Origin of the sequence: Actinomadura opuntiae (assembly GCF_030283205.1) — a bacterium.
Classification (GTDB): Bacteria; Actinomycetota; Actinomycetes; order Streptosporangiales; family Streptosporangiaceae; genus Spirillospora.
Map to the genome: position 1 here is coordinate 57,672 of NZ_JASNWF010000031.1, position 41,720 is coordinate 99,391.

A 41,720-nucleotide genomic window follows, 5' to 3' on the forward strand; every position below is an offset into this window, starting at 1 on the left:
CGACCACGACCGCGGCGGCCAGCGCGAGCGGCCACGGCACCCCGTGCTGCGTCGCCGTCCAGCCGAGCACGACCGCCGACAGCGCGGCGACCGCGCCGACCGACAGGTCGATCCCGGCGGTGACGATGACGAACGTGGAGCCGAACGCCAGGATCGCGACGACCGCCGCCTGCACCCCGACGTTCAGCAGATTGGTGACCGTCAGGAAGTCGCCGGACGCGATGGCCAGCGCGACGACCAGGATGATCAGCCCGGCCAGCGCGCCGTTCTCGCCCAGCAGCCGGCCCGCGGCCTGCGCCGCGCCGCCGGACCGCGGCCCCTGCGGCCGCTTGCGCAACGTCTCAGTGGACATCGTCGTTCTCCTCCGCGTTCCCATCGGCACTGCCCGGACCGGCGACGGCCAGCGCCATCACCGCGTCCTGCGTCGCCTCGGCCGCCGGCAGCTCGCCGGCCAGCCGCCCCCGCGCCATCACCAGCACCCGGTCGCTCATCCCCAGCACCTCGGGCAGGTCGCTGGAGATCATGAGCACCGCGTGCCCGGAGGCGGTGAGGGTGTTGATCAGCTCGTAGATCTCGACCTTCGCGCCGACGTCGATGCCGCGCGTCGGCTCGTCCAGCACGAGCACCTTCGCGTCGGCGAGCAGCCACTTGCCGATCACGACCTTCTGCTGGTTGCCGCCCGACAGCGTGCGGACCTCCTGCCGCAGCCCGCTCATCCGCACGTTCAGCTTCCCGGCGATCTCGCCGGCGTCCTTGCGCTGCCCGGCCCGGTCGACGAGCCCGCCGCGGCTGAACCGGCCCAGCGTGACCAGCCCGAGGTTCTCCTGGACGTCGGCGCCGAGCACCAGGCCCTGGCCCTTGCGGTCCTCGGGGACGAGCCCGAGCCCGGCCTCCATCGCCGCGTGGACGTCGCCGGGCGGCAGCGACCGGCCGTCCACGATCACCTCGCCGCGGTCGGGGCGGTCCGCGCCGAATATCGTGCGGGCGACCTCGGTGCGCCCGGCGCCGACCAGCCCGGCCAGCCCGACCACCTCGCCCGCGCGCACCTCGAACGACACGTCCTCGAACACGCCGTCGCGGGTGAGGCCCTTGACCTGGAGCAGCGGCGGGCCGGCCTCGGTGCGCTCGCGCGGGTACTGCTGGTCGATCGAGCGGCCGACCATCAGCCGGACCAGCTCGTCGCGGGGCGTGTCCGCCGGGACCTCGGCGACGGACCGGCCGTCGCGCAGCACCGTCACCCGGTCCCCGATCCGCGGGATCTCCTCCAGGTGGTGGGTGATGAAGATGACCGCGACGCCCTGCTCGCGGAGCCGCGCGACGATCCCGAACAGCCGGTCGACCTCGCCGGTGGTGAGCACCGCGGTCGGCTCGTCCATGATCAGCACGCGGGCGTCCAGGCTCAGCGCCTTGGCGATCTCCACCATCTGGCTGCGCGCGATGCCGAGGCCCGCCATCCGGTCGTCCGGGTCGGCCTCGACGCCGACCCGCGCGAGCAGGTCCCGCGCGGCGGCGTTCATCGCCCTGCGGTCGAGGAGCCCGAACCGGCGCGGCTGGCGGCCGAGGAACAGGTTCTCCGCGACCGTCAGCTCCGGGACCAGGTTGAACTCCTGGTAGATGGTCGCGATGCCGAGCCGCGCGGCGTCCTGGGCCGTGCGGATCTGCACCGGCCTGCGATCCACTTCTATCGTCCCCGCGTCGGGACGGTGCGCGCCGGACAGCGTCTTGATCAGCGTGCTCTTGCCGGCGCCGTTCTCGCCGAGCAGCACGTGCACCTCGCCGGGCCGCAGGCCGAAGTCGACGCCGTCGAGCGCGAGCACGCCCGGGAACGCCTTGCGCAGCCCGCGCACCCGGAGGATCTCCCCCCGGTCCGGCAGCTCGTCGGCAGGCAGGCTCATGGGCGGCCACTCCCTTCCCTCTCGTTGCCTTCCGCACCGGGTTCGCCGCAGGAGCGCCGGACGACCAGCCGCGCGTCCAGCACGACGGGCTCCACCGGACGGCCCCCGATCCGCTCCAGCAGCGCGCGCACCGCGCGCCGCCCGAGCTCCTGGACGGGCTGGCCGATCGCGGTGACCGGCGGGTCCACATGGGTGAACCACGGGACGTCGTCGTAGGAGGCGATCCCCACGTCCCCGGGGACCGCCAGGCCGCGGGCGCGGATCTCGTCCAGCGCGCCGAGCGTCATGAGGTTGTCGCCCGCGACGATCACCTCGGGCGGTTCGGGCAGGTCCAGCAGCCGCGCGGCGGCGGCCCGCCCGCTGGCCGCCTGGAAGTCGCCGGCCTCCAGGTACTCAGGGCGGACCGGCAGCCCGGCGGCGCGCAGCGCGGCCCGGAACGCCGCGGTCCGCTCGCGGCCGGTCGACAGCAGCGCGGGCCCGGACACGAACGCGACCCGCCGGTGCCCGAGCGCCGCCAGGTGCGATACCAGCTCGCCGATCGCGGCGGTGCCGTCGGCGCGCACCGTCGGCACGTCCAGGCCGGGCAGGGTGCGGTCGAGGAACACCAGCGGGGCGCCGCCGGCGACGACGTCGCGGACCAGCGGCGTGATCTGCGCGGTCGGGCACAGCAGCAGCCCGTCGACCCGCTGCTCCAGCAGGGTCCGGACGTAGTGGTCCTGGCGTTCGGGCCGCTCGTCGGCGTTGCCGATGACGACCGAGTAGCCGGACGCGCGCGCCTGGTCCTCGATCGCGCGGGCCAGCTCGGTGAAGAACGGGTTGAGGATGTCGCCGATGACCAGCCCGATCGTGCGGGTGGTGTCGGTGCGCAGCGAGCGCGCGACGGCGTTCGGCCGGTAGCCCAGCTCGTCCACCGCCGCCAGGACGCGGATCCGCGTCGCCTCGGTGACCGGCGCGCTGTCGTTGAGGACGCGCGAGACGGTCGCGACGGAGACGCCGGCGAGCCGCGCGACGTCCTTGACCCCGGCCAAGGCCCACCTCCTCGCGGACGATGGTGTAATCGTTTACACGGTGTTCTTGTAAACGTTTACACGACGCGCCGCATTCCCGCAAGCGCCGAACGCCCGAAATGTTCCGCCGACCCCCGCCGCCCCCGTCCGGACGCGCACCTCAGTCGGCGTGCAATTCGGCCAGGTCGAGCACGCCCGCCAAGTCCTCGACGGTGGCGTAGTAGCCGACGATCGCGCCGTCCCTGGTCACCAGGAACGCGTCCCGGCCGCGCACGCCGGCGAGGTCGGCCCACACGCGGTGCGCGCCCGTCAGCCGCACCGCCGTCACCCGCAGCCCGCCCGGCCCCGTCCAGCTTGCTTGATCATCCCCCATGCACCGAACGCTACGCTGCGTGACTTTTCGTGATCGACGCAGGTCGGAGCCAGCTGTCCGGCGGGGCCGCTACCGTGGTGCGCCGTGAGCGAGGTGCATGAGTCCCGGCTGGCGCGCCGGGTGTCGGACGCCGCCGGCGACCTGGTGAAGCGGTCCCGGACCGTGGCCCCCGTGGACGTGTTCGTCCGGCTCGGCTGGCTCCGCACGGCGACCGTGGACGAATGGCGGCAGGGTCGGCACGACCACCTGCACGCCGCGATGACCGTCCGTCCCGACAAGGTCGCCGCAGCGCTGCGCGCCCTGCGCGCCTGGGCGGAGGCGAACGGCTTGGAGCCCGCCGAGACGCCCTACCCGGCCGCCACCCGCGACCACCGCGAGCTGCGCTTCACCGCCGGCGGGGGCGTCGCCGCCGAACGCGCCCACCGCACGCACTGGCTGTCCCCCGACCTGACGCCCGCGCAGCGCGAGCGCCTCGCCGCCCGGCAGGCCAAGGCGCCCGACATCACCGTCCTGATGCCGCCCGGCGACTGGACGTGCGACGGCTGCCACTCCCCCGGCGGCCTGCAGGTCGTCGAGGACGGCGCGCCGCTGTGCCTGGACTGCGCCGACCTCGGGCACCTGGTGTTCCTGCCGTCCGGGAACGCCGCGCTGAGCCGCCGCGCGAAGAAGGAGAGCGGGCTGTCGGCCGTGGTCGTCCAGCACAACCGGCGCCGCAAGCGCTACGAGCGGCGCGGCGTGCTGGTCGAGGAGGCGGCGCTGGAGCGGGCCGAGGAGCAGTGCCTCGCCGACGAGGACCTGCGGGCCCGGCGCCGCGAGCGCGACCGGGAGCGGCGGGCCGTCGAGGACGAGGGCTTCCAGGCCCGGATGGCCGACGCGATCACCCGGCTGTTCCCCGGCTGCCCCGACGGCCGCGCCGAGGAGATCGCCCGGCACGCCGGGCTGCGCGGCAGCGGACGGGTCGGCCGCACGGCGGCGGGCCGCGACCTGGACGACAGCGCCGTCCCCCTCGCCGTCATCGCCTCGATCCGGCACCTCGACACCGGCTACGACGCGCTGCTGATGTCCGGGGTGCCGCGTCGCGTGGCCCGCGACCGCATCCGCGCCGACGTCGACGCGGTGCTGGCCGCCTGGCGCCGCCGTCCCTGACCGCCTCCGGCGTTCCGGTTGCCCGGCCCCTGCGGGCCGTGGATCATGGCCGCGTGACCGACGCCACCGACGATCTCGACACCGGCACCCCCAACGTCGCCCGGATGTACGACTACTGGCTCGGCGGCAAGGACAACTTCGCCGCCGACCGGGAGGCCGCCGCGCGGATCGTGGACATCTCCGAGGGACGGGTGGTGCGCGGCGTCCGGCTGAACCGGGCGTTCCTGCGCACCGCGGTGCGCGACGCCGCGCGGGCGGGGATCGCGCAGTTCCTCGACCTCGGGTCCGGGCTGCCGACGCGGGAGAACGTGCACGAGGCCGTCCGCGACGTCCGGCCGGAGGCGCGGACCGTCTACGTCGACAACGACCCGGTCGTGTGCGCGCACGGGCGCGCGCTGCTGGCGGACGCGGCTCGCGCCGGGTTCGTCCAGGGCGACCTGCGGCGCCCGGAGGAGATCCTGGCGCACCCGACCGTACGCGAGATGATCGATTTCTCCGCGCCGGTGGCGGTGCTGCTGGTGTCGGTGCTGCACTTCGTGGACGACGCCGAGGACCCCGCCGCGCTCGTCGGCCGCTACCGGGACGCGCTCGCGCCCGGCAGCCGGCTGATCCTTTCCCACCTGGCCTCGGACACCTTCCCGGAGGCGATGGCGAAGGCCGAGCGGGTCTACGAGGACGCCAGCGCCCGCCTCGGCGCCCGGCCGAGCGCGCAGATCCGCGGCTTCTTCGACGGGTTCGAGCTGCTGCCGCCCGGCCTGACCGGCCCGCGCGAGTGGCTGGACGGCGGCGCGCGGACCGACGGCGAGCGGTTCGCCGGGCTGGTGGGCGTCGGCGAGAAGCGCTGACACCCCCGCCGGCCCGGCGCGTGCCGCTTCAGGGCCAGGCTGGTCGGCTCAGGCCATGTTGAAGGTGGCGGGGTCCGGGCCGACCCGGGTGCCCTTGTCCAGCTCGGCGATCGCCTTCATGTCGTCCGGGCTCAGGTCGAAGCCGAACACGTCGATGTTCTCGGCGATCCGCGTCGGCGTCACCGACTTCGGGATGACGACGTTGCCGATCTGCAGGTGCCAGCGCAGCACGACCTGCGCCGGGGTGCGGCCGTGCGCCTGCGCGATGCGGGCGAGCGCCGGGTCGTCCAGCAGCCCCTGGCCCTGGCCGAGCGGCGCCCACGCCTCGGTGTGGATGCCGTTCTCCTGGTGGAAGGCGCGCAGCCCGTCCTGCTGGAAGTAGGGGTGCAGCTCGATCTGGTTGACCGCGGGCACCGTGTCGGACTCGTCCATGACGCGGCGCAGGTCGTCGATCCGGAAGTTGGAGACGCCGATCGAGCGGATCCGGCCGTCGGCCTTCAGCTTCTCGAACGCCCGCCAGGTGTCCAGGAAGGCGCCGCGCTCGGGCAGCGGCCAGTGGATCAGGTACAGGTCGAGGTAGTCGAGGCCGAGGCGGCGCATGCTGGCGTCGAACGCCCGGAGCGTCTCGTCATAGCCCTGGTCGCTGTTCCACAGCTTGGTGGTGATGAACAGCTCCTCGCGCGGCAGCCCGGAGGCGCGCAGCGCGCGGCCCGTGCCCTCCTCGTTGCCGTAGGCGCTGGCGGTGTCCACGCTGCGGTACCCGTCGCGCAGCGCCACCTCGACGGCGTGCTCGGCCTCCTCGTCGGTCACCTGGAACACCCCGAAGCCGAGCTGCGGCATCATGGCGCCGTCGTTGAGCTTGACGTCCGGTACGGTCATGGTCCTCCCCCTTCGATGTCGCGTGCCCGGAATCCGCCGGTGCCGGAATCCGCCGTGCCAGGAGAGCCGTGCCCGCCAGATCCGGGACCGAACCTGTGACCCGGCTCCCACCGGCGCGCCGCGGGCCCGTCACGGGGCGGGCGGGCGGACCCGTTCGGCGAGCCGGCGCAGCGCGTCCTCGGTGATCGCGAAGTGGTGGCCCGCGATGCGCGCCGCCGCGTCGCCGTCGCCGCGCGCGATCGCGTCGGCGAGCGCGTGGTGGTGCGGCCTGGCCTCCTCGTAGATGGCCCAGGTGTACGGCTCGGCGGACACGCCGAGGCTCACCTCCGACAGCAGCCGCTCGTGCAGCCCGGCCAGCCGCGCGTTGTGCGCGGCGCGGGCGACCGCCGCGTGCAGCCGGACGTCGTGCTCGCGGGCCTCGCCGGGCGTCGCGGCGGCGTCGAACGCGGCCAGCGCCTCGGCGATGGCCGCGCGGTCGGCGGCGTCGGCGCGCTCGGCGGCGGTGCGGGCGATCAGGCTCTCGACGAGCCGCCGGTAGTCGAACAGCTCCTCGAACTCCGTCCAGCGCTCCAGCAGCGCGCTGCGCACCGCGCCCTCGCTGGCCTCCGCCCACTCGGCGCGGACGAAGGCGCCGCCGCCCCGGCCGCGCCGGACCTCGACCAGGCCGGAGTCGGCGAGCCGGCGCAGCGCGGCCCGCACGCTCTCCCGGCTGACCCGCAGCAGCGCGGCCAGGTCGCGCTCGCTGGGCAGCCGGTCGCCGAGGCTGAACTCGCCGAGCGCGATCGCCGTCGCCAGCCGGTGCGCGACCTGCTCGCCGGTGGTCGCCGGGCGCAGCGGCCCGAGCGCCTCGTGCTCCATGCTCCGCCGTCCCCCCGCTCCGCCGCGTGTCAGGTCTCGCTGTGCCGGCACGTCCGAAACCATAACTTCCCACAAAGGTCTAGAAATTAGACCTTTAACCGCATAGTCTCGCATCCGGCCGCGGCCCGCGCCGCGCCCGTCCCCCGCCGGCGCCCCGCCCGGCCGGGATCCTCCCAGCTCACCGGAGGTATGCGTGATCGCACCGGCGACCGCCGAGGGCCACGCCCCCTTCCGCGGCCACCGCACCTGGTACCGCGTCACCGGCCCGTCCGGCGCGTCCGGCCCGGGGAAGGCGCCGCTCGTCGTGCTGCACGGCGGCCCCGGCTGCACCCACGACTACGTGCTCGCGTTCGCCGACCTCGCCGCCGCGACCGGCCGGCAGGTGATCCACTACGACCAGCTCGGCAACGGCCGCTCCACCCACCTGCCGGACGCGGGCGCGAACTTCTGGACCGTCGAGCTGTTCCTGGACGAGCTGGACAACCTGCTCGCCCACCTGGGCATCGCCGGCGGCTACCACCTGCTCGGCCAGTCGTGGGGCGGGATGCTCGGCGCCGAGCACGCGGTGCGGCGGCCCGCCGGCCTGCGCTCCCTGGTGATCGCGAACTCGCCCGCCTCGATGCCGCTGTGGCTGGAGGCCGCCGCCGGGCTGCGGGCCGCCCTGCCCGTCGAGGTGGAGGCGACGCTCCGCGAGCACGAGGCCGCAGGCACCACCGACTCCGACGAGTACGCCAAGGCCATGCGGGTCTTCTACGACCGGCACGTCTGCCGGATCCCCTGGCCGGACGAGGTCGCCCGCACGTTCGCCGCGATCGACGAGGACCCGACCGTCTACCACACGATGAACGGGCCCAGCGAGTTCCACGTCGTCGGCACCCTGCGGGACTGGACGATCGTCGACCGGCTCGACCGGATCGCCAGCCCCACCCTCGTCGTCTCCGGACGGCACGACGAGGCGACGCCCGACGCCGTCCGCCCCTACGCCGACCGCATCCCCGGCGCGCGCTGGCAGATCTTCGAGGACTCCAGCCACATGCCGCACGTCGAGGAGCGCGAGGCCTGCATGTCCGCCGTCGGCGCGTTCCTCGACGCGCACGACCCCACCCCCTGACCCCGGAAAGGCGCGCGATGTCGACCGCCAGCCCCAACCCCGCGCCCTCCGGCGCCTCCCCCGGACCCGCCGCGTCCTCCGCCGCCGAGTCGGCGGAGGGGACGCTGAAGGCCTTCGGCTACGACCAGGAGCTCAAGCGCTCGCTGAGCATGGCCGACCTGGTGATCTACGGCCTGGTGTTCATGGTGCCGATCGCGCCGTTCACCATCTTCGGCGTCGTGTTCAACGGCTCCAAGGGCATGGTCGCGCTGACCTACGTCATCGGCCTGGTCGCGATGCTGTTCACCGCGCTCAGCTACCGGGAGATGTCGCGGGCGTTCCCGATCGCCGGGTCCGTGTACGCCTACGCCGGACGCGGCATCAACGACAAGGTCGGCTTCCTCGCCGGCTGGGCGATCCTGCTGGACTACCTGCTGGTCCCGACGCTGCTGTACGTGATGAGCGCGGCGGCGCTGAACTCGCTGCTGCCGGCCGTCCCGCAGTGGGCGTGGGTCATCGTGTTCGTGCTGGTCAACACGGTGATCAACTTTCTGGGCATCGAGTCGACCGCGCGGCTGAACCGGTTGTTCCTGTTCGCCGAGCTGGTGGTGCTCGCGCTGTTCGTCGGGTTCGGCCTGACCGCGGTGGCACAGGGCAAGAACGGCGCGCACTTCTCCTTCGACCCGATGCTCGAGCCCGGCCTGCTGACCCCCGGGCTCATCTTCGGGGCGCTGTCGATCGCGGTGCTCAGCTTCCTCGGCTTCGACGGCATCTCCACCCTGTCGGAGGAGGTCCGCGACTCCGGCCGCCGGATCGTCGGCCGCGCCACCGTGCTGGCGCTGTGCCTGGTCGCGGTCCTGTTCGTGGTGCAGACGTGGGTGGCGGCGCTGCTCGTGCCCGGCAAGACCGAGTTCTCCGGGGACGACGCGACCAACTCCGCCTTCTACGACATCGCGCAGATCGCCGGCGGGCACTGGCTGAAGGTCACCGTCGCGATCGCCGCGGCGCTCGCCACCGGCATCGCCAACTCGCTGGTCGCGCAGGCCGCCACGTCCCGGCTGCTGTTCAGCATGGCGCGCGACCGCAAGCTGCCCGCGTTCCTCGCCCACATCCACCCCACGCGCAAGACGCCCGAGCGCGCGATCCTGTTCGTCGCGGTGATCTCCCTGGTGCTCGGGCTGTTCTTCACCGGCCAGATCGACGTGCTGTCGTCGCTGGTCAACTTCGGCGCGCTGTTCTCGTTCCTGCTGCTGCACGTCGCGGTCTTCGTGCACTTCAAGCTACGGAACAAGAGCACACGCTGGGGCCTGCACATCCTCGCCCCCGCGATCGGCTTCGTGATCATCGGCTCGGTGCTGTGGAACGCCGACGCCCGCGCGAAGATCGGCGGGATCTGCTGGCTCGTCGTGGGGGCGCTGGTGATGCTGTTCTACCGGCGCTCCGGCCGCGGCACCGACCTGAAGCTGGAGGACTGATGCACATCCGCCGCACGAGCGTGCACAACGCGTGGGACAACGCGATCGCGCCCATCGCGACGATCGCCCCCGGCGCCGAGCTCACCGTCGAGACGGCGGACGCGAGCGGCGGGCAGCTCGGCCCCGGCTCCGGCTCCGCCGACGTCGCCGCGCTCGACTTCGGCCGCGTCAACCCCGTCACCGGCCCGTTGCTGGTCGAGGGCGCCGCGCCCGGCGACGCCCTGGTGATCGACGTCCTCGACATGGCGGTCGGCGCATGGGGCTGGACGGCCTGCATCCCCGGCTTCGGGCTGCTCGCCGACGACTTCCCGGACGCCCACCTGCGCATCTCGCGGATCGCGGACGGGGCCGCCGAGCTGCTGCCGGGGCTGCGCGTCCCGGTCGTCCCGATGATCGGCACGATCGGCGTCGCGCCGCCCGAGCCCGGCGAGCACTCGATCGTCCCGCCGCGCCGCTGGGGCGGCAACATGGACGTCCGGCACATCGGCCCCGGCGCCCGGCTCGTCCTGCCCGTCGGCGTGGACGGCGCGCTGCTGTCGCTCGGCGACGCGCACGCCGCGATGGGCGACGGCGAGGTCTGCGGCACCGGCGTCGAGACCGACGCGACCGTCCGGCTCCGGGTGGACGTCCGCCGCGGCGCCGCCCCGTCCACCCCGGTGATCGAGACCGACCCGCGCACGCAGCGCACCGGCGCCGCCCTCGTCACCACCGGCATCGGCCCCGACCTCATGGCGGCGTCCAGGGACGCGGCGCGCGCGCTCGTCGCGGAGGTCGCGGCCCGCACCGGCATGGCCCCGGCCGACGCCTACCTGCTGGCGAGCGTCGCCGCCGACCTGAAGATCTCCGAGGTCGTCGACGCGCCGAACTGGATCGTCTCCGCCCACCTGGAGCTGTCGCTGCTCACCTGACCGCCGCGGCCGCGATGAGTTCCCGGGCGGCGGCCGGTCATAACCCTGGAAACACCAGGAGACGAGAGGTGAACAGCGATGACCGACCGCGAACCCATCGACGTCCGCGACCTCGACATCTACGACAGCGGCGGCCCCATGCCCTGGGAACGGGCCCGGACCGCGCTGGCCGGCGGCCTGCCGAAGATGGAGACGCCCGTCTTCCTCGGCACCGTCCGGCCGGACGGGCGCCCGCACTCGGCGGGCATCGGCGCGCTCTGGCACGACGGCGAGCTGTACTTCACCAGCGGGCCGGGGACGCGCAAGTCCCGCAACCTCGCGCAGAACCCGGCCTGCACGCTGTCGACCCGGCTGGAGGGCATGGACCTCGTCCTGGAGGGCGAGGCCGCGCGCGTCACCGACCCGGCGGTGCTCGAACCGGTCGCGGCCGCCTACCGCGAGGGCGGCTGGCCCGCCCAGGTCGACGGTGACGCCTTCACCGCGCCATACAGCGCGCAGAGCGCCGGCCCGCCGCCCTGGCACGTGTACCGCTTCACCATGCACGCCGCCGTCGGCGTGGCGTTCGTCGAGCCGTTCGCCGCGACCCGCTGGACCTTCACGGTGTGACACCGTCCTACGGTGGTGCGATGACCGAACCGCGTGGGGACCTGCGTCCGCCGAGCCTGAACTCCGACGAGCGGACGACGCTGCTGGCGTTCCTGCACTACCTGCGGGACGCCGTGGTCGCCAAGGCGTCCGGCGTGCCGGAGGAGGCGGCGCGCGCGCCGGGCGTCCCGTCCGGCACGAGCCTGCTGGGGCTGGTCAAGCACCTCGCCCGCACGGAGCTGAACTGGTTCCTGTGGGCGTACGAGGGCGCCGACGTGCCGCTGCTGGACGACGGCGAGCCGCCGCTGCCCGGCGAGACGGCCGCGGACATCATCGCCGGCTACCGCGCGGCCGCCGAACGCACGGACGCGATCGCGGCGGCGTGCCCGGACCTCGACCGTCCGGGCGCCCGGTCGCTGCGCGAGACGGACCCGCCGTCCATGCGCTGGCTGCTGGTGCACATGATCGAGGAGACCGCCCGGCACGCGGGCCACGCCGACATCCTCCGCGAGCAGCACGACGGCTCGGTGGGCCGCTGACCTTCCGGGAACCGATCGGCTCCGGGCGGGCAACAAGGGGCGTCCCGATCCAGAGCCGAGAGGCCCCACCATGAGCGAGACGAGCCGGGCCGAGGCCGATGACGCCTCCTGCATCGGACGCTCCCGGCACGAGCCGGAGGCGTTCGCCGAGATATTCCGCCGGCACGCGCCCGACATCAAGCGGTACGTCACCCGCAGGCTCGGCGCCGACGCCGCCGAGGACGTCGTCGCCGAGACCTTCCTGACGGCGTTCCGGCAGCGGCACGGCTACGACCTGGAGCGCCCGAACGCGCGCCCGTGGCTGTACGGCATCGCCACCAACCTGATGGGGCGGCACGTCCGCACGGAGGTCCGGCAACTGCGGGCCCTGCGGCGCACGGGCGTCGACCCGGTGACGGCGGCGTTCACCGACCGCAGCGACGAGCGGCTCACCGCCGAGGCGTCCGGCCCGCGGCTCGCGGCGGCGCTGGCCGCGATGCCGAAGGGACGCCGCGACGCGCTGCTGCTGGTGGCGTGGGAGGGCCTCAGCTACCCGGAGGTCGCGCGGGCGCTGGGCGTCCGCGTCGGCACGGTCCGGTCGCGGATCAACCGGGCCCGGGCGCAGCTGCGCCGCGAGCTCGGCGGGACGGACGTCATGGCCATCGTCAGCGAGGAGCCCGTCCATGAATGAGATGACCCGACTCGAACGGTTCCGCTCCGAGGTCCCCCGGCCCGGCCCGTCCGACCTGCGCGCCGAGGAGGACCGGCTGCTGGCCGCCATGCTCGCCCCGGAACCGGCGGCGCCCCGGCCGCGCCGCCGCACCCGCCTCCGGCTCGCCGCCGTGACCGCCGGGGTCGCGGCGGCCTCCGTGACCGCGGGCCTGGTCGTGGCGGACCCCGGCGGTTCGCCGCACCGCGTCCCGTCCGTCCGCACGATGCCGGCCGCGCACGTCGAACTGCTCCAGCACGCCGCGGACGCGGCGAGCCGGACGCCGGAACTGCATCCGAGGCCCGGCCAGTTCCTCGTCTACCGATCGCTGACCATGGACCCGGTGGAGTCCAACAGCGGGCATGGCCGCACCCGTTACCTGGCACGCACGGAACGCACGATCTGGCTGCCCGTCAACGACGACGCGACCCACGGCGTCCTGCAGACCGACCCCCTGCCGCCCGAGCCCTTCCCCGGGGAGACCCTCCCGCCGGAGGCCCGCAACGAGGCCAGGCGCACCGGTCCCGAAAAGGCCGCGGACTTCGACCACCGCGCGGAGTGGCTGCGCACCGACTACGCCTACCTGAGCCGCCTGCCCGCCGACCCCGCGGGGATGTACCGGCACCTGTACTCCCACCTCGGCACCGGTCCTTCGGCCGACGGCCAGGCATGGCAGAACGTCGGAAGCATGCTCACCGAGGCGTACCTGCCCGCCGCGCAGCGCAAGGCGCTGTTCCGGGCGGCGGCCGCGATCCCGGGCGTCCGAACCGTCGGCCGGGCCGTGGACGCCGCCGGCCGCGCGGGCATCGCGGTGTCCCTGGACGTCCCCGGAAGCGGCCAACGGGACGAGTACATCTTCGCCCCGAAGACCTACCTCTACCTCGGCCGGCGGACCGTCGTCACCAACGCGTCACGCGCACACGCCCCGCTGGGCACCGTCCTGACCTCAACAGCACAACTCAGCATCCACCTCACCAACCACGCCCCCACCGTGAAACCCCACTGACCTGCGCAAGGGCCCGTCCTCCGGAGGTTGATTGGAGGACGGGCCCTGCGGTGGTCAGGCTTGGTTGCTCCGGAGGGTGTGGGGGCCGTGCAGGCCTTCGATGTAGACGTACTCGCCGTCGGTGCTGACGCCCTTCGTTCGCGCCCGGCGGCCGTCCCAGACGAGGCGGCCGTCGACCCGGACCTCGATCCGCTCGCCGAACGTCGGTACGCCGGCGCGGCCGGTCGCGGCGCGCGGCGCCTTCAGCTTTGCGCTATAGGCGCCGTTGGAGATTTTCCAGGACGCGTTGACGGCGCCGAGCGGTGTGGTGATGCGGCCCTGGGCGAAGGTGAGGTCGGCGGTGTGCGGGACGAAGTCGAACGTCCGCCCGCCGGTGCCGGTCGGGTTCAGGCCGAGGACGCCGAAGGTCAGCGCGGTGACGGGGCCGGTCGCCCAGGCGTGCGCGAGGCTTACGTAGGTGCTGCAAAACACGCATCCGTCGCCGGGGTTGCGGTAGGACTCCCAGAAGGTGCTGCCCGTGCCCTGCGGGTTGCTGAGCATGTAGCCCCACTCGCGCCGGATGATGTCGACGCCGGCCTGGTCGGCGGCCCGGCCGCCGGCAGCGAAGTGCGCGTTGGCCTCGATCGAGCCGGAGAAGACGCCCGGGTTGCCCTTGTTCTCGGGTGCGGTGGAGCCGACCTCGTTCCAGTTGCCCTTCAGTTCCGCGCTGATGCGGCGGGCCTGGGTCTGGTCGGCGAGGCCGTACCAGACGGCGAGGGCATTGCCGTCCTGCGGGTGGATGGCGTTGTTCGGGTAGAACTTGTACGCGCCGGCGGCGTCGTCCCAGAAGTTGGCGTTGATGGCGGTGCGCAGCGCGGCGGCTCGCTGGGCGTAGGACGCCGCGAGGTCGCCGTCGCCCTGGGTGCGGGCGAGCTGCGAGCCGGTATCGAGGACGCGCCACAGCAGCACGTTCGCGATGAGGTTCTCGCCCTTGGCCAGGATCCGGACGGAGTCGGACGTCCCGGTGATCGACAGCAGGCCGTTCGCGTCGATCTTTGTCGAGCTGTAGTCGACGGCTTTCCTGTACCGGTCCCAGATGCCCGAGATCCAGCGCGCGTCGCCGGTGTAGCGGTAGTAGTCCCAGCTCGCGGCGAGGGTCCACAGGTGGTAGGTGTCGGAGCCGTACTTGTTCAACTCCGGCCCGGCGTAGGGCAGCTCGCCGGTGTCGCGCTGGTGCTGGTAGATCACGTCGAGGGAGTTGCGGGCGGACGCGGTGTCGTCGAACGCCGCGTACGCGCTCGGGATCTCGATGCCGAGGTCGCCGGGCCAGACCGTCCGGTCGCGCTTGGCGCCGTCCACGAGGATGGACGCGCCGGAGCCGATGTCGCCGGTGTTGTCCCACAGCTGCGCGGGCGGCTCCCAGACTCGGCCGGTCTTCGGCGAGATCGTGTTCAGCTGGACGGTGTAGGCGCCCGCGTACCAGAGCCGGTTCAGCAGGTCGTCGCTGGAGTAGAAGTAGTTCGCGTACTTGGACGGGTCCTTCACCTGCGGCGCGGGCGTGTAGTGCAGCGACACCCCGTCCAGGTCGACGCTCCCGCCGGATTGCATGAAGACCGTCAGGTAGCGGAAGCCGCCGCGCAGGTACTTCTCGGGCGTGGTGTAGGCGGTGCGGCCGTCGACGTCGGCGGTGAGGGCGCCGTCGCGGCTGCGCGGGCCGCCGGTCGAGGCGTCGCTGTCGGTGCCGACGTAGGCGGACGACTCGTTGAACGCCAGCCCGACCTGCTGCGCGCCGTCCGATCCGGCGAAGTGCAGGGTGGTGAGGCCGCCGACCTCCTTGCCGAAGTCGAGCGTGACGTAAGAGCCCGCGCCGCTGAGCGTGGTCTTGTGCCCCTTGAGCACGGCGGACGGGTTCTCGACGCCGCCGCCGGTGTTGTAGACGGCGACGGGGCGGAGCGTCCGGGACGACGGCGACAGGTTGTACCGCTTCCACGGCGCCGAACCGTGCCCGGGGGCCGGGGCGGCCGAAGCCGGAACGGCCTGGGCCGCCAGCAGGGCGGACATTCCCAAGGTCAGAGCGGCGATGCGCCGCCTGGATACGCTGTGGTGCATGGGTTCCTCGGATTCCGGGGATTCACGTGCGGGAGGGCGGGCCAACGCCCTCCCGCACTCGTTCTCGGGGACGGGCGTCAGCGGGTGCGGATCGCCGCCTCGCCGTACGGGACGAGCCGGACCGGCCCGATCAGCCCGTACGCCTGCCGCGACGCCCCGCCGTAGACGCCGGGGTCGGAGACCCGCAGCCGGTTGTTCAGCGTCGTGGCGACCTCGACCTCGATCGTGTTGGCGCCGCGCCGCAGGTAGGGGCCGATGTCGGCGGTCGGGTACAGCACGCTGACCGGTGGGACGCGGCGGCCGTTCACCGTCACCCGGCAGGTGTCGAAGACCTCGCCGAGGTCCAGGACGGCGCCGGCACCGCCGTCCCAGTGGACCGTGGTGCTGTAGGTGCCGATGCCGGAGACGTCCGCGAGTTCGGGGATGTCGGGCCAGGGCTTGAGGGCGTCGAGCGTCAGGTCGTGGCGCTCCGTGCCGTCCGGGGTCATGTCCTCGACGCGCAGCCGCCAGCTCGTGAGGGTCTGCGCGGCGGGGACGGCGCCGATGGCGGTCGTGACCGTGCGCCCGTCCGCGAGCGTGGTGGCGTAGCTGCCGGCGGTGGCGGCGCGGACGATGAGCCGCTGCCCGTCCACCCGGACCTGGGCCTCCGAGGCCGTGGCGGACGGGTGGTGCCCGCCGCGCGCCAGCATGATCACGGTGGCCTCGGACGGCTGGAGCGCGACCCGGACCGTGACGGTGTCGCCGTCCGCCTTGTAGACCGCGATCGGTTCGGTCTCGCCCGTCCACAGGTCCAGCCGGTACGGGACGGCCTTGCGGTCGGCGCGGACGAAGGACACCTCGTGGTCGATCGCGGCGACCGGCGGCTTGACCGTCTCGGCGTGCTTGCCGTTGCACAGGTAGAAGTAGTCGACGCGGCCGTCCCGCCGGTGGGCGTTGAGCAGCGTGGAGCTCTGCGCGTAGCTGGCCTCCGGGCGCAGGCCGAGGGCGTCGAGCGCGCCCGCCACGTCGGTCTCCGCCGCGACCGTCTTCACGCGTGGTAGCGCGAACATCTCCTTGAGGACGGCGCGGAGCTGGTCGTTCTCTCCGTCCTTCGCGATGCCGGGGACGGTCGCGGCCGACCAGTCGCCCAGGAACACCAGCGGCAGACCCGCCTTGGCGAGCTTCAGCATTGTGCGGGCGCTGTCGAGCGGGAGCGTGCACGCGTTGCCGTTGAAGCGGTCGCCCTCGACGAACAGCACCTGGTAGGCGGGGCCGTCGGGGGCGAGCCGCCCGTCCCGGACCGTCGCCGACGGCAGGTCCAGCAGCGGCGCGCTGATCATCTGGTGCGTCCAGCCGAGCGGGACGCCGTACTTGGTGAACCAGCCGACGCCGATGCCGGTCTTGGTGTACCCCTTCTGGCGGAACACCGCGACGTCGATGCGGCTCTTGCCAGCACGCATGGTCTGGTGGATGCGCGCAAGGTAGGCGGCGATGTCGGGGACGTGCCGCCACGTCGGCTGGCGCGGCCCCCACGACTCGGCGAACCCGATGCCGCCGTTGTACGGAGTGAACGCCGCGAACCCGGGCCAGGCCGCGCCGGGCGCGGTCGCATAGGAGAACCCGTGGAAGACCGTCTGGTTGAGGCCGGCCGCGTAGGCGCCGCCCATGGTGCGCAGCAGCTTGTCCCACGTCGTGTTGTACGCGCCGCCCTGGTATGCCCCCGCCTCGCAGGACAGGATCTCCCGCCCGCCCATGTCGCGCCCGCCGGCGAGCGCGCGGTAGTCGTCCAGGTTCTTGAAGCCGAGCGACTCGCCTTCCGGGACGTCCAGGATCGCCGCCGAACGGATCGCGTCGGTCTGCAGCCCGTACGGCTGGGCGCGCAACTCCAGCCCGATCGAGTGCGCCCACGTCCGCAGCGCCTCGAAGTGGTACTCGTTCAGCAGGTCGGAGAGCGTCAGCCAGAAGTCGTGCCGCGCCTGCGCGGTGCGGCCCGCCTCGTAGGCGTAGACGGTGTTCTCCTTGTTCAGGACGATCACCGGCAGGTACGGCATCAGGTCGTAGCCGCGCCGCCTGCGGAACTCGGCGGGCAGGTCCGGGGTCCAGTTGAGGGCGGGCGTCTCCAGCTCGATCGAGTCCTCGAACAGCGTCCCGCCGGCCTTGCGGATCAGCTTGCGGACGCGCGGGGTGAGCAGCCGCGCCTCCCAGAACGCGGTGACCGCGCGCGTGCCCGCCTTGCTGAAGTGGTCGACGACGCAGGATTCGGGGCTGCTGTGCGGGCCGCCCTCGGGCTGCTGGCCGCTGCCGCGCCGCCAGTACGACAGCAGCACCCAGTCGCCGCCGTCCGGGGCCGTCCAGGTGATCCGGCCGTCCTTCGCCCGCTCGGTGAGGTCGGTGAACGAGGCGAAGGCGAGCCCGGTCTCCTTGCGGGTCGCGTTCGCCGTGTCGATCTTCACGGCGTGGACGGCGACGAGGTCCCGCTTCGTCACGCCCTTCGCCGCCGCGGCGACGGGCTCGGGCACCGGGCCGTCGTGCGTCGCGCCGCCCGCGACCGTCACCGTCCCGTACGCCAGCTCCTGCACGGCGGCGGCGTCGTCCGGCGTGATCGTCGGGACGGCGGCGGGCCAGGCCGGGCCGATCGTCAGGTCCACGGTCAGCCCGCGCCGGGCGGCCTGGTCGAGCGCGGCCTCGACGCCGGCGACCCACGCTGCGGTGCCCCAGCCGTGCCCCGCCGGGTCCAGGACGGACGCGTCCTTGATGCTGTGGTGCACGGCGGAGATCTCGCCGCCGCCGAACCCGGCGTCGGCCATCTGGTCGATCTCGCGGCGGATCTCGGCGGGGTCGACCAGCCCGTCCGGCCACCACCAGCGGAACCGCGGCCGCACGGCCGCGCCGGGCCGGGCGAACCCGCCCGCGCCCGGCGCTGCCGGAGCCGCGGCGACCGCCTCTCCCCCGAGCGCGGGGGCCGCGGCCGCCACGACGGCGGCGGCGGTGCCGAACTGCAGCACGCGCCGGCGGGTCAGCCCGCCCGGTCCCTGCTCGCTACGGTCGTCGTTCACTTTCGTCGTTCCTCCTGGTTCGATCGCGCGGGTCAGGTGCGCGCGATCACGGTGGTGCGGCCGGAGCCGACCGGGCCGATGGTGAGCAGTGGTCCGGTCGCGTCCCGGCCCGTAGCGCGGGGGGCGCGGGCATTTGGCCCGGTGACGCGGACGTCCCGGGGGCCGGTGCCGCCGAGTTCCACGACGACGCGGGCCGCGGTGTTGGGCGGCACGTCCACGTCGAGGCGGTAGCCCTTCGCGCGGTCGAGCGCGACGGCGACGGGGCCGCGGACGGTCGGGACGGTGCCGGAGATCCGGGTGAGGTCGCCGGGCCGGGGCCGCACCTCGATCTCGGCGGCGCCCGGCGCGGTGATCTGCACGCCGAGCACGTGCCGCGGGATCACGTTCGCGGGCGCCGAGCCCCAGGCGTGCGAGAACGTCATGTTGCTCTTGAGCGACGGGTCCCACGCCTCGCCGACGATGGTCGCGCCGAGGTCGTCCATCAGGTGCAGCCAGGAGTTCGTGCCGGTGGCGGTCATCAGCCCGATCGCGTCCTTCGCCCGGCCCGTCGCGAACAGCGCGTCCAGCAGGAACTGCGCGCCGTACACGCTGACCTTCATGCCGCCGGCGGCGAGCGTCTCGCCTAGTGCCTTCACCACCGGGTCCGGGACGGTGCCGGGCCCGGCGACGCCGAGCGCGACCGGGAACGCGGTGGCGTGCTGCGCGCTGTGGGTCGTGCCCGCGCCGTCCACGAACCGGCCGTTGGACGCGTCCAGCAGCGTCTTGCGCATCGCGTCCGCGAGCGCGTCGGCCTTCGCCCGCCAGGTCTTGGCGTCGGCGGTCTTGCCGACGACGGTCGCGATGTCGGCCATCGCGGTGAACGCCGCGTACTGGCACGCGTTCACGACCGTGTTGACCTCGGTGAACACGTAGCCGTCGCGGTTGGACACCGGCCAGTCGACCAGGTCGCCGAGGTCCTGGCTGGACGAGCCGGGCTTCTTGTGCACCAACCCGTCGTCGCCGATGTAGGACGTCAGGTGCTTGGTCGCGAGGAGGTCGTAGTCGGCGGCGAGCTGCTCGGGGTCGCCGGTGTGCAGGTAGTCCCGCCACGCCGACATCACGTTCATCAGCCGGTATTCGGTCGGCCAGGTGTGGTTGCGGGCCAGGTAGGCATCGGAGGCGCGGGCCAGCGCGAACGACCGCTGCACCGCGTACTCCGACGCCTGGTTGATCAGCGCGTCGCCCTCGTACGGGCCGCGCTCGCGGGTCGGGGTGTCGATGTAGAGGTCGCCGCGCGTGGCCTCGATCGAGTACCGGCACATCTCGTACACGCGGTCGAGGTCGCGGCTGGAGCTGGAGAACGAGGCGTCGGAGCCGCGCCAGTCGAGACGCCAGGCGCGGCCCGTGGCCGCGTCCGAGAGGTCGAGGTCGTCGTCGCAGATCAGCTGCGCGTAGCGGAAGCCGCGGTAGCCCCAGTGCTCGGCGGACTGGCGGCCGTCGCGCAGCGTCCAGACCTCCTTGTAGGTGACGCCGGCGCGCAGCGCGTACTTCACGGTCCCGTCGGCGTTCAGCTCCTCGCCGAGCCGGACCTCGACGGTCTGCCCGGCCTTGCCGTCCACCGACAGCCGCAGCCCGCCCGCGATCTCCTTGCCGAGGTCGACCAGCCAGGTGCCGGCCGCCACCTTCCGCACCGACGCGGGCCGGACGTCGTGCAGCCGGACCGGCTCGACCAGCGCCGGCACGAGGCCCTCGATCGCGGGTTTGACCTGCGCGGCGTCCCAGCCGGAGTCGTCGAAGCCGGGGCTCGTCCAGCCGATCGGCTCCTTGCGCAGGTCCCAGTACTCCTGCGGCCCGACGTAGTAGGTCGATCCGATCGTGCCCGCGTCGCGCAGCATTCCGGCCTGGCGGCGTGCCTTCCACGATTTGCCGCTGGCGAACGTCGCGGTGGTCCCGTCGGCGTAGGTGACGGCGAGCTGCGCGACGAACCGCTTGTCCTCGGTGGTGAACGCGAGGGCGGCGAGCGCGTTGCGGCGTCCCGGCTCTATCAGGCCGGTCACGTCGAACGAGTGGTAGCGCGGCGCGCCCGCACCGGCCCGCTGGGACGCGAACCCGGCGACCTCGCCGTTCACCCAGATCTTCGCCGGATACTGCCGGATCGGCGTGGGCGACTGCGCGGCGACGTGCAGGACGGCGGCGGCGATCGGCTTGCGCGCCGGGGTGAACTCGGTGCGTAGCAGCGCCCAGTTGTCATCGGCCGCGCCCGCCGACGACAGCGTCGACTGCCCCTTGCCGAGCGTCAGGACGCCGTCGGTGACGGTCCCGGCGGTGAACGTGCCGGGGCCGTCGGTGAAGTCCTCGCTGATGAGGGCCTTGCCGTCGGGCGCGGTGAAGGTGACCGAGGCCCACTCGTTCGCCTCGGACGAGCCGTTGCGCATTCCGACGGTGCCGGTCGCGTACGTGGCGTCGGTCGTGGTGTCGACGGCCGTGCCGTCGATCGAGGTCGTGAACGTCGTGCCCTTCATCTCGACGGTGACCTCGTACCAGCGGCCGATCTCGATCGGGATGCCGAGCGTCTTCTCCTCCAGCACCCGGTACGTCCCGTTCACGCACACGTGCTTCTTCAGCACGCCCGGCGATCCGGCGCGCAGTTGCCACAGGTAGTTCGCGCTCGCCGAGGACGCGCGGAACCATAGGCCCGCCGCGACCGAGGTGATCTGCACTCGGGCCTTGAGGACGCCGTCGCTGGGCGCGGTCGCGGCCGGAACCCAGACGGGCTCGGCCTTCCAGCCGTCCCGGCCGGTCGCGACCAGCGACGGCTCCGACCAGCGGGACGCCTTGTGCCCGTCGAACGTCCGGACCCGCCACCAATACGCCGTCCCGGCCGCGAGCGGCGGCCCGCCGTACGGGACGGCGACCGACGCGGCGGACGCGACGCGCCCGCTGTCCCAGTGATACGGCCCCCTGGCCAGCCGCGACGGGGTCGTGGCGAACTGCACCTGGTAGTGCGTCTGCCTCGTCCCCGGGCCGAGGTCGGCGACCTGCCAGCTCAGCCGCGGCTTCGCCGCCGTGACACCGAGGCCGTCCGGGAGCAGCGACGTGAGCAGCCCGGACGGCGTGCCCGCCGCGACGCCCTTCCCCGCGGGCGCAGCGGCGGCGGCCGTCCCGGCGTGCCCGAGCACGATCGCGCCGGTCGCGCCGATCGCCGACGCGCCGAGAAACCGCCGCCTGCTCAGCCCGACCTCGCTCATGCGTGTTCCCCGTGGGGGGACGACCCCCCACACCCCCCGGTTCGCTTCGCTCATTTGAGGGCCCCTTCGAAGGTCCAATCACCGGAGCCGATCTGGAAGACGGCCCGGTCGTTCTCGATGCCGACCCACTTGGCGTCCTTCGGCGCCTCCGGCCGGGTCGTGCCGCCGAACAGCGGGAACTCGACGCGCGCCGTCGTGTTGGGCGGGACGGTGGCGTCCAGGCGGAGCCGCTTGCCGGTGCGGCGCCAGGACGCGGCGGCGCGGCCGCGCGGCGTCTCGTACGTCGCAGCGGCGCGGGTGATGTCGCCGACCACGGCCGGGCGGATGAGCAACGAGGCGTAGCCGATCGAGTCGCCGGTCTGCGACAGCCCGGCGAGCCCGGCGTGGAACCACTCGTCGATCGCGCCGAGCATGAAGTGGTTCTGCGAGTTCCCGGACGTGGGCCCGTCCCAGTTCTCCGTCAGCGACGTCGCGCCGTGCACGACCTGGTAGCCGTAGCTGGGATTGCCGGTCTGGGTGGCGACGGCGTGGATGACGTCGTCGCGCCCGGCGGCCGACAGCACGCGGAACACTGACGGCAGCGCGATCTCCCCGACCGTCAGGTGGTAGCCCTTCGCGGTGATGCTCTGCACGAGGTGGGCGAGCACCTTGTCCTTGGACGCGGCCGGAACGATCCCCATGTCGAGGGCGAGCGCGTCGCACGCCTGGCTCCCGGACCCGTAGGTGTCGCCGGTCGCGTACTTGGCGTTAAAGGCGTCCCCGATGTCCCCGGCCAGCTTGGTGTACTTGGACGCGTCGTCGTCCTTGCCGATGACCTTCGCGATGGACGCCAGCGCCGTGACCGCGCGGTGGTAGCCGAACGTCGCGGTGACGCCGAGCGGGGTGCTGTTGTCGAACGTGATCCAGTCGCCGAGGCCGTAGTCGAGCAGGTTCCTCTTCGCCTTGGACGACAGGTACTCCACGTACCGCACCATGTTCGGGTAGTAGGTGCGGAGCGTCGCCTCGTCCCCGTACGCCCGGTACATCTGCCAGGGCGCGAACACGATGACGTTGCCCCAGTTCGGGTCGTCGCGGAACCCGCCGGAGAACACCGTGTACTCGGGCGCGATGTCCGGGACGAGCCCGTCGGACGTCTGCGCCTTGGCGATGTCGCGAACGATCTCGCCGTAGTAGGCCGTCACGTCGTAGTTGCGGGCGACGGCCGGGAAGACCAGGTTCGCCTGTTCCAGCCAGCCGAGCTTCTCGCGGTGCGGGCAGTCGGTGAGGACCGAGTACATGTTGCTCTGCACGGCGCGGTCGATGATCCGGTGGATGTCGTTGAGCAGGCCGTGCGAGCTGGTGAACGAGCCTGCGGTGTCGTTGGCGGCGCGGAGCACGATGCCGGTGACGGTCCGCTCGTCCGGCGCGGACGGCAGCCCTTCGAGCTGCACGTACCGGAAGCCGTGGTAGCAGAACCGGGGATGCCAGGTCTCGGTGCCCTTCCCCGACAGGGTGTAGGTGTCCCAGATCGGGGAGCCGGTGGTGTTCTGGCTGACGGTGCCGTCGTCGAGGAGCAGCTCGCCGGGGCGCATCGTCACCTTCGTCCCGGCCGGTCCGCTGACCCGCAGCTGCGCCCAGCCGGCGAAGTTCGTGCCGAGGTCGACGACGTACACGCCGTCCTTCGGCTGCGTGATCTTCTTGGTGCGGAAGGTCGCGACGCGTTCGATGGGCGGGGCGGCCCGGGCGGTGAGCTTCGCGGTGGGCGCGTCGCGGCGGACGGCGGCCGTCCAGCCGGTCGGGGTGCGGCGGGCGTCGAAATCCTCGCCGCCGTACCAGCTGCTGAACGTGGTGGCGCCGAGCGCGGTCTTCCACGATGTGTCCGACGCGACGACCTCGCGCGACCCGTCGGTGTAGGTGATCTCAAGCTGGCCGAGGAACGCCGGCTTCCCGTCCGAGCGGGTCAGCTTCTGGTACCGGCCCGGCGTGGCGGGGACGTTCGCCATGCCGTTGCCGACCTCGGCCTGGATCGTGTTCCCGCCCCGCCGCAGCAGCTTCGTCACGTCGTACGTCGAGTAGACGATGCGCTGCTTGTACGCCGTGTACGGCGGTTCGAGGACGGCGTCGCTCACCGGCCGCCCGTTCACGGTGACGTCGAGGACGCCGAGCGCCGTGGCGTACAGCCGCGCCGACCGGACGCGCTTGCCGACGTCGAACTCCTTCTTGAACAGCGGGAGCGCCTCGGGCTGGGCGTGCAGCGGCGGCGGGGCCTGCTGGCCCTTGACGGTCGCGGCGGTGTCGAACGTCTTGCCGTCGCTGGAGGTCTGGACGGTGAAGTCCTCAGGGAAGTTGGCGGTCTTCCCGTCGTCGGTCATCACGTCGGTGCGCGGATAGAGCAGCACCCGGTCGAACCGCCGCGCCTCGCCGAGGTCGATCTGCACCCAGATCGGATTGGCGAGGTCCTGATTCTCGTACTGCATGCTGGTGTAGCCGAACGGCGCGGCGTCGCTGGTCAGCGACCCATCGGTGATCGCCTTCGGCTCCCACTGGCCCGCGACGGTATAGCTCTCCGAGGCCGTCACCGGCGCGTGCAGCGCCACGTCGGCGCCGGACGCGCCGTCCCGCACCTCCACCTCGGCGAGCTGGAGCCGCGACACCTTGTACGGCCAGCCCTCCTTGATCGGGAGGCCGAGCCGGGTCACGTTCAGCCGGACGTACCGGGCGGTACGTGCGGTGAACGCGACCGTCGCCGGGGTGGGCTCCGGGTCGGACCACGCCGGGTTCCCGATCCACTGCGCCGTCCAGTCGGACGCCGCGAGCAGGCCCGTTTCGAAGTGCGCGGGCTCGCTCCACGCGGACGCGCGGCCCCGCTCGTCCCACACCCGGACCTGCCACGACACCCGCTGCCGGGAGCCGAGGGCGCGTCCGGCGTACACGGCGGAGACCGCGCCGCCCGCGACCTTGCCCGAATCCCACAGGTCGGCGCGGCCCAGGCGCGCGTCGGCACTGGCCGCGCGGACCTGGTAGGCGGTCTGCACCGCGTTGCGCGGACCGGCGGCGAACCGCCAGCTCAGCGTCGGCCGCGTCACGTCGATGCCCAGCGGGGACCGCAGATGCCCGGCCCGCAGGTCGGTGGGCGTCAGCGTCCGGGCGGGCGTCGCCGGCGCGGCGCTCGCCGGCGGCGGCACGACGCCGGCGGCCGTCACGGCTGCGGCGGCGACCCCGCCGGCCTGCACGAATCGTCTCCTGCTCAGCTCATTCGCCATCGAAAGGCCTTTCAGGCGTGCGTGGAGTGGAAGGCGAGGCGGCCGGACCCGGCCTGGAAGACCGCGTAGCCGCCCTGCATGCCGACGAAGCGGGCGCCGCCCGGCCCGGACACGTGGACGTCGCGCGCCGACCGCGCCGGGACGTGAACCTCGGCCGTGACGTTGACCGGAATGTTCACCGAGAGCGAGATGCCGTTCCCTCGCCGCGTCCACTGGACGCCGACATCACCGCGCTGGACCGGGATCGTGCCCGTCGCGCCGCTCAGACCGGACAGCGGCGGCCGGATCCGGACCGACGCGGACGCCGGGGCGGTCACGGTGACGCCGAGCAGCGACCGCTGCACGTCGACCAGGGACGTCGAGCCCCACGGGTGCGAGAAGCTCTGCCCGGTCTCCGGCGCGTCCCACGACTCCCAGGTGAACGTACCGCCGCGCGCGAGGATGTTGCCCCAGCCAGGCCCCTTGGTGTCGGTGAGGCGGGTGACGACATCCCCCGTACGGCCGGTGCCGTCGAGCGCCTGGAGCAGCCGGTGCGCGGTCATCGGGCCCATCTGCATGCCGAGCCCGGCGATGTAGGACCCGATCGCCTCCCGCGATTCGGCGGGCGCGACACCGTAGGCGAGCGCGTACGCGTTGGCGATCTGGGAGGCGTGCGTGCTCTGGCTGCCGTCGCTCTTGAGACCGTCGATGTAGACGCCGTCGGTGCGGCGGAGCTTGGCGTTGATGTTGCCGGTGAGGGTGCCGGCCTCCTTGCGCAGCGCCGCCGCCTCGTCGGACTTGCCGAGGGCGTCGGCGGCGCGGGCGGTGGCGTTCAGGACGTCCACGCCGAGCACGTTGATGACCGTCCGCGCTGCGGTGTCCATGTCGTGGCCGTAGCGCATGGTCGCGGGCCAGTCGACGATGCCGTACTTGTACTGGCCGGAACCGCCTTCGAGGTTGGTGACCAGGCCCGTCCCCGAGTCGATGTAGCGGCGGACGTAGCCGGCGACCGCGTTCATCACCGGGTACGCCTGCGCGAGCGTGGTCGCGTCGCCGGACTGCTGGAAGTAGTCCCACACCCAGCCGGGGAACATCTCGGTGTAGTCGGGGATGTCGCGCTTGCCGTCGCCGTTCGGGTAGACGGAGTTGAGCCGCCCGTCCGGCCAGTAGCGGGCCTGCGAGGCGATGAACTCGCGGATCGCCTGCCGGGTCAGCCGCCGCTCCCCGAACGCGCCCATCGCGGCGGTCGAGGTGTCGACGGCGTCGCCGAGGAACTGGCCCTTCTCGCGGGTCGGGGTGTCGAGGAACTGCGACTGCGACCCGTACAGCGCCGACCGCGCCATCATGTCGTAGGCGGCGTTCACCCCCTGGTCGGACGTGCGGACGGTCGCGGTCCGGTCGACCGAGTTGTGCTGGACGACGGCCGAGATGTCGTCGGGGTCGACGCCCGAGTCGGGGCCGATCTCGAAGTAGCGGAACCCCTCGTAGGTGAAGGCGCGGAACGTCTGGTCGCCGTCGCGCTGGGTGTAGCCGTAGGTGAGGTCGGTGTCCTGGTTGTCGTCCTTGGAACGCGACACCGTGCCGTCGTCGGCGAGCAGGTATCCGGCGTGCATGTCGACGTGCCGCCCGGCCGTCCCGTTCCGGAACCGGACGACCGGCACCGCCGGGATCACCTTGCCGAAGTCGGCGACCAGCGCGCCGGACGCCAGCTTCGTCACCTTCAGCGGGTGGACGGTCTGGTAGGCCAGCGACGTCTCCTGCCCATGGACGTGCTTGAACGTCGCGGTCGGGTGCGCGCCGACGACCTGCGGGGCCGCCCAGGACGAGGCGTCGAAGCCGGGCCGGTCCCAGCCGAGCGGCTCGGCGGTGCCGTCGATGTCCTCCACCCAGTCGCCACCGTCGCCGTTGCGGCGCGGAGCCGTCTTCCACGGGCCGCGCGCCACCTTCCAGGTGCCGTCGCTGACGACGACCTGCCGGGTGCCGTCGGCGTGGTCGATGACCAGCCGGACCAGCAGCCCCGGCTCGCCCTTCGGCCTCCCCTGCCCGGACCCGTACCAGTGGTAGACCGCGCCGAGCGTCGCGTCGCCGCCCGCCTTGAGTTGCGAGGTGACGTCGACGGTCTTGTAGTACAGGTCGTCGGCGTACTCGAACGCCGGCCCCCGGTCGACGGTCGCGCCGTTGAGGCGCAGGTCGTACTGCTGGTCGGCGGAGATGTGGACGCGGGCCCGCACGACCGGCGACGCGCCCACGGTGAAATCCTTGCGCGCCAGGGTGTAGTCGTCGGACTCGGTGGTGGTGCGGCGGATCCAGGACGCGCCCCACTGGCCGTCGCTCAGCCCGGTGTCGAACGAGGCGGGCCGCGACCACGGCGATGCCTTCCCGGTCCGGTCCCAGGTGCGGACCTTCCAGGTGTAGGACGCCTCGGACGCCAGCGCCGGGCCCGCGTACGGGACGTACTCCTGGCCCCCCGACTTCACCCGGCCGCTGTCCCACACGCTCTTCCCGGACGCGTCGCGCACGGCGATCTCATAAGCGGACTGGACCTCGCCGGGGTCGACGTCGCGGGGCCGCCACCCGAACTGCGGCGCGCCCTCCACGCTCAGCGGCCGGGCCTGGTCGCCGACCGTGAGGCCGACCGGGGACAGCGGCGCGTGCCCCGCCTTCAACGCGGCCTGCGCGGTGCCGGGCAGCGCCACGACGGCGGCGGAGGCTCCGGCGGCGGCGAGGAGCAGAACCTTGGAACGGATCATGAGGAAGAACCTCCAGTGGGGGAAAGCGGCGCTACGGCCGTACGGAGAAGCCGCTCATCTGCACGTTGGCGTTGGTGGAGTCCCAGCTCCTGCTGACCTCGATGCGCACGTACCGGGCGCTGACCTTGTCGAACGTCGTCGTCCCGCCCTCCTTGGGCGTGTCGGCGGCGGTGGCGACGGTGCGCCACGTCCGGCCGTCCTGGGAGACCTGGACGGTGTAGTCGCGCGGCCCGTAGTTGGAGCGCCCGCCGACGACGACGGAGCCCATCTCGACGGGCGCGCCGAAGTCGAGCCCGAACCGCACCGGGTTCTGCGCGGTCGGCCCCTGGCCGGCGGCGCGGCCCCACGAGACCCAGAACGTGCTCGCCGAGCCGTCGACGGCGAGCTTGGCCGGGTAGCGGTCCTGGCCTGCGTCCGCGACGACCCGCGGGAACGGCGCCCCGCCCGGGTTGAGCGCCAGGTCGCCGGAGTGCCGCAGCGTCACCGCGGTCTCGGCGGACGGTCCGGCGTCGCTGCGCGCGGTCACCTTCAGCGTGCTGGTGCCGGACGAGACGCCCTTGTCGCGCACGTCGACGGGCACCGTCACCGAGCCGCCCGCAGGAACCGTGACCTTGCCCTGCTGCGGCGTCGCGGTGATCCCGTCGGCGGCCGACGCCGCGACGGTCACGTTGGCCGCGCGGCCCGAGGCGTTGGTGACCAGCACGGTCGCGCGGTTGTAGCCGCCGTCCGCCAGCGGCAGCTCGGGTTCGAGGGCCTCGGCTGCCAGCACCGGCCGGTCGCCGCCGGTCGCGGTGAGGGTGAGCGGGCCGAACAGCCCGTAGTCCATCGGCGCCCGCGAGGACGCGCCGGTGCCGGGCGCGACCCGGACCGCGTTGAGCAGCGTCGAGGCGACCCGCACGGTGACCGTGTTGTCGCCCGGCCGCAGGTACCGGCCGACCTGGACGTGCCGCAGGTCGGACTGGTCGAGCGGCGCCAGGTCGTGCCCGTTGACGTTCACCCGGACGGTGTCGACCGGCGTGCCGAGGTCGAGTTCGGCGGCGTCGATGCCCTTCCAGCCGCCGTCGAGGGTGACGTGCGCGGTGTAGGTGCCGACGCCCGACACGTCCTTGAGGTCGACGGGGTAGCCGTTGGCCGTGGAGATCGCCGACCAGGCGGGCAGCGCGCCGTTCTCCCCGGCCTTCACCGTGACGGGCCCGAGGGTCTTGTGCGCGGTGTCGCCGGGCTTGCCGGACGGTCCGGGCCCCCAGGAGTCCACCGACAGCGACCACTCGTTCAGCTTCACCGGCTGCGGGACGGCCGCCGTCCCCTGCCCGCCCGGCCGTTCGGGCTTGCCCGGGCGGCCGGGGAACGTGGCGTCGTGCCGGGGCGTGACCGCGATGACCGTGGCGTCGTTCCCGGCGAGCCGGACGGGAACGGTGACGGTGCCGTGCCCGGACGTGTAGTCCGTGATCGGGGTGATCTTTCCGGTCCAGGTGTCCAGCCGGTAGGGGACGCCGTCGCCGGTCAGGGTGACCGTCTGCGCGGTCGTGGTGTTCGTCTGGTTGTAGAGGTAGTAGTAGTCGGTGGAGCCCGCCTGGCGGCGGACGTCGAGGATGGCGCCCGAGCCGTCGTGCGGCGTCGCGGCCGGGGTGACGCGCAGGCGGCGCAGCGCGTCCGGCGCGTCGGCCTCGCTCGCCGCCCGCACCACGGTCCGCTGCCGGAGCAGCTCGGAGAGCACCGACGTGAGCTTCGTGTCCTGGCGGCCCGCGTCGCCGTTGCCGGGCACCGTGCTCGGCACGTCCCCGACGATCACGACCGGCAGGCCCTGGCGCGCCAGCCGCAGCAGCTTCTCGGCGGCGGCCAGCGGCATCGTCTTCTGGTCCTTCAGCAGCACCGCGCGGTAGGCGGAGCCGTCGCCGAACAGGGCGCCGTGCGAGTAGGAGGCGTCCTTGCGCTGGAGCTGCGCCGGACTGAGGTACTCGTAGGTGTATCCGGCCGACGCCAGCGCCGACGAGTCCTGGATCAGCTTGTTCGACCCGGACCCGGTGGTGCCGGTCCCGTTCATGCCGAAGTCCTGCCAGTACACGGCGAGGTCGAAGCGGGGCTTGCCCTGCCGCAGGACGAGCTGCATCCGGGCGAGGTTGTCGTTGATCGCGCGGTAGTCGGCCCAGTTCGGGCCGCCCTTGTCGCCCCATGCCTCCGAGTAGGAGGTGTTGCCGCCGTAGGTCATGCCGGGCCACGCCGACTGCGGCCCGGCGCCCGCCGGTCCCCTGCTCAGGTAGGGGAAGCCGTGCCAGACGACCTGGTTCACGCCGCCGGCCAAGCCGCGGTAGACGGCCTGGAGGTTCGAGGCGTCCGATCCGGCGCCCGCCGTCGAGCCCCACACCGAACCGGAGAACGCGCAGCACTCGTCCGACACCACCGGCTGCCCGGACAGGTGCGCGCCCGTGGCGACCACGCGGTAGTCCTGCACGTTGCTGTAGGCGCCGACCGACTGCCCGAACGCCAGCGACTCGCCCTCGGGCACGTCGATGTGCGAGGCGGCCTCGGAGACGTCCACCGGGATGCCGTACGGCTGGATGCGGGTCTTGATGTGGTGCTTGTGCGCCCACGCGCGCAGCACGTCGAGGCGGTTGCGGATGTACAGGTCGCTGAGCGTCTGCCGGTAGTCGGTGCGGACGCGGGCGCCGACGCCGTCGCCGAAGTCGAAGAACGGCCTGTCGGTGATGCCCTGGTCACCGGCGCCGGCGAGGGCGGGCAGCACGTCGACCGGCGAGTAGCCGCGCAGCTTCGTCCACTGGTCGACCAGCTGCGACGTCCACTTCTGCGTGGTGCCGAGTTCGAGGGAGTCCTCGAACAGGTCGGTCTCGCCGATCCGGGCGAGCAGCTTCCGCACGTCGGAGGTGAGGATGTTCTTGTCGTAGAAGTCGGTGGTGGCCTTCGCGCCGGCCTCGCTGAACGGGTCGAGCGCGTAGTTGGTGCCGGTCGCGGTGTAGCCGGACAGGGACTGCCCGCTGGGCGTCTGGTAGAAGGCGATCAGCGCGTAGCTGCTCTTGTCGTCGCCGGGGAAGTCGACGGAGAGGCCGCCCTGCGCGTCCACCTTCGCGGTGACGTCGGTGACGCTCGACCGCTCCAGCATCCGAGGCGCGCTGGACGAGGCGCCGCAGGCCGCGTCGGAGCACTTGGCGACGAGCGCGGCGACGAGCGTCTTCTTCGCCCCGGCGGGCGGTGCGACGTTGAAGTTGGTCGGCAGCTCACCGGACCTGCTCGTGCCGCCCTTGTGGAACTCGTAGGAGAAGACGATCTGCTGCTGGGCGCTCGGGTCGTTGACGTCGTCGACCGTGGGGACGGTCGCGGGCCAGCGCGGGCCGATGGTGAGGTCCAGGCCGAGGCCCTTGTCCTTCGCCGCGGCCAGCATCGTCCGGGTCTTCTGCGCCCACAGCGGGGTGCCCCAGCCGTAGGTCTTCAGGAACTCGGGCGTGTTGTTGCCGGTGCCCTCGACGTTGAACGGGGCGACCTCGGCGCCGCCACCGCCCGCCTTCTTGATCTGGTCGAGCTCGGCGGCCAGCTCCTTGTCGTCGGTGTAGGCCAGCGGCTGCCACCAGCGGTACTTGGCCCGGACGGACGCCGGCGGGTCGGCGAAGGTGCCGCGGGTCAGGGCGGGCACGGTCGGCCCGAACGACTCCGCGCCCTCCGCCGCCTCGACGACCGCGAGACCGGACACGGCGAGCAGCGCCGCCACCGGCACGGCGACCAGCCGCGCCGAGGCACGGCGAGCGCCGCCCGTCGGCCGAACTTTGGAGCGGGTCATGAGGTGTACGCCTCCAGTTCGATGACGCGGCTGTAGTTGTGGTCGTTGGAGTCGTGGACGAGCAGCCGCAGCGCGGACGCCGACACGGGCGCGAAGGTCTTCTCGACGGTCCCGGCGGTGTTGCCGGTGACGGTGGCGACGGTCGTCCACTCGCCGTTCACCTGCGCCTGGACGTCGAAGTCGCGCAGGCCGGACTTCGACGCGGGGCTGCTCGCGCTGTCGAGCGTGTAGACCTTGACCCGGCCGATTTTCTGCGGGTCCTTCCAGGTCGCGGTGAGGGTGTCGGGGAAGGTCTTGGACGTGTCGTCGTTCCAGCCGCCGACGCCGTTCAGCCAGACGCCGGAGTCGGTGCCGCCGTCGTTGGCCCATGCGGGCGACGACCCGCTGTGGGTGCTGGACGCCGTCATGGTCGCGGAGCGGACGAGGTTCCCGGTGACCAGGACCGGGGCGGTCGCGGTCTCGTCGTCGGCCGTGACGGTGACGGTGCCCTTCGTCCCGTCCGCGCCCGAGCCCTTCACCTCGACGGGGATCTCGGTGGAGCCGCCCGCCGGGATCGTGACCCGTGCGGGGGCGGACGCGGTGAACCCGGCCGACGCGGTCGCCTTCACCGGGACGGTGACGGAGCGGCGCTCCAGGTTCGTCACGCGGAACCGGGCGTCGGTGGCCGCGCCGCCGGTCACCGGGATGTCCACGCCGAACGGCGGTTCGACGGCGAGCTGCGTGCGGTCCTGCTGGACGGCGTCGGGCGTGCGGACGGTGAACGTCCACGATCCCGACCCGACCTCGTACACCGCGTGCCCGTTCTGGACGCCGAGCGAGCGCGCGCCCGCCGGGGCCTTCGCGCCGGACGCGCCGAGCAGCGGGACCTCGACGCGGGCGGGCGCACCGGGCGGGACCGTCACGTCCAGCCGCAGGTCGTGCCCGGACCGGCGCCACGCGCTGGACGCCTTCCCGCGCGGGGTGTCGTACGACGACGAGGCGTGGGTGAGGTCGCCGACGACGGCGGGCCGGATCACGAGCTTGCCGTAGGCGATGGAGTCGTCGGCCTGCCGGATCCCGGCGAGGCCGGCGCCGAACCACTCGTCGATCGCGCCGAGCATGAAGTGGTTCTGCGAGCCGTAGCCGGTCGGGCCGTCCCAGTACTCGGTGAGCGCGGTCGCGCCGTGCACCACCTGGTAGCCGTAGCTGGGGTTGGTGACCTGCTGCGCGACGGCGAGGACGACGTCGTCACGGCCAGCCGCCGACAGCGTCCGGAACACCGACGGCAGCGCGATCTCCCCGACCGTCAGGTGGTAGCCGTCGTCCTTGATCGTGGAGACGAGGTGGTCGAGGACGGCCTGCCTCTGGTCGGCCGGGACGATGCCGAGATCGAGCGCGAACGCGTCCCCGGCCTGGCTGCCCGACCCGTAGGTGTGCTTGCCGGTGTCGAGGTACTTGGCGTTGAAGGCGTCGGCGATGTCACCGGCGAGCTTGCCGTACTTGGCGGAGTCGTCGTCCTTGCCGAGCAGTTTGGCGATCTTCGCGAGCGCGGTGGCGCTGCGCTGGTAGCCGTAGGTGGCGGCGACCCCGCGCGGGGTGGTCTTGTCGACGGCGGCCCAGTCGCCGAGGCCGTAGTCGAGCAGGTTTCCCTTCGCCTTGGACGTCAGGTAGTCCAGGTAGCGCTGCATGTTCGGGTAGAAGTCGCGCAGCGGCTTCGCGTCTCCGTACGTCACGTAGTGCTGCCAGGCGGACAGGATGATCGCGCTGCCCCAGTTCGGGTCGTCCCACACGCCGCCGGAGAACGTCACGTACGCGGGCGCGATGTCGGGGACGAGCCCCTCGGCGGTCTGCGCCTCGGCCATGTTCCGCAGCAGCGCCGGGTAGTAGGCGGCGACGTCGTAGCCGCGGGTGATCGAGCCCTGGACGAGCTGGTCCTCCTCCAGCCAGCCGAGCTTCTCCCGGTCGGGGCAGTCGGTGAGGATCGACATCATGTTGCCCTGCACGGCCCGGTCGATGATCTTGTGGATGCCGTTGAGCAGCAGGTCGGAGCTGTCGAAGGAGCCCGCGGAGGCGTTCCCGGCGCGCAGGATCGCCGCCGAGACCATGTCGCCGGACGGCGCCGCGTCCAGGCCGCTGATCTGGACGTAGCGGAAGCCGTGGTAGACGAACCGGGGGTGCCAGGTCTCGGTGCCGCCGCCCGCGAGGGTGTAGGTGTCCATGACCGGCGGGTTCTGCGCGCCGCCCGCGATCATCGTGCCCTGCTCGACGAGGCCGTCCGCGCCGAGCCGCTCGCCCGGCTTGATCGTCAGCTTCTCGCCGCGCTTCCCGCGCACGCGCAGCTGCGGCCAGCCGGCGATGTTCTCGCCGAGGTCGAAGACGTAGGTGTCCTTCTCCGGATGCGTGACCTTGACGGTCTTGCGCGTCCCGACCGGGACGATCGCCGGAGACGTCCGCGCGGTCAGCGCGATCCCGGGGTCGGGGGCCTCGCTGGCAGGCTTCCACGACGCGAGGTCCGCGGACGGCCCGTCCCAGCCCTTCTGCGCGAGCCGGGCGTCCTCGTCCTCGCCGCCGTACCACTGGCTGAACGTGGTGGGCCCGAGGTCGGTGCGCCAGGACGCATCGGTCGCGACGCGCGCGGTCGTGCCGTCCTTGAGGGTGACCTCAAGTTGCGCGAGCAGCTTCGGCGGCCCCTGCGCGCCGACGTACTTGGTGTAGCGGTCGTTGGTCGCGGCGACGTTGTAGGTGCCGTTGCCGAGTCGGACGCCGATCGCGTTGCCGCCGCGCCGCAGCAGCCTCGTCACGTCGTAGGCCGCGTACTCGACGCGCTTCTTGTAGTCGGTGTTCGGTGGCTCCAGGACGGCGTCGCTGACCGGCTTGCCGTTGACGGTCGCGTCGTAGATGCCGAGCGCGGTGATGTACAGCCGCGCCGACCGGACGGTGTTCTTCAGCGAGAACTGCCGCGCCAGCAGCGGCAGCGCGGGCATCGACGTCTGGTACGCGGGCGGCGGGACCTGGTCGGTGACGGCCTTGGCGACGGTGAACGGGCCGTCCGCCGCATCCGATGTCTGCACGGTGTAGTCGACGGGGAAGTTCGGGGTCTTCCCGTCGCTCGTCATCACGTCGGTGCGCGGATACAGCCGCACCGACGCGACGTCCTTGGCGGCGCCGAGGTCGAGCTGCAGCCAGATGTGGTGGCCGGGGTCCTGCGCGCCGTAGGCGTTGCTGGTGTAGCCGAACGGCGCCTTCTGCGTGGTGAGCGACCCGTCGGTGACGAACTCCGGCATCCATTTGCCCGGATACTCGCGGACCTCCGACGCGGTGACCTTCGCGCCCTTCGCCACGTTCGTCCCGGACGCGTCGAGCGCCTCGATCTCGGCGAGCTGCAGCCGCGACACCAGCGACCCGCCCTCGGCGATCGGCAGGCCCAGTTTCGACACGTCGACCCGCAGGTAGCGGGCCTTCGTCCCGGCGGGCAGGTCGACCGTGACGGGGCTCGGCGCCCGGTTCAGCCACCGGTCGTCGGTGATCCATTTCGCGGACCAGTCGTCCTTGCCGAGCAGGCCCATCTCGAACCGCGCCGGGCTGCTCCAGCCGGACGCCCGTCCGGAGCCGTCCCAGACCCGGACCCGCCACCACACCTGGCGGCGGGAGGTGAGCGCCGCGCCCCGGTAGACGGCGTTCGCGGTGCCGGACGAGACCTTGCCGGAGTCCCACAGGTCGGCGTGGCCGAGCCCGTCCCGGGAGGTGGCGGCCTCGACCTGGTAGGCGGCCTGCGCGGCGTCGCGGCCGGGCGCGGTGAGCCGCCAGCTCAGCGTGGGCGTGGTGTCGTCGATGCCGAGCGGGGCGTCGAGCGCGTCGGTGCGCAGCCCGAAGGCGCGCAGGTCGGCCGCGTCGGCGCGCGCCGGGACCGTGCCGGCGGCGCCGACGAGCAGGGACAGGAACGCGGCGGGCAGGGCGACGCGTGTCGCGGACGTGCGCATTCAGGCTCCCCGGACGGTGGTGAAGAACTTCAGGTCGCGGCCGGGCTCGGGCGTGAAGGCCGCGCCGCCGTCGTGGCTGACGGCGGACGCGCCGCCCCGGTACGGGTCGTGGTCTTTGTAGGCGACGCCGTAGCAGCCGGTCGCGGTGGTGGAGGAGATCCGGACGGTGTAGTGCGCGCCGCGCCGCACCCGGATGCCCGGGTGGACGGTCACGTTCCGCGCCGACCAGCCGATCTGCTCGGCCGGGACGGATCCGGACCACAGCGTCCTGGTCCCGTCGGTGACCTCGACGGTCAGCGGCTCGGACGGCGGGGTGCGCTCCACGCGGCCCTGCTCGGTGCCGTCCTTGAACGCGGTGACGGCGACGGAGGCGAGGCGGCCGCCGCGGCCCGCGGTGAACGACTGCTCGCGCCGCACGTTCCCGGCGACGTCGCAGCCGGTGCGGAAGCCGGTGACGCCGCTGCTCTGGTCGAGGCCGGGGATCGCCGCCTGCCGTCCCGGATGCCCGGGGTCGAGGCGGACGGTGGAGTTGCCGCACTTGATCGGGTCGATCGATCCGTCGGCGCCGAAGGTGAGCGGCTGCCAGTGGTAGTTGGCGAGCGCCTCGTTGGTGTGGAAGTCCCACAGGTCGCTGAAGTACAGGTAGATCGGCGCGCCGTGCCGCTGGCGGAGCGTCGCGACCTGGGCGGGCTGTCCGCCGCAGGAGTCCGCGGTGACGCTCGTCCCGGCGGTCGGGACGACCCACTTGGACAGGTCACCGGAGAAGTCGTCGGCGAGCAGTTCCTGCCCGGAAGCCGAGGTCACGTGCACGTTGTCGAACTTCGCCGACTCCAGGTTCGCGCCGTTCCACTCGCGGAACCCGACCTTGCCGACCGGGTACGTGGCGTCGGTGTAGCTGTCGACCTGCACGCCGTCGATCGACGTTGTGAGGGTGGAGCCGGACGCGGTGACCGCGACGTGGTGCCACTCCCCCGCGACGATCGGCTTGGAGAGCTGGACGACGTGGCTGGCGGTGGTGGCGCCGGCGCGGCGCAGCACGCTCAGCTTCCCGTTCCCCGTGCCGGAGCCCGTCAGCAGGAACAGGTAGCCGTGGTCGTCCTGGTTCATCCGGACGGAGAACCCTGCCTGCGCCGAGGTGCCCGACGTGGTCGGCAGCGGCGCGACGTCGAAGGAGAAGGTGTAGTCGGACCAGTCCTCGCCCTGCTGCGACAGCCCGTACAGGCCGCCGCGCGCGGTGAGCGCGCCGTCCTCGACCGTCCAGGCGTCGCGGCCCTTCCACGGGCCGAGCGGGCTCTTCGCGGTGAGGTAGGACGTGCCGGTGCCGGTGCAGTACCCGCAGTTCGGGTCCGACATCGTCAGGTAGTAGGTGCCGTTCCGCTTGAAGATCGACGGCGCTTCGACGCGGGTCACGCCGGTCACGTCGTACGGGCCGGCGGCGCGCAGGTAGTCGGAGGTCAGCTGGATGACGGCGATGTGCCATCCGGCGTTGCTGCACGCCAGGTAGCCGGTGCCGTCGTCGTCGACGAAGACGTCGAGGTCGGCGGTGCAGTGCGTGCCCGCCGGAAGGTCCGGGACGGGCTGCTCGGTGAACGGGCCGGTCGGCCGGTCGGCGGTGTAGACGCGGAACTTGTCCGCGGCCTCCTGGTCGTTCACCCACATCACGTACTTGCGGGTCGCCTTGTTGTAGACGGTGTGCGGGCGGAAGCAGAACTTGCAGGAGCGGGCCTTGGCGACGTAGCCGCGGTCGGTCCAGTGCACGAGGTCGGGCGAGGAGTACACCTTGAAGCCGCAGAACGTGCTGTTGACCGTCCACTGGTAGCCGCAGTCGTAGCTCGTCCCGTACAGGTAGTAGGTGTCGCCGAACCGCTGGATCGCGCCGTCGTGGGCGTCGACCGCGTTGCCGTCGGTGTCGAACCGGACGGTCTGCTCGCCGTCCGGCCCGTAGTTGGTGATCTGGGAGACGGTCGCCGCCTGCGCGGGCAGGGCGGCGAGCGCGCCGAGCAGCAGCGCGAAGATCGCGGCCAGTGCGACGGCGCGGCCTCGCCTCGACCGGAGTGGGGGGATGGTGCGCATGGACGTGGCGTCCTCTCGGAGGCTGCGCGGTGGGGTGGGAGGCGGCGCGTCGTCCGTTTGCGGGCATGCCGAACAGAACCCGTGGCCGTGCGGGCGGGGACGCACGGTCACGGGCCTGCGCTCGTCATCGCCTAGGGACGGATCCCCCGATCGCGCCTAGAGAGAGTTCGAGTCCGTCAGGGTCGTGCTGGTCGTGTCGGCCGTGTCATTCGTGGCGGCGGGGTCAGGGGTTCACGGTGACCAGTTCGATCTCCAGGAGGTCGGCGAGGGCCTTCAGGTCGGCGATCCGGTGGCCGGTGCCGAGGGCCCAGTGGTGGGAGATGCCGGTCGCGCTCCACGCGTCGACCCACTCGCCGGGGTCGCAGCCGAAGTCGACGCGGGACGTGGTGTTGCCGATCTGCAGCAGCGGGCCGTCCACGGTCTCGCCCTCGGACGCGACGAACGCGAACCGGCCGTCGCGGCGCTGGATGACGCCGAACGCGGTGACCGGGCCGTGCTTGACGTCGAACTCCACGGACACGCCGTAGCCGCGCTTGCCGTGGTAGACGCCGAGGCCGCGCAGCAGCGGCCGGCGGGCGCTGATCGCCAGGTGCGCGGGCCCGTCGTGGCCCATCTCGACATGCCCCCGATGGAAGTCGAGCGCCTGCAGCTCGGTGAACGAGCCGCCCGCGCCGAGCCGGTCGGCGATCAGCATGGCGAGCGAGGTGCGCAGCTCGTACTCGCCGGCCGCCGGGATCCCGCGTGCGGTGAGCAGCGACGCGCCGAGGATCATCCCGGCGCCGAGCCGCTCGTGGACCTCGCCGTCCAGGCCCCGGTGGTAGTAGGCGAGGCTGTCCAGCTCGAAGTCCTCCACGAGCCGGTCCAGGCCCGCCGACACGCGCGCCGCCCAGGTCAGGTCGTCGTCGTTGACGGAGGCGTCCAGCTCGAAGATCTTCTCCGCCTCCGCCTTCTTCGCGGCGGTCTCGGCGTCGGTGACCTTCTCCACCCGCACCCGCAGGTCGTCGAACTCCAGCACCTCGACGTGGCCGCCGAAGTTCGCGCTGACCAGCGTCAGGTCGGTGGAGACGTCCAGCATGCCCGGGTACAGGTGGCCCATCAGGCCGTGCCGGCCGCGCCGCAGCGCCGCGCGCACCCCGGCGGCCCGCACCCAGCGGCCGATCCTCGCCCAGGCCCGCTCGTCCTCCAGGTAGCCGGAGACCGAGCGGAACGGGACGCCGCACCGCGCGAACGCGTTCGCCATCTCCGGCAGCGGGCACGCGCCGCAGTAGGCGAGCCACTGCCCGGTGTCGAAGGTGGCGTGGTCCATCGACTCGGTCGGCTGCAGGTTGATCAGCAGTACGGGCGCGTCGGCTCGCTGCGCGACGGGGACCAGCATCGTCGCGGTCATGTAGGTGGTGAGGAACCCGACGATGATGTCGCAGCCGGCCGCGCGCAGCTTCTCGGCCGCCGCGGCGCCCTCCTGCGCGTCGGAGATGAACCCGACGTCCACCACCTCGGCGCCGAGCCCGCGCATCCGCTCCGACACCCGCTCGGCCGACCGCTTCAGCTGCGGCAGCAGATCGGGGAACTGCGGCCAGTACGCGCCGAGCCCGCCGGCCACGAGACCCACTTTCACGGGCGGCGGTGCCCCGGTGTTGCCTGCCATGCCTGCTCCTTCCTGTTACCTGGCCGTCAGGGTGCGGCGGCCGGACACGCGTGCTCGTGCGAACTGCGGACCGCAGGGGTCAGCGCAGGAACGCGGCGGCGACTCCGGCGTCCACGGGGATGTGCAGTCCGGTGGTGTGGGTCAGGTCCCCGCCGGTGAGGGCGAAGACGGCGGCCGCGACGTGCTCGGGCAGCACCTCGCGCTTGAGCAGCGTCCGCTGGGCGTAGAACTCGCCGAGCTTCTCCTCCTCCACCCCGTAGACGGCGGCGCGCTTGGCGCCCCAGCCGCCGGCGAAGATGCCGGAGCCCCGGACGACGCCGTCGGGGTTGATGCCGTTGACGCGGATGCCGTGCTCGCCGAGCTCGGCGGCCAGCAGCCGGACCTGGTGGGCCTGGTCGGCCTTGGTGGCGCCGTAGGCGATGTTGTTGGGGCCGGCGAACACGCCGTTCTTGGAGGCGACGTAGACGATGTCGCCGCCCATCCCCTGCTCGATCATCACCCGGGCCGTCTCCCGGGAGACCAGGAACGAGCCGCGCGCCATGACGTCGTGCTGGAGGTCCCAGTCGGCGACGGTGGTGTCCAGCAGCGGCTTGGAGATCGACAGGCCGGCGTTGTTGACGATCAGGTCGACGCCGCCGAAGGCCAGCACCGCGTCCCGGACGGCCGCGGCGATCTCGTCCTCGGAGGTGACGTCCGCGCCGACCGCGACCGCGACGTCCGCGACCCGCAGCGCGTTCGCGCCGAGCTCCGCCGCGACCTTCTCGGCCGCGGCGACGTCGCGGTCGGCGACGACGACGCAGGCGCCCTCGGCGGCCAGCCGGCGGGCGGTGGCCGCGCCGATCCCGGAGCCGCCGCCGGTGACCAGCGCGACGCGGGTCGCGAGCGGCTTCGGCTTGGGCATCCGGCGGAGCTTGGCCTCCTCCAGCTCCCAGTACTCGATGCGGAACTTCTCCGCCTCGTCGATCGGCGCGTACGACGACAGCGCCTCCGCGCCGCGCATCACGTTGATCGCGTTGACGTAGAACTCGCCGGCGACCCGCGCGGTCTGCTTGTTCGCGCCGAACGAGAACATCCCGACGCCCGGGACCAGGACGATCGCCGGGTCCGCACCGCGCATCGGCGGCGAGTCGGGGGCGGCATGCCGGTCGTAGTAGGCCGCGTACTCCTCGCGGTAGGCGGCGTGCAGTTCCTTGAGCCGGGCCTTGACGTCGTCGAGCGGCGCGTCCGGCGGCAGGTCCAGCACCATCGGGCGGACCTTGGTGCGCAGGAAGTGGTCCGGGCAGGACGTGCCGAGCGCGGCGAGCCGCGGGTGCTCGGCGCGCGAGACGAAGTCGAGGACGGCCTCGGAGTCGGTGTAGTGCCCGACCTGCGGACGGTCCGTGGACGCCAGGCCGCGGACCAGCGGGAACAGCGCGGCGGCGCGGGCGCGCCGCTCGTCCTGCGGCAGCGTCGGGTGGATCACCTCGCCGAACGGGTCGGCCTTGCCGTGCTCGGCGATGTACGCCTCCGCGGTGCGGATGATCTCGAGCGAGTTGGCCTTGCACTCCTCGCTCGTCTCGCCCCACGCGGTGATGCCGTGGCCGCCGAGGATCACGCCGATGGCCTGCGGGTTCGCCTTCCTGATCGCGGCGATGTCGAGGCCGAGCTGGAAGCCGGGGCGCCGCCACGGCACCCACGCGACCCGGTCGCCGAAGATCCGCCGGGTCAGCTCCTCGCCGTCGGCGGCCGTCGCGATCGCGATGCCGGAGTCGGGGTGCAGGTGGTCGACGTGCGCCGCCTCGACGAGCCCGTGCATCGCGGTGTCGATCGACGGCGCGGCGCCGCCCTTGCCGTGCAGGCAGTAGTCGAACGCGGCGACCATCTCGTCCTCGCGCTCGACGCCCGGGTAGACGTCCACGAGCGCGCGCATCCGGTCCAGCCGCAGCACGGCCAGGCCCTTCTCGGTGAGCGTGCCGAGGTCGCCGCCGGAGCCCTTCACCCACATCAGCTCGACGTCGCGGGCCGTCACGGGATCGGTGACGTTGCCCTTCGCCGAGGCGTTGCCGCCCGCGTAGTTGGTGTTGCGCGGGTCCGAGCCGAGGGTGTTGGCCCGTTCCAGCAGCTGCTCCACCTCGGGTGGAGTGGTCATCGGTGCTGTTCCCTTCGCAGTGTCGCGTGGTCGTGGCGTTCAGCGGTACCGGTCATGCGCCCCAGCCCGCGGCCTGGCCGTCCTTGCGCTCCTCGGCGACGCGCTCGAAGTAGCCGGACACCTTGTACGCCGCGACCGGGTCGGGGTGCAGGCCCATCTCCTCGCGCAGCTCCGCCAGCAGCGGCCGCACGTCGGTGTTGTAGGCGTCCATGAACACCGCGTTGGCCTCCAGCACGTCACCGGACTGCTGCGCGGCGCGCAGCGCGTCGGCGTCCACCAGCAGCGCCTTGGCGGTGGCCTCCTGCACGTTCATCACCGAGCGGATCTGGCCGTGGATCTTCGGCTCGATGTTGTGGCACTGGTCGAGCATGAAAGCCACGCCGGTCTCCGGGTCGTACCCGCCGCCGCGCACCACCTCGTACATGATCCGGAACAGCTGGAACGGGTCGGCGGCGCCCACCATCAGATCGTCGTCGGCGTAGAAGCGGGAGTTGAAGTCGAACCCGCCGA

25 protein-coding genes and 1 pseudogene (1 of these 26 only partly in view) are annotated in these 41,720 nt (G+C 72.8%); 9 read left to right on the forward strand and 17 right to left on the reverse strand.

Going from position 1 to position 41,720, the window contains the following annotated elements; translation table 11 throughout:
* From QP089_RS43620 to QP089_RS43635, 4 genes are all read right to left on the reverse strand, one after another.
* A protein-coding gene (locus tag QP089_RS43620) for an ABC transporter permease/substrate-binding protein (RefSeq protein WP_285920446.1) crosses the window boundary here: on the reverse strand, positions 1-352 show its 5' portion. It extends 1,604 nt beyond the left edge of the window; only the first 352 of its 1,956 coding nucleotides appear in the window; it begins with the start codon at positions 350-352; the stop codon falls past the left edge of the window.
* The gene (locus QP089_RS43625) at positions 342-1,895 is read right to left on the reverse strand and encodes a sugar ABC transporter ATP-binding protein (protein ID WP_285920447.1); all 1,554 of its coding nucleotides are present in this window, start codon (positions 1,893-1,895) and stop codon (positions 342-344) included. Before QP089_RS43625 ends, QP089_RS43620 begins: the two co-directional genes overlap by 11 nt.
* The gene (locus tag QP089_RS43630) at positions 1,892-2,923 is read right to left on the reverse strand and encodes a LacI family DNA-binding transcriptional regulator (protein WP_285920448.1); all 1,032 of its coding nucleotides are present in this window, start codon (positions 2,921-2,923) and stop codon (positions 1,892-1,894) included. The genes QP089_RS43625 and QP089_RS43630 overlap by 4 nt, the downstream gene beginning before the upstream one ends.
* Before the next feature lie 139 nt (positions 2,924-3,062).
* On the reverse strand, positions 3,063-3,275 hold the full coding sequence (locus tag QP089_RS43635; protein WP_285920449.1) for a hypothetical protein: 213 nt from the start codon (positions 3,273-3,275) through the stop codon (positions 3,063-3,065).
* A gap of 84 nt (positions 3,276-3,359) precedes the next feature.
* On the opposite strand from QP089_RS43635, the gene QP089_RS43640 reads away from it, so the two are divergent.
* Together QP089_RS43640 and QP089_RS43645 are read left to right on the forward strand one after the other, a co-directional pair.
* A complete protein-coding gene (locus QP089_RS43640; RefSeq protein ID WP_285920450.1) occupies positions 3,360-4,421 on the forward strand; it encodes a DUF2293 domain-containing protein in 1,062 nt (353 codons plus the stop codon).
* 53 nt (positions 4,422-4,474) lie between these two features.
* Positions 4,475-5,266 (forward strand): SAM-dependent methyltransferase, encoded by a 792-nt coding sequence (locus QP089_RS43645; RefSeq protein WP_285920451.1) that lies wholly within the window; start codon positions 4,475-4,477, stop codon positions 5,264-5,266.
* Between the two features lie 48 nt (positions 5,267-5,314).
* Here the strand turns inward: QP089_RS43645 and QP089_RS43650 are convergent, their stop codons facing one another.
* Both QP089_RS43650 and QP089_RS43655 read right to left on the reverse strand, forming a co-directional pair.
* Positions 5,315-6,145, reverse strand: coding sequence for an aldo/keto reductase (locus QP089_RS43650; RefSeq protein ID WP_285920452.1), 831 nt, complete (start codon positions 6,143-6,145; stop codon positions 5,315-5,317).
* 129 nt (positions 6,146-6,274) lie between these two features.
* Positions 6,275-7,003, reverse strand: coding sequence for a FadR/GntR family transcriptional regulator (locus QP089_RS43655; protein ID WP_285920453.1), 729 nt, complete (start codon positions 7,001-7,003; stop codon positions 6,275-6,277).
* Between the two features lie 193 nt (positions 7,004-7,196).
* On the opposite strand from QP089_RS43655, the gene QP089_RS43660 reads away from it, so the two are divergent.
* The 7 genes from QP089_RS43660 (at position 7,197) to QP089_RS43690 (ending at position 13,294) form a co-directional block, all read left to right on the forward strand.
* Positions 7,197-8,114, forward strand: a complete 918-nt coding sequence (locus tag QP089_RS43660; RefSeq protein WP_285920454.1) for a proline iminopeptidase-family hydrolase — start codon at positions 7,197-7,199, stop codon at positions 8,112-8,114.
* Positions 8,115-8,131: 17 nt separating this feature from the next.
* Entirely contained in the window at positions 8,132-9,568 is a 1,437-nt protein-coding gene (locus QP089_RS43665; RefSeq protein WP_285920455.1) for an APC family permease, read from the forward strand.
* Positions 9,568-10,476, forward strand: a complete 909-nt coding sequence (locus QP089_RS43670) for an acetamidase/formamidase family protein (protein WP_285920456.1) — start codon at positions 9,568-9,570, stop codon at positions 10,474-10,476. Before QP089_RS43665 ends, QP089_RS43670 begins: the two co-directional genes overlap by 1 nt.
* Before the next feature lie 78 nt (positions 10,477-10,554).
* Positions 10,555-11,082, forward strand: a complete 528-nt coding sequence (locus QP089_RS43675; protein ID WP_285920457.1) for a pyridoxamine 5'-phosphate oxidase family protein — start codon at positions 10,555-10,557, stop codon at positions 11,080-11,082.
* 20 nt (positions 11,083-11,102) lie between these two features.
* Positions 11,103-11,600 (forward strand): DinB family protein, encoded by a 498-nt coding sequence (locus tag QP089_RS43680; protein ID WP_285920458.1) that lies wholly within the window; start codon positions 11,103-11,105, stop codon positions 11,598-11,600.
* 70 nt (positions 11,601-11,670) lie between these two features.
* Positions 11,671-12,270, forward strand: coding sequence for an RNA polymerase sigma factor (locus QP089_RS43685; RefSeq protein ID WP_285920459.1), 600 nt, complete (start codon positions 11,671-11,673; stop codon positions 12,268-12,270).
* Positions 12,263-13,294, forward strand: coding sequence for a CU044_5270 family protein (locus tag QP089_RS43690; protein ID WP_285920460.1), 1,032 nt, complete (start codon positions 12,263-12,265; stop codon positions 13,292-13,294). Before QP089_RS43685 ends, QP089_RS43690 begins: the two co-directional genes overlap by 8 nt.
* A gap of 54 nt (positions 13,295-13,348) precedes the next feature.
* Here QP089_RS43690 and QP089_RS43695 read toward each other — a convergent pair whose 3' ends face one another.
* The 11 genes and pseudogenes from QP089_RS43695 to QP089_RS43745 form a co-directional block, all read right to left on the reverse strand.
* Positions 13,349-15,382 (reverse strand): alpha-L-rhamnosidase-related protein, encoded by a 2,034-nt coding sequence (locus QP089_RS43695; RefSeq protein ID WP_285920461.1) that lies wholly within the window; start codon positions 15,380-15,382, stop codon positions 13,349-13,351.
* 77 nt (positions 15,383-15,459) lie between these two features.
* Entirely contained in the window at positions 15,460-18,417 is a 2,958-nt protein-coding gene (locus tag QP089_RS43700; protein ID WP_285920462.1) for a glycosyl hydrolase, read from the reverse strand.
* 32 nt (positions 18,418-18,449) lie between these two features.
* Positions 18,450-21,644, reverse strand: coding sequence for a family 78 glycoside hydrolase catalytic domain (locus tag QP089_RS43705; protein WP_285920463.1), 3,195 nt, complete (start codon positions 21,642-21,644; stop codon positions 18,450-18,452).
* 50 nt (positions 21,645-21,694) lie between these two features.
* A complete protein-coding gene (locus tag QP089_RS43710; RefSeq protein WP_285920464.1) occupies positions 21,695-24,886 on the reverse strand; it encodes a family 78 glycoside hydrolase catalytic domain in 3,192 nt (1,063 codons plus the stop codon).
* 11 nt (positions 24,887-24,897) lie between these two features.
* Positions 24,898-27,615: a family 78 glycoside hydrolase catalytic domain gene (locus tag QP089_RS43715; RefSeq protein ID WP_285920465.1), complete on the reverse strand. Its 2,718-nt coding sequence runs from the start codon at positions 27,613-27,615 to the stop codon at positions 24,898-24,900.
* A gap of 31 nt (positions 27,616-27,646) precedes the next feature.
* Complete coding sequence (locus tag QP089_RS43720; RefSeq protein WP_285920466.1) at positions 27,647-31,405, reverse strand: glycosyl hydrolase; 3,759 nt, start codon at positions 31,403-31,405, stop codon at positions 27,647-27,649.
* Positions 31,402-35,364: a family 78 glycoside hydrolase catalytic domain gene (locus QP089_RS43725; RefSeq protein ID WP_285920467.1), complete on the reverse strand. Its 3,963-nt coding sequence runs from the start codon at positions 35,362-35,364 to the stop codon at positions 31,402-31,404. Before QP089_RS43725 ends, QP089_RS43720 begins: the two co-directional genes overlap by 4 nt.
* Positions 35,365-37,437 carry a family 43 glycosylhydrolase gene (locus tag QP089_RS43730; RefSeq protein WP_285920468.1) on the reverse strand — a complete coding sequence of 691 codons (2,073 nt, stop codon included), beginning with the start codon at positions 37,435-37,437 and terminating at the stop codon, positions 35,365-35,367. It lies immediately after the preceding gene.
* Between the two features lie 223 nt (positions 37,438-37,660).
* Positions 37,661-39,082, reverse strand: a complete 1,422-nt coding sequence (locus tag QP089_RS43735) for an L-fucose/L-arabinose isomerase family protein (protein ID WP_285920469.1) — start codon at positions 39,080-39,082, stop codon at positions 37,661-37,663.
* A 79-nt stretch (positions 39,083-39,161) separates the two neighbouring features.
* Entirely contained in the window at positions 39,162-41,210 is a 2,049-nt protein-coding gene (locus QP089_RS43740) for a bifunctional aldolase/short-chain dehydrogenase (RefSeq protein ID WP_285920470.1), read from the reverse strand.
* 52 nt (positions 41,211-41,262) lie between these two features.
* A pseudogene (locus QP089_RS43745) lies at positions 41,263-41,720 on the reverse strand (L-rhamnose isomerase); the annotation flags it as partial.

Bases quoted from the DNA above. Each gene is read 5' to 3' on its own strand.
- QP089_RS43650 (WP_285920452.1), bottom strand. From the start codon at position 6,145: ATGACCGTACCGGACGTCAAGCTCAACGACGGCGCCATGATGCCGCAG.
- QP089_RS43690 (WP_285920460.1), top strand. From the start codon at position 12,263: ATGAATGAGATGACCCGACTCGAACGGTTCCGCTCCGAGGTCCCCCGG.
- QP089_RS43635 (WP_285920449.1), bottom strand. From the start codon at position 3,275: ATGGGGGATGATCAAGCAAGCTGGACGGGGCCGGGCGGGCTGCGGGTG.
- QP089_RS43655 (WP_285920453.1), bottom strand. From the start codon at position 7,003: ATGGAGCACGAGGCGCTCGGGCCGCTGCGCCCGGCGACCACCGGCGAG.
- QP089_RS43705 (WP_285920463.1), bottom strand. From the start codon at position 21,644: ATGAGCGAGGTCGGGCTGAGCAGGCGGCGGTTTCTCGGCGCGTCGGCG.
- QP089_RS43625 (WP_285920447.1), bottom strand. From the start codon at position 1,895: ATGAGCCTGCCTGCCGACGAGCTGCCGGACCGGGGGGAGATCCTCCGG.
- QP089_RS43685 (WP_285920459.1), top strand. From the start codon at position 11,671: ATGAGCGAGACGAGCCGGGCCGAGGCCGATGACGCCTCCTGCATCGGA.
- QP089_RS43675 (WP_285920457.1), top strand. From the start codon at position 10,555: ATGACCGACCGCGAACCCATCGACGTCCGCGACCTCGACATCTACGAC.
- QP089_RS43670 (WP_285920456.1), top strand. From the start codon at position 9,568: ATGCACATCCGCCGCACGAGCGTGCACAACGCGTGGGACAACGCGATC.
- QP089_RS43680 (WP_285920458.1), top strand. From the start codon at position 11,103: ATGACCGAACCGCGTGGGGACCTGCGTCCGCCGAGCCTGAACTCCGAC.
- QP089_RS43710 (WP_285920464.1), bottom strand. From the start codon at position 24,886: ATGGCGAATGAGCTGAGCAGGAGACGATTCGTGCAGGCCGGCGGGGTC.
- QP089_RS43665 (WP_285920455.1), top strand. From the start codon at position 8,132: ATGTCGACCGCCAGCCCCAACCCCGCGCCCTCCGGCGCCTCCCCCGGA.
- QP089_RS43730 (WP_285920468.1), bottom strand. From the start codon at position 37,437: ATGCGCACCATCCCCCCACTCCGGTCGAGGCGAGGCCGCGCCGTCGCA.
- QP089_RS43735 (WP_285920469.1), bottom strand. From the start codon at position 39,082: ATGGCAGGCAACACCGGGGCACCGCCGCCCGTGAAAGTGGGTCTCGTG.
- QP089_RS43740 (WP_285920470.1), bottom strand. From the start codon at position 41,210: ATGACCACTCCACCCGAGGTGGAGCAGCTGCTGGAACGGGCCAACACC.
- QP089_RS43715 (WP_285920465.1), bottom strand. From the start codon at position 27,615: ATGATCCGTTCCAAGGTTCTGCTCCTCGCCGCCGCCGGAGCCTCCGCC.
- QP089_RS43695 (WP_285920461.1), bottom strand. From the start codon at position 15,382: ATGCACCACAGCGTATCCAGGCGGCGCATCGCCGCTCTGACCTTGGGA.
- QP089_RS43725 (WP_285920467.1), bottom strand. From the start codon at position 35,364: ATGCGCACGTCCGCGACACGCGTCGCCCTGCCCGCCGCGTTCCTGTCC.
- QP089_RS43720 (WP_285920466.1), bottom strand. From the start codon at position 31,405: ATGACCCGCTCCAAAGTTCGGCCGACGGGCGGCGCTCGCCGTGCCTCG.